Genomic DNA, 57,671 nt, shown 5'->3' with positions numbered 1-57,671 from the left:
CCTGTTCTTCATGATCCCGTCCGAGGGCATGGCCGATCCCCCTGTGCTGTCCGACGGGGCGGCGGACCTGTCGGATGTGCGGGGCATCGCCGAGCTGCGTGAGCTGACGGATGCGCTGGGCCGCCCCGAGGTCCCGCTGACGGTGCCTCAGGTGGAGCGTGCGGTCGCGGAGGCGCGGGACGGTCTGCGGGAGGCCGGGGTGGACCCGGCCGTGCTGCACGGCGTGGTGCGCGCGCTGCGCGGTGCGGCCCTGGAGCGTCTGGAGGACCGGGCCCTGCAGGCTCTTCAGGCGTATGTGTCCGGGCGTGCCGATGACGGGCAGAGCCGTTTTTCGGTGGTGCCCGCGTCGGGCGGCGGTCACCGGGTCGTGGACGACCTGACCGGGCTTGCGCATGAGCTCGATGCCGCCGGTGAGCTGGTGGCGCGTGAACTGCCGCTGTTCGACGCCCCGGCGGAGCCGGCCGGGCTGCGGGTGGTGGAGCGGCCTGAGGAGGGTACGTTCCACCTGGTCGGTGGTCCGACGTTGGTGCGGCGTTTCGGGGTCGCACCCGCGGATGTGGATCTCGCCGAGGGCGCTGGTGCGCTGTTCCAGGTGATCGACCGGGAGCTGGGGCACCGCTACCACTTCACGCCGGACGGCACCCTCAGCCACACCGATCTGCGGCTGGAGGCGAGCCTGGGGTATCTGCGCACGGATGCCGGTGACGTCGACGGGACGCCGCGGCTGCTGGATGCGATGGGTGAGCCGGCCACGGAGGGCATGTGGCGACTGAAGCCGCTGGGTGCTCAGCGGCTCGCCCTGATTCCGGAGGAGCCGACGCCCGGACGGCCGCTGGAACGCCTAGAGGTCGACACCCGCACGGGACGCGTTGTCGGAGAGATCATGGGCGTGCCGGGTGAGCGCGCCGTCTACTGGCAGATCGACCACGTTGCGCGCACCGCCGTGCGGCTGGACGAGACAGGTGCCGTGCTGACGGGCCCGGACGACACAGCGGTCGTGCGCGTGACCGATGGCGGCGGTGTCGAGCTGTTCAGCCGGGCCGACAGGTGGCGACGTCTCTTCCCGCCCGACGAGTTCGGCGGCCCGCTGCGCGACGTTTTCCCGCTCGATCCGATCCTCGAGGACAGCGATCCCGGCGAGCTGCCGCTGTCCGTGCCCGGCCTTGACGGGCTCCGGGTACGGATCAACGAGGCCGAGGCCCGGCCCCCCCAGGACGCACAGGCCCCCGAGACACCGCAGACGGTCACCCACCTGGAACTGGTGGACCCCACTACCGGGGCGCCGGTCGCCGACCGTCAGGTGGTGCTCCGGCCCGACGGCGGCTACACGGTCCTCGACACCGCCGGCAACTTCCGCTGGGAACTGACACCCGACTGGCACGGCCAGGCACGCGACATCCGGCTGCCCGGAACCGACGTCTTCCTCCGTCACGACCTCGCGGGCGGGCGGATGCCCGGCATCGTCGACCGCGCCGGAGCGCCCGCCGGCGGCGGCCGGTTCGCCATCCAGCGGATCCAGGACTCCTCCGGTACCCCGCGCGGCGTCACCGTCCGCCCGCTGGAGGACGGAGCTTCCCCCGGCCGGCCCGCCGCCTCCTGGCGGTACGACGGCGACGGCAGCCTGCTGGAGGCCGTCCTCCCCCTCACCGGGGACGACCTGGGCCCGGCACTGCGGGGCGCCAGTGTCCGGATCGCCCGGGAGCCCGGCACGGGCAGGTTCACCCTGGTCCTCGCCGATGCGTCCCACGGCCAGGGCCACAGCCTCGCCCCGCTTGACGGTGAGTTCGCGCGCCGACTGCCGGGCGGGTTCTCGCTGACCGACACGCTGACCGGGGACCGGTACGTCTTCGATGCCGAGGCGCGCCAGGCGCTGCGGCGTGAGGCACCGCTGGATACGCCGCCCCCGGTGGAGGAGCCCGGGGCCCGCAGAACGGAACCGGTCAGCCGGCAGGTCACGTTCGGTGGTGGCGCGAGGAGCCTGGCGGTGGATCAGTTGAGGGCTGTCAACACGTTCGCTGCCGATGTGGCGCTGGAGGGGCTGGCGAACGCGCGGGCGGGCCGCCCGCTGCCGACCGTCGTGATCACGGGTCACAGCAACGGCACAGTGCTGGGACAGCCGCACTTCGGGCGCGCGATGCGCCTCGGTCAGGAGCGTGCCGACGCGGTGAGGAAGGTGTTCACCGAGCGGTTGGCGGTTCATCTGCGGCAGGCGCAGAAGGACATGCCCGCCCCGATCGGGGTCGAGGCGTTCCTGGTGACCGCCGAGTCGCGTGGCCGGGACCTTCCAGAGGGCACGAGTCCGCAGGACGGGCCCGCGGCTCTGCGGCGTGCGGTGATCACGGTGGACTTCCCTCCGGCGGACACCGCCTCGCCCGTCCGGCAGGACGCCGCGCCGGACGGGACACAGCGGACTTCGCCGGGCGACGACGTACAGACCCTACGGACCCCTGAGGAGCACCCACCGACGCACGGCGCGGGCGACGGTGCCGGCACCGGACAGTCGGGTCAGTCCGGTCAGTCGGATACGACGGCGGAGAGTCCGTGGTACGTGGGGCAGGACGCGCTCGGCGAGGCCACGGTGGTCCGGGCGGACGACTGGCACGAGATGACGGCGCGGCAGTGGGCGAACCGGATCTGGTCCGAGGTGGCAAGGCCCGAGGACAGTCCGGAACTGGGCCAGGCGATCCGTGACGGTCTGCGCCGACTGCTCATGGGCGAGGGTGGCGAGACCGACGAGCCCAGCGAGGCGCACCAGGGTGCCGAGCACGCGGAGGGGCCGGCAGAAGAGCAGGCCGCGTCGTTCGGTGGGCCGACCGCCAGAACCTGGGCGGACGCGCTGCGGCAGGGCCGGCTGACCGTGGGCGGCGACCGTGTGGTGTGGCTGCGCCCGGTGCTGCGGGACGTCACGCCGGCACCGGTGGAGCCGACGGGGGCGGTGCGCCAGTACGAGGTCGGGTTCGCCTCCCTGTCCTCGGGAGCGAAGTCCGAGCTCGAGAAGGCGCAGGGCCTCGACACGGCCACGCTTGCCGTCCTGTCCGGTGTGGGCAAGGCGGGAGGGACCCTGCTGCCCGCCTTCCCCATGCTGGAGGCGGAGGCCGTCCGGTCGGAGGGAACGGAGCTGCAGCGCGACGTCGTGGCGGGCCGCAAACTGTTCGTCACCGGCAACACCCGATTCCGTGCCGGGATCCAGGTCCGCGTCTTCGTGGACGGTGTGGAACGGCCGCATGACGTGACGACGCCCGAGCGGGTCACCGTCGACTTCCCGTCCGGACTCACCGCCCCAGGCGGACCGCGGCCCCCCGAGAACCCCCCGCTGACCGGCGACAGGCCCACTGAGCGACAGCGGCCGAGCCAGGCGCGCGAGACGCTCAACGCCATCGACCTGATCCCGGTGGCGGCCGGGCTGCAGCGGCAGCTGCGGGAGGCCGGGCTGCCCGCCGACGCCGTGCGGCAGGTCATGGGGGACGCGCTGCCCCGGCTGAACGAGCGGTCGGCCCGCAACCGGAGCCGGTACCTGCTGACCAACGGCCTGACCACGGAACGGACCCGGTTCAAACTCGGGCCGACGCAGTCCTTCACGGGCCATGTCGCCATCCGCGCCACGATCGAGCGTCTGCAGTACCTCGGGGACACTGCGAACGTGGCGGTCCGCGAGGACTTGGGCGTCGGCCTGAAGCTCGGCCACTCGCTGGGCACCACGTCCAGCATGGCCGTCGGGGTGGTGGCCGCCGGTGGCCGTCGCCGCAGCACGACCTGGCTGCCCACTGGGTCCCTGATCGGTGATTTCAGCCGCAAGACCGGACACGGGCTTTCCCAGCAGGCCATGAACCACACCGTGCTGAACATGACGAGCGATCAGGCGCGGTACCGGGCGCAGTTGAAGGTGACCGCGGAAGTCCGGTCGTCGACGCACCGGATCCCTGATGTGGTGCAGTTGGTGGAAGCGGAGATCGGCGTGCCGGGCCGGGAGGCGACCGACTTCGAACGGCGCCTGCTGGGTGCGGACGCCCCGCCGTTGCGGCAGGCGGCGCCGTTCCTTGCGGGGCCGGTGGAGGCACGCCCGTATGTGCGGGCACTGCTGGCCCAGGCGAACCTGCCGCTGCCCACGTCGGCGTATGTCCGGCCGGCGCGGCTCGACGCGCCGTTGCCGCCGCACGATCGGGAGCCGCTGGCACTGGCGGCGCGGCGTGGCCAGGGATTCGGAATGGGAGTTCTGCTGCCGGGGGCGGAGTTGGTGCACGACCAGGTGCGCGCGGCGCTGGGCCGGTGGCACGAGTGGCTGTCGAACGGGGCCGAGGCCGACTGGTCGTCCGTCGACCGGAGCTTCGAGACGACCTTCGCGCAACCGGTGCTGGAGGGCGACCTGTCGCAACTGATCGCAGGCGTGGATTTCACCGTCAGCCTCGGCGGGCGCGCGTACGACGTGTCCGTCACCGCGCACCTGCGGGAACGCATCGGCGGCATGACCGGTGAGGACGCCTACCCGCTGACGGTCAACGCGCGGGCCCAGCAGAACTCCACGGTCAGCGGCCACCGCGGTACGCGGTGGGGCGCGCACCTCTCCGCGGGCCTGCGCGTCCAGGTGCGCATCAAGCGCTGGCTGCGCCTCGACATCGGCGCGGTGGGCGTCTCGGGCGGCTTCGGGCGCGGTGTCCAGCACACGATGGCCGGAGGAGCGAAGTCGTACCGGCGTACCGAGACGGCGGGTCTGGTCGACGAGCATGTGTACAACGTGGTGTACGAGGTGTCGGTACGGCCTGCGGGCCATCAGGCCGAGCGGTGGTGGATCGACAAGCCGGGCGAGGTGGTGGCCCGCGTCGTCGTACCGCACCAGCACGTACCCGAGACGCCGGTGACCGAGCAGCAGATGCGGGAGGCGGACAGGGTCACCTACCCGGAGCAGGCGCCGGAGACCGAGAAGGCCGACTTCCGCACGCACGGCGTGGAAGCGGTGTACCCGTCGTTCCTCGCCGTACCGGAGCTGACGGCCGAGGCCGCCCGGATGTACCAGCAGGCAAACCGTCTGCCCGAGAGCTGGCTCGAGGACCGGGCGAACTGGCCCACCGAACTCAAGGCCGTCGCTTCACCCACCCAGCTGGCCGCGCATTTCGCGGAGCTGACGAGCGAGACGGGACGGCTGGTGCAGTTGCCGCAGGGCCCGGACGGGTGGAAGCAGGCGCTGCGCATCCGGATGACCGCCGTCGAGCCGCGCCATGAGACGGCCCACGTCGGCGAGGGCCGGGAAGTCGAGATCGAGCAGTACAGCCAGGGGCAGGCCCAGTTCAAGCGTTCCCGGGCGAGCAGTTACGACGTCGGCCTGCAGGGGGCGATCGGACCGCGGTTCACTGTCGGCCCCTCGCGCACTGAGGAGTCCTCGCAGTCCTCTGGCGAACCATCGCGCACCGAAGGGTCCTCGCGCACCGAGGGATCGGGGCGCCGCTTGGAGGGGCAGCTCGCCGCCGCCGTCCGTGGCCGGGTGCGGTGGGACTGGTCCAAGGAGAACTCCCGTCAGGAGGGCCCGGTCGGGATCTCCCGGACCACGTACGGCGGTACGACGCACACCTACCGTGCGGATCCGGTGTTCGAGGTGACGCTGCACCGGTGGAAGAACGGCAGCCTGGTCGGCAGTGTCCAGCACGCCGTGCGGAGCGTCCTCCCAGCCGGTTCGCACCCGGCCGGCCCGCCCAGCGGCATGACGCACGACACCCGGTACGTGCGGGTGAGGGACGGCCTGGAGCTCCTGGTGCCCGAGCGGCGGCTCCTCGATCTCGGGCTGCCGCTGCCGGAGGACGCGGTCCCGGCCGCGCCGCATCCGCCGGAGCGGTACGTGGATCCGTCCCTGCTGCCGGCGGCGAGCCATCCGGAGGTCCTGCACGCCGACGGGGTCCTGGGCCGTATGAAGCAGTGGCTGACCGGGCAGGGGCTGCTGCACACCGAGCCGGGCCGACCGGACGAGCACCAGCCCGGCCTGCTGCTGGCGGAGCTGGAGAGATCCTTCTCCTCCGATGCGTTGCTCAGCCAGTTCGCGCTGTTGTCCGGTGATGGCGTCAGCCGGTGGGTGACGATGCCGTCGGCGTTCGGCGGCACACGGTACCTGTGGGCGAAGGTCACCGCCGAGATCGGCGAGGCGACCTCCCAGCTCAGCCGCCCGGACGTACGTCTGACGCTGCGGGGGCAGACCAGCCGCGTGACCGGGCAGAGCGACGCGACCTCCTTCGGGGTCAGTGGGGGAGCCACCCTGCGTGCCAGAGTCGGCACCGGCAAGCACGGGGGCCTGGAGTTCGGCGCCGGCCACAGCCGCGGCTCCGGGACGGGCACCGAACGGTCCCAGAGCGAAGTGGAGATCTTCCGGGCCCAGACCAGGGAAGGCTCGCAGGAGTTCACGCATCCGCTGACGTTCCGGATCGCGATGGGCATCACGTATGAGACACCCGAGGTGCTGAGCGCGCCCACGCGTGGCGTGCGGGCGGCCACGAAGGGGCTGGCGGGCCTGGCCGGGTACGGGCCTGACATGGCGGAGTGGTGGCACCGCGCCGGCCCGTCCGTCAAGGTGTTCCCGGCACCGGATCGCCCCGAAGACGGCACCGTCCACGGCACGGTACGGCTGATCGTTCCCAGCCATCTGGCCGTACACAGCACGCCGCTGCCCAGCCCCGCCCCCGCGTACGGCACCCGGGCCGTGTGGGAGTCCGGCCCACAGCCCTCCGCCGGAGAGCCGGCCGTGGCGCCGCCGACGGACCGTCAGGTGGACCAGCAGCTACTGGAACGGCTGAGGGAGGAGGGGCATCCGTGGGCCCTACCGGCGGCGGCCGCCGTGAACCGGTGGGCGGCGCTGACCGCGGTCCCGTACCCGCCGCCGCGCGACCTGAGCGCCCCGGACGTCTGGCGGGTGCCCGGGGTGGACTTCACCACCGTCGACGGCCTGCGCTACGGGCACTTCACCGGCGAAAACCTCCTCCGGGCCAACCTGCCCACGCTGTTGCGGCACGAGTACGAGCTGCGCCTGTTCGGGCGCACCATCACCGTCGGGCTGGAGGTCACCGGGATCGACCCGCTCTACTCCGAGGAGGGGCGGACCGAACCGGTGTACTCCGAAGACGGCATCAAGTTCAAGGCCCGGCACTACACGCAGGAGGACGAGGCGTCGGCCCACACAACCCAACGGGTGCACGGCTGGTATGTGGATATCGGCCCGGAGGGCGGCGGGGAAATCGAACACGGTCCGAGGATCATGGAGAGAGTGCCCTTCAGCTACGGACTGGAACGCGCCGAAGAGCGGTCAGGTGAGGCCGCGGAGACCGAGGAGCGAAACAAGGAGAGCACCCGCTCCTACCGGTACTACAAGGCGGACGTGGACCTGGTCCTCGCGGGCCACCACGGGCGGCTGCGCGTCCATGTCCCGGATGGCCTGTACTTCATGCTCCCGGTCCAGCCGAGGAGCTGACGGCCTTCATATGAAACAGCGGCTCTGCTCGCCGCCGGACCGGCGAGTGCCGCCCTGGAGAAGCCGTACGCGTCATCCCGCGCATCGTCGGCAGCCCGACGCTGCGCGTGCCGGACGGCACCCCCTACGACAAGGACACCTTCGACGGTGAGGGACTGGCTGTCCTGCCGAACGGCGACTACCTGGTCGGCCGGGAGCTGTCCTCTCTTGAAGTGCCGCAGCGGTTCCATGTCGCCCCGGCAGCTGGATGCACGGAGCGTGCCGGTTACCTCATATGACACCGCTCCGTATCGCATAGGAAACGGCGTGCGCACGGTTGCGCAGGTTCAGTCGCTTCATGAGTCCGTAGAGGACGTTCTTCACCGTGCGTTCCGAGTACTGCAGTTTCGCGGCGATGTCCTCCAGGTCGCTTCCTTCGGCCACCAGGCGCAGGATGTCGATCTCACGGATCGTCAGACCGCTGGCAGTGAGCCCGCGGGGGGCAAGCACTTCCTTGACGGTCCGCTCGACCTGGTCGAGCAGCCTGCCCTGCAGTTCGGTGGGGAAGGCGCCCTGGCCCTCGCTGATGGCGTAGACGGCTTCGTGGAACCTGCGCCAGTTGAATTCCTTACGGAAGAGGACTCCGCGTACGCCCAGGTCGACGGCGGCGTGCAGGTCCACGGACCAGCCTCCGTCCACTATCACGAGAAAGCGCCGGGTGGGCGGGTCCGCCAGCGCCCGAAGGGTGTCCAGCGCCTGTTCGTTCGCGTCGTCGACGCTGGCCACGATCACGTCGGCCGACTGCTCCTTGACGGGCGGAACCAGTGCCATGCCGGGGCTCTGCCGTATGTGGCTGACCAGACCGAACCTCGTTAGCGGATCCGACGCGCAAACCTTCACCTGGACCGTGTTCACCATTGTCTCCTGCGAGTTGCACGTGCACGCGCCAGCGCTGTCATATGCCGACAGCGATGCGTGACGCGGAGAGACAGCCCGTCGAGTTGCAAGCGCTTTCCCCTTCCGTTCGGCGCGGCATCATCCTGAGATGGGGGAGAGTCCAGGCCCGATGGGCCAACCCTTGGATGCCGGTCCACGGCGGACGCCAGGAGGTTGTGTGTCTCTGATGGTCAGGTCAAGGGACAGGCTGAGGCCCCGGCTTGCTGGCGTTCGCTGGCTGTGAATTATTGCCTTTGCAAGTTCCTTGCACACCAAGGATCTTTCAAGGATGCCTTTAGCTACGACCAAGAAAACGTAAAATAACGGCCACGAGGGCGACCGCGGACAGGGCTCCGGCGGGCGCAGCCGGTTTGCGGGTGAGGATGCACACACCACGGAGACGGGCCGGGACGGCCGCCGATAACGGAAATTTATGGGATACGACGCGGAAGCGGACAGGAGGCAGCGCGCCAGTCCTCCCCCGGTGAGGGGTTCGACTGGCAGCTCCTCGGCGAAGACGCCGTTGACCAGATGTCAACCGAAGGAGCAGCAGGGGGACATGGCTTCGCCGGGAGGTATCACGGCGTCCCGGACGAACACGGCGTCCGCCGGTTCCAGTGCGTCGATCGCGCATGCCACCCTGATCGACTCATCCAGCGCCCCTGCGACGCTCGGCCGCGCCGTCCGCCCTGAGGCCCTCGCATCGGGACCAGCGCCGTGCGGATTCGCGGCGGGTGGACCTGACGGGTGTCGCACCGCAGTTCTGCCATAGGGTGGCGCAGCACGCACTCCCCTGTTCGATTCCTGCTCCGATATCTGCTGCCGGAGGCCACCGATGTCCCAGCAAGAAGGCGAGTCCGCGGACCTCTCCTCCCAGGAGACCCGTGCTCCCATACCCGAGTTCCTGACGGGCCGTCTGGCGTGGATCGGCCTCAGTGCCGTGACCTCGTTGGTCATGGCCTCGGTGGCATTCGCCCAGGGTGCGTGGAACGGTGGCGGGGCGGCGGACACACGGACACCAGCGGTCGAACCGGACCAGGCGAGCGAGGCCCTGCTCTCGCCGTCCCCGGAGGCCTCGCCGCCCTCTTCACTCGCCCTGTCGGATGCTCCGTCCGGCCGGCCGAGCACCGATGCCAGAAGCGGCCCGGAAGGCGACCGCGTGTCGGCCCTTCGCCCCGCGGAGGGTGGACCGGCGGCCTCCGCGAGGAAGCACAGCGGGTCCGACTCGACGGGTGGAGCCTCGCGTGCGGGCGGCGACACGTCCGTGCAGGCAGCCCCGCAGAACGGGGTATCACGTTCAGAGCCAGGCTCGGCCACGGTGGTGAAGCCCGCACTGTCCGCGTGGAGTTCACGCGACGCGGAGGACAACCCGTACTGGGACGTTCACACCGTCACCGTGCGGTCCACGGTACCGATCACCTCGCTCAAGCTGAGTGTCCGTGTCATCCAGACCGGCGGCGTGGCCGACACCGGCGTGTGGAGCTCCCTGGGCGACCAGGTGGAGGTCCGGTCCGCCACGGACAGTGAGCAGTTGGCGTACTACGTGGCACTCAAGCCGGGGGTCACGCTCCAGCCCGGTACATACACCTTCCAGTTCGGCTTCAACCACGACATGGGCACCCGGGACGCGGGCCGCGACCTGTGGAACACCGTCGCGACGGCCGACGAGTTCACCGGCGCGCAGATGCGGAGCGGCCGCTTCTAAGCGGACTTACCGAAGTCCGGTGCGGTACCCCGACTGAAAGGGGCGCGGGGCTGTGACACTGCGCGGCTCCGCCACTCTCCGCACCCGGATCGACAACGGGACGATCAAGACCGGTGCCGCGTCGGCATCCGGCGACAGCGAGGCCATGCGCAGACTGAAGGGCCTCTTCCTGTCCTGATCAGGCACTACCCGAGCGGGACCTCATCAGGGGCTGGACGCGTGTGCCGAAGTTCTCGATGCCCTCCAGGAAGTCGTCGAACACCAGCATGATCCCCTTGGTGCCGTCGACGCCGGCGATCTCGTCGAGCATCCTCGCGACGGTCTCGTACGAGCCGACGAGCGTGCCCATGTTGAAGTTCACGGCGCCCTCGGGCAGCACGATGGTTCGGGCCGTCGAGGAGTCGTCGGCGGTCGTGTCCGAGGCGGATTCGATCGACAGGGCGAAGTCGAGTCCGTGCTCCTCGGCCTTCTGCACCACGGCCTTGTTCAGCTCGAAGGTCGGCAGGTACTGCGGGGAACTCTTCGAGATGAGCCAGCCGTTGTTGCCGATGGGGATGAAGACACCGATGTCCATGCCGCTCCTCATGATCCGGAACCTGCCCGTGCGACGGCACGCTACACCGGTAAAATTTCAACAACTCGCCTCGTTCTACCGGGTGTTGACCATGAGGGTGGCGGGAAGCCGCCGGCGAGAATCGGTGAAACAGGTTTCGCACGAAAACAGGAGCGATAGGTTCCCTGCATGAACGCACGGCTCGCTCTGCTCAGCACGGTGGCCCCCGGAGTCACGGAGAGCGAGGTCTTCCGGCTGGCGCTTCAGCATGCGGTGGGTGAGCTGGGCGCGCTCGGCGGAACCATGCACCTGCGGGGGCCCATGTCCGCGCTGCGCCTGGTGTCCGCCGTCGGCCTTCCGCCCGCCCTGACCCGTTCCTGGGAGATCGTCGACCAGGAGGGGCCGCTGGCCCCGGCCCGTGCCCTCCAGCAGAGCAGTGGCGTGTGGGTGCCGCTGCCCGCTCCCGGGCTGACGTGGCCCGGTACGGGACTGGCCGCCCTCCCTCTGTTCAACGGGAAGCGCGGCATCGGCGCGCTGACCGTCCTGGTGGACGAGCGGGGCGAGCCGGCCCCGGAACACTGGGACTTCCTGCGGGCCGTCGTCGCCTGGACCGAGGACCGCATGGCCCAGGCACCGCCGCCGTCGGGGCCCGCGCAGACGGAGCTGAGCGGTGAGCGGCTGCGGCAGGCCCTGAAGGAGGTCCGGGTCGGGTCGTGGGACTGGGGCATCCGCAGCGGCGACCTGATCTGGGACGAGGCGGCGCTGGAGCTGTACGGCACCCGGCCCGCCGACTTCACCGGCCGGGTCGAGGACTGGATGCGGTGCGTCCACCCCGACGACCTGGCTCCGACGCTGGCGCTGGTGGACCGGGCGATCCGCGACCACACCGTGTTCGAGGCCGAGTACCGGGTACGGCGCCTGGACGGCACGTACGGCTGGACGCAGGCCCGCGCCAGAGCCACGTACGACGAGCAGGGCGAACCCCTCCGGATGGTCGGCGTGGGCTGGGAGAGCAACGAGTCCCGCTCCGCCCGGGACGCGCTCAGCCGGGCCCTGCGGCACATGAGCGACGGCTTCCTCGCCGTGGACGACGGGTGGCGGATCACCTTCACCAACCTGGAGGCGGAACGCACGCTGGGCTTCTCCGAGGAGGAGTTGTTCGGGCGGCTGCTGTGGGAGGTGCCGGCCGCGCGGCAGGTGTCCGGCCTGGAGAGCCGCTGCCGGACGGCCGCCGCCGAGGGAAAGTCCGCGAGCTTCGACATACGGCTGCCGGACACCGGCCGCCTCTGCCACCTGCGGCTGGTCCCCGGCCCCGACGGCCTCACCATCTACTTCACCGACGTCACCGAGAAGCGGCGCCTCGCGGAGGAGCGTCAGGCGGGTGAGCGGGCCGCGGCCGAGCGGGCGGCCCGGATCGCGGAGCTGACCACGGAGCTCGCCAAGGCGACGACCTCGCAGGACGTGGTGGACGCGGTCGCACGCCGGGTACTGCCGCCGTTCGCGGCGACCGGACTGGTGGTGCAGGTACGCGAGGGCGACCGGCTGCACAACGTCGGCTCCGTCGGCTACCCCGACGACTTCCCCCACCTCCTCGAACGCCGCGACCGGCTGTCGCCCAACCCGCTCTGGGACGCGGTCCTCTCCGGCACCCCCCTCTTCTTCTCCTCCCCCCAGGAATTCGCCGCGCGCTATCCCGCCCGGGCCGACCTGCCCGACCACGTCGGCAAACAGTCCTGGGCGTTCCTGCCGCTGACCGCGTCCGGGCACACCTTCGGGATCTGTGCCGTCTCCTTCGACCGCCCGCGCCGCCTCACCGACGAGGAGCGCACCCTGCTGACCACCATCAGCGCCCTCGTCGCCCAGGCGCTGGAACGGGCCCGCCTCTACGACGCCGAGCACACCCGGTCCCGCGAACTCCAGCGCAGTCTGCTCCCCCAGCGGCTGCCCGACCTGCCCGCGTGCACGGCCGCCGCGCGCTATCTCCCGGCCGGTCAGGGCGCGGACGTGGGCGGCGACTGGTACGACATCATCCCGCTCTCCGGCGGGCAGGTCGCGCTCGTCGTCGGCGACGTCATGGGGCACGGTCTGCCGGAGGCGGCCACCATGGGGCGGCTGCGCACGGCCGTGCACACTCTGGCCGACCTGGAGCTGCCGCCAGACGAGATCATGGGCCACCTCAACGACCTCGTCGGCGGCATGGGTGAGGCGTCGTACGTCACCTGTCTGTACGCGCTCTACGACCCCACCACCCGGGTCTGTTCCATCGCCCGGGCCGGGCACCCGCCGCCCGCCCTGGTCCATCCCGACGGCACCGTGCACTTCCCGGAGCCGGACGCGGACCCGCCGTTGGGCGCGGCGGAGCCGCCGTTCGAGACGGCCGAGCTGGAGGTGCCCGAGGGCAGCCTGCTGGTGCTGTACACGGACGGGCTGGTCGAGTCGGCGAAGCAGGAGATCGACGAGGGCATGGCGAAGCTGGCCCAGCTGCTGAGCACGGCGCACAAGGGCGGCGCTGTCGGGACCGCGGCGGAACTGGAGCGGCTCTGCGACACACTGACCGCCGGCCTGCTGCCCACGGAACACCAGGCGGCCGACGACGCGGCGTTCCTCGTCGCGCGCCTGCACTCCCTGCCCGCCGACCGGATGGCCTCCTGGCCGCTGCCCGACGACCCGAAAGCGGCCGGCCAGGCCCGCCGGCACGTCCGCGAGCAGCTCGCCGCCTGGGACCTCGACGACCTGACCCCCACCACGGAGCTCCTGGTCAGCGAGCTCGTGGGCAACGTCGTCCGCCACGCCAGAGGCCCGATCCGGCTGCGTCTGCTGTACAGCGCCGAGTTGATCTGCGAGGTCTTCGACGGCAGCCAGACGATGCCCCGCATCCGCCGCGCGACGGAGACCGACGAGGGCGGCCGGGGCCTGCAGCTGATCACGGCGCTCTCCGCACGGTGGGGCGCACGCTACACACTGACGGGGAAGTGCATCTGGACCGAACAGTCACCCCCCGGCCCGGACGACCGGCCGGAGCAGCCGGCCGGCATGCCGGACCTGATGTTCCTGGACACGGCCGAACTCGACGGGGACCGGGACGCGTTGCTCTGACGAGAGTGCTCGCAGAGCTGTCGCAGCCTCCCTTGTCCGGAGTGCTGACATGGTGACAGCAGGTGTGTAGATTGCGGCCGTCAGGAGAATGCACAACATCGTCCGGGTACTTTCCGTCAGGAGGAGCCCATGCCGCGGCGCGTTCTCGGGCTTGCCACCGTGCTGATCACCGTTGTCGGCGCGGCCGCGTGCGGGTCGTCGGACTCGGGGGAGGGTGGTTCGTCACCCTCGGGCGGGGGCGGGACCACCACGGTCAAGGTCGGCATCATCCCGATCGTCGACGTGGCTCCGCTCTATCTGGGGCAGCGGAAGGGGTTCTTCAGCAGCCGCGGCATCAAGCTGGAGATGGTGAGCGCACAGGGCGGCGCGGCGATCATTCCCGGTGTGGTGAGCGGACAGTTCCAGTTCGGGTTCAGCAACACCACGTCGCTGATGCTCGCGCAGGTCAAGGGAGTTCCCGTCAAGTCCGTGGCCAACGGGGCGGCCTCGAACGGGAAGGTCGGGGGCGATGTCACCGGTCTGATGGTCGGGAAGGACAGCGCCGTCAAGTCGGCCAAGGACCTCGCCGGACGCACGGTCGCGGTGAACACCCTGCAGAACATCGGGGACACCACGGTGCGCGAGTCGGTCCGTCAGGCCGGCGGTGACCCGGCCGAGGTCAAGTTCGTCGAAGTCGCGTTCGACCAGATGCCTGCCGCCCTGGACGACGGCCGCGTCGACGCCGCCTGGATGGGCGAGCCCGCGCAGACCATCGCCAAGACACAGGGCGCCCGCGTCGTGGCCTCGCCGTTCGCCGAGACGGACCCGAACCTCACCGTGGCGACGTACTTCACCTCGACGCAGCTCACCCAGCAGAACCCCGACCTGGTCGAGAAGTTCACCGAGGCCATGACCGAGTCGCTGCGGTACGCCTCCAGCCATCCGGACGAGGCCCGCCAGGTCCTCACCACCTACACCAAGATCAGCGGTGACGTCCTGAAGAACCTCACGCTGCCCAGCTGGCCGGAGCAGGTGGACATGGCCTCCCTGGAGAAGCTGGCCGCCCTCAGCGAGAAGGACGGCCTCTTCGGCGACAAGAAGCCCGACCTGGACGCCCTGTTCTAGGGCCTGTCCCTCCGGTTCGTCGAGCACGGTCTCGGGGATCTGAGGTGCACGGTACGGGACGCGGCCGGCTCCGGACTGGTGGTGGGCCCGCAGGCAGAACCACGGGTCAGGTCCGTCACCGTGGCCCGGACCGGGAAGAACAGCCTGTTCGTCGGCGAGACCGCGGCACCTTCGAGGACTGCGTCTTCGCCGGGGCGGGCGGCGACGGTACGGCGTTCCCGGCGCTGCATGTGTCGGGCCGGGTGCGCGCCCGTGCTGCGTGGCTGTCTGGTCCGCGACACCGAGGAGGACGTGGCCCTGAAGAAGGGTGCCCGGCCGGTGTTCGACGACTGTCTGTCGCGGGACGTGAGGAACCCGTCCCTGCCGGCCGGCGCGGAGCAGGCGCTGGCGTCCGCCGGAGGCACGGACACGGCGGCGCCCCCGAGGACACCCTGGACGACCTGCTCGCCGAACTCCAGGGCCTGGCCGGTCTCGACAGGGTCAAGCACGACGTGTCGTCCCTCGTGAAACTCATGCAGATGGTGCGCCGCCGCGAGGAGATGAGCCTGGCCCCGCCGCCGTTCAGCCGCCACCTGGTCTTCGCCGGGAACACGGGCACCGGCAAGACCACCGTCGCCCGGCTCCACGGCCGCATCCTGGCCGCCGTAGGCCTGCCGGAGCGCGGCCACCTGGTGGAGGCCGACCGCTCCGCGCTGGTCGGCGAGTACGTCGGCCACACCGGCCCGAAGACCTCACCTGTGCTCCAACAGGCCCGGGGCGGCGTGCTGTTCATCGACGAGGCGTACTCCCTCACCCAGTACGCCGGGTCCAACGACTTCGGCCAGGAGGCGATCGTGTTCGTGCGCTCCAACCCCGGTCTGGCCTCACGCTTCAACCGCACGCTGCTCTTCGAGGACTACGACAGCGCCGAGCTGGTCAGCATCGTGCGGACGCGTCGGAGTCCGACGCGATGACGCTGAGGCCTGAGGACATTCCGCAGACCCTGTAGATCCGCACAGCCAGCCCTGCCCCGCCGAGCCCGAGCCCGAGCCCCCCCCCACACGCCCTCGGGAACCCCCGACAGCCCTCACACAAGCGCCCGCGCCCACCTCCGGCAGACCCGGCCCCACTACCGCCTCCAGCCCCCGCCTCCACCCTCCGCACGTCCCCTGGGGCCCGACCCGCCCCCGCCACGCCCCCCGCCACCGCACTCCCTCGACCGCCACCACCCCGCCCCCTGTACCCCCACCCCTGGCAACCACCGCCCCCACCTGGCAGGATCCCGCCCATGTCCAAGCTGTCCCTCCGTATCGGCAGGCGTCGGGCCCTGCAAGCCACGGCCGTCGGTTTCGTCACCCTCGGGCTGCTGTCGTGGTGGCTGTTGCCGCTCGGGGAGGAGCCGCCGAGCGGGACGATCACGTTCAGTACGGGCACGCGTGCGGGGGTGTACCACGCGTACGGGGAGCTGCTGCGGGACGAGCTCGCGAAGGACATGCCCGATCTGAAGGTGCGGCTGGAAACCAGCGCGGGCTCGCAGGAGAACGTCACGCGCGTGGTGACCGGCGCCGCCGACTTCACCATCGCCGCGGCCGACGCGGTGGAGACGTACAAGACGCTGGACCGGCCGAAAGCCGACGACCTGCGCGGCGTGGCCCGGCTGTACGACGACTACGTGCAGCTCGTCGTCCCGCCCGACTCGGACATCGAGTCCGTCGCGGACCTACGGGGCAAACGCGTCGCCATAGGGCTCCCCGACTCCGGCGTACGGCTGATCGCCAACCGGGTTCTGAAGGCGGCCGGCATCGACCCGGAGAAGGACATAACGCCCCGGGCGGACGGTATCGACACCGGCCCCAGGCGGCTGGGAAAGGGCCTCGACGCGTTCTTCTGGTCGGGCGGAGTGCCGACCGGCGGGCTGCGGGAGATCGCCACGACCTCCGCCTTCCGGTTCGTGCCGATCGACGCCGCCCTCGTCGCCAAGGTGCACGAGGAGGGCGACGCCACCCACTACTACCGGGCCACCAACATGCCGGCGACGGCCTACCCGGCCATCCAGCACGGGAACACCGTGCCGACGATGGCGGTGTCCAACCTGCTGGTGACCCGCGAGGACATGGACCCGAGGCTCACCGAGTGGCTGACCCGGACCGTCCTCAAGAGCCGTGACCGCATCGGCCGGCACGTCCACTCCGCGCAGTTCGTCGACCTGCGCACGGCGATCTACACCGACCCGCTGTCCCTGCACGACGGCGCCCGGCGCTACTACCGCTCGGTCAAGCCGTAGGAGGCCCGCTACGAGGCCGACGCCGACCTGGGCACCGCCACCGTCACCGTCAGTCCGTGCGGCTCATGACGGCCGTACGAGATCGAGCCGCCGCCCGCCGCGAGCAGGGCCCGCGAGATGGACAGGCCCAGCCCCGAGCCCTTGATGTTCTGGTGCCGTCCGCTGCGCCAGAAGCGGTCGCCGACGCGTGCGAGTTCCTCGTCGGTCAGGCCGGGGCCGTAGTCGGTGACGACGACGGTCGAGGTGTCGCCGTTGGAGGCGACCGTCACCTCGACCTGCTCGTCCTTCGGCGTGAACTTGATCGCGTTGTCGATCACCGCGTCCAGCGCGCTGGACAGGGTGACCGGGTCGGCCCAGGCGGTGGTCGGCGGGCATGCCCCCACCAGCCGTACGCCCTTGGCCTCGGCGGTCGGCGACCAGGCCGCGACCCGCTCGGCGGCCAGCGCGCCGATGTCGGTGAGCCGCAGGTCGGCCTCGGTGTGCTCGGCCAGGGCCAGGTCGAGCAGGTCGTCGAGGACCTGGGCCAGCCGCTTGCCCTCGGTCTGGACCGAGGCGATCTCCTCGTTGCCCTCGGGCAGTTCGAAGGCGAGCAGTTCGATACGGAGCAGAAGTGCCGCCAGCGGATTGCGGAGTTGGTGCGAGGCGTCGGCGACGAAGGCGCGCTGCTGCTCCAGCACGTCCTCGACATTGTCGGCCATCTCGTTGAACGACCGGGTCAGACGCCTCAGTTCCGGCGGCCCGCCGGCGACCGCGACCCGCGACTTCAGGCGCCCGGTGGCGATGTCGTGGGTGGTGGCGTCGAGCACGCGTACGGGCTTGAGCACCCAGCCGGTCAGCCGCAGCGCCGCGCCGACGGCCAGCAGCATCGCGGCGATCTCACCGGCGCCGATGACGAGCCAGCCGTAGAGGATCCGCGAACGCATCTGCCCGGTGGGTGAGTCGGTGACGACGACCGCGACGACGTCGCCGTCCCGGATGACCGGCGAGGCGACGACGAGGCGGTGGTCCTGCCAGGGCCACACCTGCTTCGGGTCGTGGCTGCGGCGGCTGAGCAGCGCCTCCCCGAAGGCGTCGCGCACCTCGCCCTTCTCGGGCATGTACCAGTTCGCCGGCGCGTGGGCGACGGACGTGGCGTTGGGGTAGAAGACGCCGGCCTGGATGCCGTAGACGTCGTGGTAGCTCTCGAGTTCCCGGCTCAGGGTGCGGCCCTCGTCGCGGGAGCCGCTGGGCGTCGCTACGGCGATCCGCGCCATGGCCGCGAAGTAGGCGGTGTCGTCGATCCGGTCGACGACCAGGTTCTGCTGCTGGGCCGCGGCCAGGCTGACGGCGAGCGGGATGCCGAGGGCGAGCAGCACGGCCGCCATCAGGACGATGAGCAGCGGGAGGAGCCGGGTGCGCACCCTGGCCCGCTACGCGGCCGGGGCGACGAGGCGGTAGCCCACGCCGCGTACGGTCTCGATCAGCGCCGGCATGCGCAGCTTGGCGCGCAGGGACGCGACGTGCACCTCCAACGTGCGTCCGGTCCCCTCCCAGCTGGTGCGCCACACCTCGCTGATGATCTGCTCGCGGCGGAAGACCACCCCGGGCCGCTGCGCGAGCAGGGCGAGCAGATCGAACTCCTTGCGGGTCAGCTGTATGACCGAACCGTCCACGCTGACCTGCCGGGTGGGCAGCTCGATGTGCACCGAGCCCAGGCGCAGCACGGTGTCGCCGCCCGCGGCGGCATCCTCCGGGGCGGTGCGCCGGCTGACGGCGTGGATCCGGGCGAGCAGCTCTCCGGTGTCGTACGGCTTCACCACGTAGTCGTCGGCGCCGAGGTTCAGGCCGTGGATGCGGGAGCGCACGTCGGAGCGGGCGGTCACCATGATCACCGGGATGCTGGTGCGCTTGCGGATCTTGCCGCACACCTCGTAGCCGTCCTGGTCGGGCAGGCCCAGGTCAAGGAGGACGACGCCGAAGCCGGCGCCCTCCGGGACGAGTGCCTGAAGGGCTTCCTCGCCGCTGCGCGCGTGCGTGACGTCGAATCCGTGCCGCGCCAGGACCGCGGACAGCGCGGCGGCGACATGGTTGTCGTCCTCGACGAGGAGCAGTCTCATTCCGGCCTCCTCCGGTTCATCGGCCGTATGGGCGCGTGCACGGTATGCAGTCACGCTGATGGACGAGGACGCCGTCAAGTGGGTTCCGGTTGCGGGGGACTTCCGTTATCCAGCCGGTACGCGCCCAGGTCGCAAGTGCTACGACACGTGTCCGATTGCTATCGGATCGTGATGCTCAGATTCCCCTCAGAACTAATGACGCAGGTCGCGTAGGGTTACTACTGTCCTCCGAAACCGAGGAGGACGGAGCCTGAGAGCGATGACCGAAGTATCGGTGGCCAAGGAAGACGTGGCCGCGACCGGCGAACTGGTCGTCCTGAAGAGCGTCAACAAGCATTTCGGCGCGTTGCATGTTCTCCAGGACATCGATCTGACGATCGCCCGCGGCGAGGTCGTCGTGGTCATCGGACCCTCCGGGTCCGGGAAGTCCACCCTGTGCCGCGCCATCAACCGCCTCGAGACGATCGATACCGGCACGATCACCATCGACGGCAAACCACTGCCCGCGGAGGGCAAGGCCCTGGCCCGGCTGCGTGCCGACGTCGGGATGGTCTTCCAGTCCTTCAACCTGTTCGCGCACAAGACCGTGCTCGAGAACGTCATGCTGGGCCAGATCAAGGTCCGCAAGGCCGACAAGAAGAAGGCCGAGGAGAAGGCCCGCGCCCTGCTGGACCGGGTCGGTGTGGCCAGCCAGGCGGACAAGTACCCCGCGCAGCTCTCCGGTGGCCAGCAGCAGCGTGTGGCCATCGCACGGGCGCTGGCCATGGACCCCAAGGTCATGCTCTTCGACGAGCCGACGTCGGCTCTCGACCCGGAGATGATCAACGAGGTCCTGGAGGTCATGCAACAGCTCGCCCGCGAGGGCATGACCATGATCGTCGTCACCCATGAGATGGGCTTCGCCCGTTCGGCCGCCAACCGAGTTGTATTCATGGCGGACGGCCGCATCGTCGAAGAAGCTGTGCCGGACCAGTTCTTCAGCAACCCGCGAAGCGACCGCGCGAAGGACTTCCTTTCCAAGATCCTGCACCACTGAGGGACTGCACCCCCCGCGCACCCGACGACCTGCGACACCCGCCTGACGGATCGCATCTCTTCATCACGCAAAGGATGTTCACCATGAAGCTCCGCAAGGTCACCGCCGCGGCGGCCACCGCACTCGTCCTCGCCCTGACCGCGACCGCCTGCGGCGGCGACGACGGCGACAGCGACGAGACCGGCTCGGGGTCCGGTGGCGGCGACAAGATCAAGATCGGCATCAAGTTCGACCAGCCCGGTCTGGGCCTGAAGGAGCCCGACGGTTCCTTCTCCGGCTTCGACGTGGACGTGGCGACGTACGTGGCCAAGGAACTGGGCTACGACGCCGACCAGATCGAGTGGGTCGAGACCAAGAGCGCCGACCGTGAGAACGCGCTCGCCCGTGGCGATGTCAAGTTCATCGCGGCCACCTACTCGATCAACGACGAGCGCGCCGCGAAGGTCGACTTCGCCGGCCCGTACCTGCTGGCCCACCAGGACCTGCTGGTCAAGGCCGATTCCGACATCACCGAGGCCACGGACCTCAACGACAAGAACCTGTGCTCGGTGACGGGCTCCACCTCGGCGCAGAACGTCAAGAACGACTTCGCCCCGGAGGCCAACCTCAAGCAGAACAGCGGCTACTCGGAGTGCATGTCCGCTCTGCAGAGCGGCGCCGTGGACGCTCTGACCACGGACGACTCGATCCTCGCCGGCTTCGCCGCGCAGGAGCAGTACAAGGGCCAGTTCAAGCTCGCCGGCCTCAAGCTGAGCAACGAGAACTACGGCATCGGTGTGAAGAAGGGCGACACCGAGACCGTCAACAAGATCAACGACGCCCTGGAGAAGATGGTCGCCGACAAGGCCTGGGACAAGGCGGTCACGGACAACTTCGGTCCGGCCAACTACAAGAACGAGCCCGCGCCGGAGATCGGCAACATCGTCAAGTAGCGCGAGGGGTTCACCGGCGTGCCGTCGCCGACTGCGTTGAAGGCGGCGGCACGCCGTGCTGTCCACGTACGCCACACACCCGGAAGCGCGGGAAATCGTGTTCGACTTTCTTTCAGACTATGACGACCCGAGCATTTTGGGCGCCTTCTGGACGACGGTACAGCTCACCGTCTTCTCCGGCGTCGGCTCCCTGGTCTGGGGCACCCTCCTGGCCGCGATGCGGGTCAGCCCGGTGCCGCTGATGCGCGGGTTCGGCACGGCCTACGTCAACATCGTCCGGAACATCCCCCTGACCGTCATCATCGTCTTCACCTCGCTCGGCCTCGCCGACATCTTCGGTGTGACGATGGGTGCGTCCGACTTCGAGGTCCAGGGCTTCCGCCTGGCGATCCTCGGTCTCGTCGCCTACACCGCGGCCTTCGTCTGCGAGGCGATCCGGTCCGGCATCAACACGGTGCCGCTCGGACAGGCCGAGGCGGCCCGTGCCATCGGGCTGAGCTTCACCCAGACCCTCCGGCTCATCGTGCTGCCGCAGGCCTTCCGTTCGGTGATCGGCCCGCTGGCCAACGTGCTGATCGCCCTGACCAAGAACACGACCGTGGCAGCCGCGATCGGTGTCGCCGAGGCCGCTCTCCTGATGAAGGAAATGATCGAGAACGAGGCCCAGACGCTGCTCATCGGCGCCGTCTTCGCATTCGGGTTCGTGGTACTGACCCTCCCGACCGGCCTCATCCTGGGCTGGCTGAGCAAGCGACTGGCGGTGAAGCGATGAGCTCCGTTCTCTACGACACTCCGGGGCCCCGCGCCAAGCGGCGCAACGTGCTCCTCTCGGTGGTCTTCTTCGTCCTGCTCGCCCTGCTCCTGTGGTGGGTCTGGCAGGTCATGGACGACGAGGGCCAGCTGAGGTGGGCCCTGTGGAAGCCGTTCACCGAGTCCCAGGCCTGGACGACGTATCTGCTGCCGGGCCTCGGCAACACGCTGAAGGCCGCTGCACTGGCCATGGTGATCGCCCTTCCGCTGGGCGCGTTCTTCGGCATCTCGCGTCTCTCCGACCACCGGTGGGTGCGGGTTCCGGCCGGCGCGGTGGTCGAGTTCTTCCGGGCGATCCCGGTCCTGCTGCTGATGCTGTTCGCCAACGCGTTCTACGACCTCTACACCGACGTCAGCAGCGAACAGCGGCCGCTCTACGCCGTCGTCACCGGCCTGGTGCTGTACAACGCGTCCGTCCTCGCCGAGATCGTACGGGCCGGCATCCTGTCCCTGCCCAGGGGCCAGTCGGAGGCCGCGATGGCGGTCGGCCTGCGCAAGGGTCAGACGATGACCAACGTCCTGCTGCCGCAGGCCGTCACGGCCATGCTGCCGGCCATCGTCAGCCAGCTCGTGGTCATCGTGAAGGACACCGCGCTGGGCGGCGTGATGATCGGGTTCACCGAGCTGCTCAGCACGCGCGGCACACTCGCGGCCAACTACGCCAACGTCGTTCAGAGCTTCGTCGTGGTGGCGGTCATCTACATCGTGCTCAACTTCATCCTCACCAGCTTCGCGAGCTGGCTGGAGCAGAGGCTCCGGCGCAGCAAGAAGGGCACGGGCGTGGTCCTCGGCAAGGAGGACGTGGAGGAGCTCAACGCCGCCGAGGTGGGGGGCACCTTCGGAACCGGCGCCGGCGGCACTGTCTGATGATCAGTCAAGTGGCATGAACGACACGGAGGCAGTGGCATGATCGCCACTGCCTCCGTCGCTTGACGCAAGCACCGGCAATAGGTTGCATACGTTCTGTGATCGTGCACCCTGCTCCAACTTCCTGTTCACATACGTCCCTGAGGACACCGCTGCGGGCAGGGGGCGCCGCACCGTGGACCCGGTGATCATCGTCGGAGCGGGGCCCGTCGGGCTCACGCTCGCCCTGGCGCTGGCCCGTCAGGAAGTGCCGTCCGTGGTCCTCGACGAGGGCCCGGGCAGGGACGAACCCCGTCTCGCGCGCACGGTCGTGCTGCGCGAGGACACCGCCGCCCTGATGGAGCGGCTGACCGGCCTCCCCCTCGCGGACGCCGGTTTCCACTGGGCCGGTTGGCGGTCGATGCGGCGCAAGCAGGTGATGCGCGAGATCTCTTTCGATGACACCGATCCCGCCCCGCTGCACATCGCCCAGCACGTACTGACCACCGCGCTGCGCCAGGCCCTCGCCGGCGAGCGGCTCGTCAAGATCGCTGTCGACAGCCGTCTCGACGCCGTCGAGCAGGAGCGTTCCGGCGTCACCGCCCACACCCGCGGCCCCAAGGGAACCTGGTGGCGCGGCAGTTACCTGGTCGGCTGCGACGGCCCGCGCTCCACCGTGCGCAAACTCCAGGACATCCGCTTCCCCGGCCGTACGGCGGTGGAGCGGCACGCCGTGGCCGCGCTGCGCACGGAACTTCCGTGGCCCGACGAGGCGTTGCTCCACCGGATGCCGCCGTGGCGGCAGTCGGGCCCCTCGGCCGGGGAGATCACCGGGCGCCCGCTCCCGGACGGCGTCTGGCGGCTGGACTGGCTGCTGCCGCCGGGCAAGGACCTGGTCACCCCCGAGCTGCTGGTGGCCCGCGTCCGGGAGACGCTGGCGGGCTGGACCGGCGGGCCGACACCGGCGTACGAACTCCTGGACACCGGCGTCCACACAGTGCACCACCGTCTGGCCCGCCGCTGGCGCGCGGGCCGCGTCTTCCTCGCCGGGGACGCGGCTCACCTCCTCGGCGCGCTCGGCACGCACGGTCTCGACGAGGGGCTGCGGGACGCCGACAACCTCGCCTGGAAGCTGGCCACGGCCTGGCACCACGGGCCGCACGAGGCGCTGCTCGACAGCTACCAGACCGAGCGGCGCGCGGTCGTCGCCGCCCGGCTGCGCGCCGCCGACCAGGCGCTGCCGCTGCTGCGCGGCGGCGCAGGGCTGCGCGCGGTCGTCCCCGGCTCCGCCCGGGGCCACGACGCCCTGCTGATGGACGGCCACTTGGGGCGCGGCACGCTGGGCGCGCCGGGGGCGTACGCCGACTCACCGCTCACGCCCCGGCATCTGGAGGGCGAGGTGCCCGTGGACACACCGCCCGGTGCGCCGGTCGTCGACGTGCGGGTCACCGCGGAGGACGGTTCCTTCGTACAGCTGCGCGACCGGCTCGGGCGCGGTGCGCTGCTGGTCGTGCTGATCGCGCCGGGCACGGGCGTGTGGGAGCGCAGGCACTGGGTGTCCGCCGGGATCATGCCCCGGCTGGCGGCGGCGGTGACGGCACTGCCGCATCCCGCCGAGCTGCTGGTCGCCGAGCGCTACCCGGGCGCGGCCGCCCACACCGTCCTCCTCGTACGGCCCGACGGTCACCTGGTCACGGCGCTGAGCGGGGTGCGTCCGGCCGACCTGTACGCGGCCGCGGAGGCGACGCTGGGGGGACCGGCGAAGGCGGAATCCGAGGCCGGTGCCGAGACCGGAGCGGAGGCCACGGCCGGCTCCCGCTGAGGCCGCCGTACGCGCCGTCACCGTGCCCCGTCCGCATGGTGACGGCGAGTTGACCGTTTCGCACCCCCATGGTGTACTCCGGACCGTGAACGACACCTGTGTGCGCCTGTGGCGGAGGGTCCATATGGACCTCGTCCGCTACGCGGGCTGCGTGTGTCACCCGTCCTGCTGAATTCGCAACTCCCCTTTCCCGCGCGTGCCGCTCACGCCGTGCCGCGCGCTCCCGCGAACCCTCTTCAGGACCCTCAGGACGGTGCCCGTGTCTGCCTCCCCCGCCGCCGCTGCCGCTTCCGCTTCTCCGTCCGCCGCTATGCCCACGCAGGCGGACCTCCTCGACTTCGTACGGCGTACGGCCACCGACGCCGAGCTGATCGCCTCGCTTCCCCTCGACCCCGAAGGCCGCACCTGGGTGCGCCTCGATGGGCCCGCCGGCAGTGAGGCCTGGCTGATCAGCTGGCCGCCCGGCACGGGCACCGGCTGGCACGACCACGCGGACTCGGTCGGCGCCTTCATCACCGCGGCCGGCGAGCTCAAGGAGAACTCGCTCGCCGCCCGGCTGCCCACCGACGGCTGGCAGACCCTGGAGCTGACGGAGGGCGTGGACCGGGAACGCCGACTGCCCGCCGGCCGGGGCCGCACCTTCGGCCACCACCATGTGCACGAGGTCCTCAACGAGTCCCCCGACCGGCACGCGATCTCCGTCCACGCGTACTACCCACCGCTGCCGCGGATCCGCCGCTACAGCCGCAGCGGACAGATCCTGCGGCTGGAGCAGGTGGAGCGGCCGGAGGACTGGCAGTGAGCGGCAGGGGTGAACGGCCGGTCGGAATCGACGAGTTGCTGGAGCGGGTACGCACCGGCCTCGGGCGTATCGAGCCGCAGGAGGCCTACGAGGCCGCACGCGCCGGTGAGGCACTGCTGGTGGACATCCGGTACGCCGCCCTGCGCGAGCGGGACGGACTGATCCCCGGCGCCCTCGTCGTCGAACGCAACGAGCTGGAGTGGCGGCTCGACCCGCGGGGCAGCCATCGGGCCCCCGAGGCCACGGGCCACGACCTGCGCGTCGTCGTCATCTGCAACGAGGGGTACGCGTCGAGTCTGGCGGCCGAGTCCCTGCACCGGCTGGGCCTGCACCGGGCCACCGATCTGGTCGGGGGTTTCCAGGCGTGGCGGACGGCCGGACTGCCGGTGACGCCCGTGGCGGACGCGGAGCTTCAGAGGCCGGCCGAGGGACGGTAGAGCGGGGCAGTGTCCGCGTCGCCCTTGGTGACCAGGTCCACCTGTCCCGGCGACCTCGTCGGCCTCGCGCAGCAGGGCGATGGTCCGTGCATCAGGCTCACAGACACACAGGTCCCAGAACACAACGGCGCCGAACCCGATGGGCACCCCCGCGCGTCCACGTGTCCGGAGTCACATCCGTGTCCCTCGGGCCCCTGGCTCACACCAGGCCCTCGGGATCAGAACCCCTCGCCCTCGATGAAGTCCGTGTCCTCGCCCTCTTCCTCCAGTGCCTGTCGGACCACCCGCAGGGCCATGCCCTCGGGGTAGCCCTTGCGGGCGAGCATGCCCGCGAGGCGGCGCAGGCGCTTGTCGCGGTCCAGGCCACGGGTGGACCGCAGCTTGCGTGCGACCAACTCCCGCGCGGTCGTCTCCTCCTGCTCGGAGTCGAGCTGTGAGACGGCAACGTCGATCAGGGTGGAGTCGACGCCCTTGGTCCGCAGTTCCTGGGCCAGCGCGCGCCGGGCCAGTCCCCGGCCGTGGTGCCGGGACTCCACCCAGGCGTCCGCGAACGCACTGTCGTTGATCAGTCCGACCTCCTCGAACCGCGACAGCACCTCCTCGGCGGCGTCGTCGGGGATCTCCCGCTTGCGCAGGGCGTCCGCGAGTTGCTTTCGGGTGCGCGGGGTCCCGGTGAGCAGGCGCAAACAGATCGCCCGCGCCCGCTCCACCGGGTCCCCTGAGGGCTCCCCCGTCTCGGCCCTCGACGAGGAGGGGGCACCCCCGTCCTCACCGGACGGCTCCGCACGACCGCGCCGACGACGTCCCCGCTCGCCGCCCGCACTCCGAGCCCCGCCGCCACTCCGGCGCGAGCCACCGCCGGACGGACCGGCGCCATACGCCGAGCCGCCTTCCGACCGCTCGCCGCCGTACGTGCCGTAGGGCGGCGTGCCGTCGTACCCCCCGTCCGTGCCATGGACCATCTCTCCCCCGTAGACGTCGCCGCCCGCCACCCTGGAGGAGCCCCCGTCACCACCTCTCCCCCGCTCACGCGGAGCGTCCGGATAGGCGTACTCGGTCCAGTCGGTTCGCCGTGTCACGGGTCAGCTCTTGGTTGCCGGGGCCTTGGCCTTGGCTCCCTTGGCCGCCACCGGAGCCGGCACCGCCTTCGCGGCGTCGCCCGTGGCGGAGCCCGCGGCGTCCACGCCCGGCTCGGCAGCCGCGTCCTGCGGCCGCACGCCGACTCCCAGCTTCTCCTTGATCTTCTTCTCGATCTCGTTGGCCAGGTCGGGGTTGTCCTTCAGGAAGTTGCGCGCGTTCTCCTTGCCCTGGCCGAGCTGGTCGCCCTCGTACGTGTACCAGGCGCCGGCCTTGCGGACGAAGCCGTGCTCCACGCCCATGTCGATCAGGCCGCCCTCGCGGCTGATGCCGTGCCCGTAGAGGATGTCGAACTCGGCCTGCTTGAAGGGCGGCGCGACCTTGTTCTTGACGACCTTGACGCGGGTGCGGTTGCCGACCGCGTCGGTGCCGTCCTTCAGCGTCTCGATACGTCGGATGTCGAGTCGCACCGAGGCGTAGAACTTCAGCGCCCGGCCACCGGTCGTGGTCTCCGGGCTGTTGTGCACCATGACGCCGTCCACGAAGTAGTTGTGCGTGCCTTCGACCTCGATGTCGAACTTCTTCATGGAACGCGTCGGCGGCTTGATGTGGATGTCGAGGATCTTCGAGGCCACCAGGCGCTGAGTCTCCTCGATGAACTCCGGCTCGACACCGAATCGGCCTCGGAAGCGCGGAAGGAGCTTGTACTCCATGGAGGGGTGCACGAAGGGAGCCACCATCTCCTGGAAACGCGCCGACGACTCCGTGCTGAACTGCAACACCGCCATCTGCCGCTCACCTGCGAGCCGAAGTCGCACGTCGAGGCCATGCGTGTCTCGCAGGTAGTCGACGATGCGCTCCCGTGAGCCTTCGCTCATGGCCTCGACACAGATCTCGATCCGGCCCGAGCCGCCTTCCGTACGCTCCTGAAGTCCCTGGGAGCGCACCGTGAAGCAGCCGTCGTCCATGTACCAGACGGCCAGGGCCAGTGGAGTCAGCGCCTTGAGGTGCTCCCAGGTGACGTGCTTCTTGTCTCCGCCGAAGTAGACGACTTCCCTCAGCTCGTCCAGCTCTGGAAGCGGAGAGAAGTCCGCGAAGACCGCGCCTTTCTCGTTCTGGGTGCGAGAGCATCCGATGTTCCCGAGCAACGAGACCTTCCAGTCCAGGTACTCGGTCTGCTTGACACCATGACCCATGCGGAAGCGGACGCCGGTGCGGCCCCTCCTATTCGGGGAAAGGCTGCCGTCGCCCATCAGCGCCCCGAGGACGACCTGCTCCTGTTGCCCGCTCAGTGCCTTCTTCTCACTGATCAGCACACGGTCTCCGGCGATCAGCTCACCCGCCTCACGCCAGCCTCCTGGTGTGCGGATCAAGTGGTTCTCCGTCGCGGCGAACTGCGCCTTGCCGTTCTTTCCGGACTTGGCCACGGTGAACTGCAGAAACCGCTCGGCGTTCCCGTTGTCGAACCAGTTGGTGACGCGTCGGGGGACGATCTTGTCGGTGTCAGGATCGTAGGAGAGGACCTCCACGTCCATCCGCTGGTTGACGATCTTGCCGATCTTCTCCTGCGTGCCGTCGGCGAGCGTGACCCGAGTCGAGTAGTTGAAGCACCCGAACATCACGCCGATCTTCTCGCGCAGCTGGTTGATGAAGATCGCCGTGGTCTTGGACTGGTTGAGCGCACTGGTGATCTTCCGCAGGGCCTGGCTCATCAGACGGGCCTGCAGACCGACGTGGCTGTCACCCATCTCGCCCTCGATCTCCGCACGCGGGACGAGCGCGGCGACGGAGTCGATGACGATGAGGTCGAGGGCGCCGGAGCGGACCAGCATGTCCACGATCTCCAGGGCCTGCTCGCCGTTGTCGGGCTGGGAGAGGATGAGGTTGTCGATGTCGACGCCGAGCTTCTTCGCGTACTCGGGGTCGAGAGCGTGCTCCGCGTCCACGAACGCGACCTGGCCGCCGGCCTTCTGTGCGTTCGCCACCGCGTGCAGGGTCAGGGTTGTCTTACCGGAGGACTCCGGGCCGTAGACCTCCACCACGCGGCCGCGCGGCAGGCCGCCTACGCCGAGGGCCACGTCGAGCGCGGTCGACCCGGTCGGGATGACCTCGATGGGCTCGTTCGGCCGCTCGCCCATGCGCATGACCGCGCCTTTGCCGAACTGCCGTTCAATCTGTGCGAGTGCGGCATCCAGGGCCTTCTCGCGGTCGGTTCCTGCCATGGGTTCCACCCGATTTGCTTGAGTCGATCGCTTCACGTCAAAGACGCTAACGCCTGCCACTGACAATGCGCCCCGACGCCCGTCCGGCCTGTGGATAACTCGGGCACTTCTCCGTCAAAACCATGACGAACCGCCCGCCGAGAACCTCACCGGAGCTTCCATAAGAATGGATGTTCGATTTTCGTGTCAAGCGCACCACGCGGCACTCCGACACTACGTCCGCGGCCCGGCGACGCCCCTCAGGAGGAGCCCTCCCCGGCCCCTCCTGCGTCCACCGACACCGGGGATTCCGGCCGCCGGGCCCACAGCGCACGCGCGCGCGTGACCAGTCCGCCCCCTGGTCCCGCGCCCCGGTGCCCGTGCACCCGGGGGTCGTCCGTCACGTCGTACCGCTTCACGTACGCACCCAGGAACGCCTGCAGCGTGGCGACCGCCGGGATGGCGATCAGCGCGCCGACCGCGCCCAGGAGGGCGGTGCCCGCGATGACCGAGCCGAAGGCGACCGCGGGATGGATGTCGACGGTCTTCGCGGTCAGCTTGGGCTGCAGCACGTAGTTCTCGAACTGCTGGTAGACCACGACGAAGGCCAGCACCCACAGCGCGTACCAGGGATCGACCGTGAAGGCGATCAGCATGGGCAGGGCGCCCGCGAGATACGTGCCGATGCTGGGGATGAACTGCGACACCAGACCGACCCACACGGCGAGCACGGGCGCGTACGGCACGTTCAGGAATTCCAGCAGGATGTAGTGGGCTATGCCGGAGATCAGCGCCATCAGGCCGCGCGAGTACAGATACCCGCCGGTCTTGTTCACGGCGATCTCCCACGCGCGCAGCACCTCGGCCTGCCTGGCGGGCGGCAGTACGGAGCACAGCGCGCGGCGCAGCCGGGGGCCGTCGGCGGCGAAGTAGAACGAGAACAGCGTGATCGTCAGCAGCTGGAAGAGGCCGCCGAGGACCTGGGCGGACACGTCGAGGACGCCGGTGGCGCTGTTCTGCACGTAGTTGCGCAGCCAGTCGGAGCGGAGCAGGCCCTCCTGGACGTCCACGCGGCGCAGCTCGGTGTGGAAGTGGGTGTTGATCCAGTGGATGACGGAGTCGAGGTAGGCCGGGAAGTCCTCGACGATCTTGATGATCTGGTTCGCGAGCATCGAGCCCATCAGCGTGACGAACCCCGCGGACACGACGATCACGGCGAGGAACACAAGCCCCGTGGCCAGCCCCCGGCGCATGCCGCGCGCGGCCATCCAGCTCACCGCGGGCTCGATGGCCAGGGCCAGGAAGAACGCGATGAGGATGTTGATCAGCAGCCCGGTGAGCTGGTGAAAGGCCCAGCTGCCGAGCTGGAAAACGCCGACGAGCGCCAGCGCGAACACCATGGCGCGCGGCAGCCAACGCGGCATGCGGGCGCTCGGCCGGGCGGCGCCGTCCGGCGATGGCGGGATGGGCGGCGTCGTGCCGAACGGGGATGCGTCCTGGGCGGGCTGCCCGGTCTCGTCAGTGCGTGCCACGGACCAAGTCTCACCCACGCCGCCGACAATCGGCTGACGTCCCTCGATCTTCGTGACCGATCAGCGCTTTTCCCCGGGAACGTTCATCTCCGTGCAGACCACCCGCCACACGTCCTTGGCCGCCCAGCCGGCGTCCAGCGCCTCGTGCACCGTGCGCCCGCCGAGCTGCGCCATCACGTGATCGCGCGCGAACGTGTCGGCGTACCCCGGACCGAAGTGATCCGTCATCCGCTCCCAGAAGACCGTCAACCGCATGACACCAGTATCCCGCCCCTGAGGGTGGGCCTTGGCCGGGACCGCTTACCGAGACCGCTTTCCGTCCTACGGTCTGACGCATGGCCGAAACAGGAGCTTCCCCACTCCCCCCGACGCCCCCGGCGCACTCCCCGCTGTTCCGCGCCGAGCAGTTCGTCTGGCTCACCGCGCGCGTGCTGGAGCAGCGCCTGTTCGCGCACCACTTCCTGAACGGCGGCGCCGACCCGGTGGAGACCGCGCTGGACGCCTACCGCAACGAAGACGGCGGGTACGGGCACGCACTGGAACCCGATCTGCGCGGCCCGGTCAGCCAACCCCTGCACACCGGTCACGCACTGACCGTCCTGGACTCCATCGGGCGCTGCGGCGGACAGCGTGTGGAGCGCGTATGCCGTTACCTCACCTCGGTCTCCACCCCGGACGGTGCCCTGCCGGCGATCCATCCCAGTCAGCGCGGCTACCCGGCGGCGCCCTTCATGCCGATCGTGGACGACCCGCCCAGCGAACTCCTGGCCACCGGGCCGGTGGTGGGCCTGCTGCACCGCAACGAGGTGTGGCACGCCTGGCTGTTCCGGGCCACGGACTTCTGCTGGCAGGCGGTCGAGTCCCTGGAGAAGTCCCACCCGTACGAGCTGGAGGCCGCCGTGGCCTTCCTGGACTCGGTTCCCGACCGCCCGCGTGCGGAGGCGGCCGCCGACCGCCTCGGCCGCCTGGTACGCGAACACCGCCTGGCGGTCCTGGACCCGGACAATCTCGACGCGTACCCCGTCGCCCCCGGCTACGCCCCCGGTGAGCACCACTTCCCGCACGACTACGCGAGGACACCGCACTCCTTGGCGCGCACCTGGTTCACGGACGAGGAGATGGAGCGCTCCCTGGACTTCCTGACAGCCGAGCAGCAGGAGGACGGCGGCTGGCCGATCCTCCCCCACTGCTTGACGCGTGGGTGGTACCCCCAGCGCCAGTGGGCGCCGACCACGGCCCTGGAGGCACGCCCCATGGTGACGATCGAGGCCCTGCACACCCTCAGGGCGTACGGCCGCCCCATCGGCTGACCCGTCTCACCCGCCCAGGGCCCGCACCCCCGCGGTCACCACCACGGCCGCCGCGACGACGAGCAGGAAGGGCGCGCGCAGCACCAGCGCCACGGCGGCAGCGGCAAGCCCCGCGGCCCTGGCGTCCAGTACCAGCGCGCGCCCGTCGGCAAAGGCCTGCTGAGCCGTGAGCGCGGCAAGAAGGGCGACCGGCAGCAAGGCGGCCAGCCGCCTGACGAGAGGCCGCTCAAGGACGCCCGAGGGCACGAGCAGCCCCGCCAACTTGACGGCATAACAGCCAAGAGCAGGCCGGCGGCATACGGATCATCAAGCACCGGCCGGACAAACGCCGGCGTCCCTCGAATCGAGGTGGTCTCGGCCGCGATCTCGGCAACCACCTCCGGCGCCGGATACAAGGCCCCGTACCGCCACCGCCACCCCTCGGGGCCCCCGGCCCGCCCCGTATGCGCCGTATCAGGATTGACCAGCGCCAGCGCTCCGGCCCCCGCGTACTGATCAGCACCCCGATGATGAAAAACCTCAACCCCGTCAGCGATGGCGGCGATGACGAAGTTCTCATGTGTATGCCGCACAAACGCTTTCCGGACATACCGGGCCCGCAGCAGATCGACACCGGGCAACTCCCCGTACCGCCAGTGCCGCGCCACCTCACCGGACCCTGTCATGCCCCCATTGTCCGGCACAGCGAAGCGACAGCCCGGTGCCCCCCGCACAGGCCGCCGCAGGCATCCCGCAGGACGTCTCCCCAGCTCAGCCTCATTGTCAGTGCCCGGGTGCAGGATGGACCCATGGTCAGCAACCCGCACCGAGCCCTCGACGGCTTCTCCCCCGCGACCCGCGGCTGGTTCGCGGGGGCCTTCGACGCGCCCACCGCGGCCCAGGCGGGCGCGTGGCAGGCCATCCGAGAGGGCTCGGACGTGCTGGTGGTCGCCCCCACCGGCTCGGGCAAGACCCTGGCCGCCTTCCTGGCCGCCCTCGACCAGCTCGCCTCGACGCCTCCCCCCGCCGACCCCAGGAAGCGCTGCCGAGTCCTGTACGTCTCCCCGCTCAAGGCCCTCGCGGTCGACGTGGAACGCAACCTCCGCAGCCCCCTCACCGGCATCCGCCAGGAATCCGTCCGCCGGGGCCTGCCCGAACCCGAGGTGAAGGTCGGCATCCGCTCCGGCGACACCCCCGCCGCCGAGCGCCGCGCCCTGTCCACCCGCCCCCCGGACATCCTGATCACCACCCCGGAGTCCCTGTTCCTGATGCTGACGTCGGCCACCCGCGACGCGCTGACCGGCATCGAGACGGTGATCCTCGACGAGGTCCACGCGGTGGCGGGCACCAAGCGCGGCGCACACCTGGCGCTCTCCCTGGAGCGCCTGGACGAGCTTCTCCCGAGGCCGGCCCGCCGCATCGGCCTGTCCGCGACGGTCCGCCCGGTCGACGAGGTGGCCCGCTATCTCTCCCCCCGCCGCAAGGCGGAGATCGTCCAGCCGAAGTCGGGCAAGGAGTTCGACCTCTCGGTAGTGGTCCCGGTGGAGGACCTGGCAGAACTGGCCGGCTCCCCGGTGACCGACGGCACAGAAGGCGCGGAACGCCCGTCGATCTGGCCTCACGTCGAAGAGAGGATCACCGACCTCGTCCAGGCCCACCGCTCCACGATCGTGTTCGCCAACTCCCGCCGCCTCGCGGAACGCCTCTGCAACCGCCTCAACGAGATCGCGTACGAACGAGCCACCGGCGAACCGCTCGACGAACACCACGCCCCCGCAGAACTCATGGGCGGCTCCGGCGCAGCCCAGGGCGCCCCGCCGGTCATCGCCCGCGCCCACCACGGCTCGGTGTCCAAGGAACAGCGCGCCCTCGTAGAAGAAGACCTCAAAGCCGGCCGCCTCCCCGCCGTCGTGGCGACATCCAGCCTCGAACTGGGCATCGACATGGGTGCGGTGGACCTGGTGGTCCAGGTCGAATCCCCACCCTCCGTAGCGTCGGGCCTCCAGCGAGTGGGCCGCGCGGGCCACCAGGTCGGCGCGGTCTCCACCGGCGTGGTCTTCCCCAAGTACCGCGGCGACCTGGTCCAGGCAGCGGTCGTCACCGAGCGTATGCGCACCGGCGCGATCGAGTCCCTGAAGGTCCCCGCCAACCCGCTGGACGTCCTGGCCCAGCAACTGGTCGCGATGACGGCGATGGACACCTGGCAGCTCGACGACCTCCTCGCGACCGTCCGCCGAGCCGCCCCCTTCGCCTCCCTTCCCGACTCCGCCTTCACAGCGGTCCTCGACATGCTCGCCGGCCGCTACCCCTCCGACGCCTTCGCGGAGCTGCGCCCGCGCGTGGTCTGGGACCGCGTCGCCGGCACGATCACCGGCCGCCCCGGCGCCCAGCGCCTCGCCGTCACGTCCGGGGGCACGATCCCCGACCGAGGCCTCTTCGGGGTGTTCCTGGCCGGTGCCGACCCCAAGAAGGGCGGCGGCAGGGTCGGCGAGCTCGACGAGGAGATGGTCTACGAGTCCCGTGTGGGCGATGTCTTCACGCTCGGCACCAGCTCCTGGCGCATCGAGGACATCACGCGTGACCGCGTCCTGGTCTCCCCCGCGCCCGGCGTCCCCGGCAGGCTGCCCTTCTGGAAGGGCGACCAGCTGGGCCGCCCGCTCGAACTGGGCCGCGCGGTGGGCGCGTTCCTGCGCGAGGTCGGATCGCTGTCCAAGGAGGACGCCCGCCTCCGCCTGCTCGCCGCGGGCCTGGATGCCTGGGCGGCCGACAACGTGCTCTCCTACCTGGACGAACAGCGCGAGGCCTGCGGCCACATCCCGGACGACCGCACGATCGTCGTGGAGCGCTTCCGCGACGAACTCGGCGACTGGCGCGTCGTCGTGCACTCCCCCTTCGGCGCCCAGGTGCACGCCCCGTGGGCCCTCGCGCTCGGCGCCAAGCTCTCCGAGCGGTACGGCATGGACGCCCAGGTCATGCACGCCGACGACGGCATCGTGCTACGCCTGCCGGACGCCGACCTGATGGGCCTGGACCTGCTGGACCAGGAACCGACAAAGGCCGGCACGGAGTACGACGCGGACCAGGCCCCCGTAGGCGCGACGGACGTCGTGTTCGACAAGGGCGACGTCGACCAGCTGGTCACCGACCAGGTCGGCAGCTCGGCCCTCTTCGCCTCCCGCTTCCGCGAGTGCGCCGCCCGCGCCCTCCTCCTGCCGCGCCGCAACCCGGGCAAGCGCACCCCCCTGTGGCAGCAGCGCCAGCGCGCGTCCCAACTGCTCCAGGTGGCCGGCGAGTTCGGCTCGTTCCCGATCGTCCTGGAGGCGGTCCGCGAGTGCCTCCAGGACGTCTTCGACGTCCCCGGCCTGGTCGAGCTGATGGGCGACCTGGAATCCCGCAAGGTGCGCCTGGTCGAGGTCACCACCCCCGAGCCGTCCCCCTTCGCCCGCTCCCTCCTCTTCGGGTACGTCGCCCAGTTCCTCTACGAGGGAGACTCACCGCTCGCTGAGCGCCGCGCCGCCGCCCTCTCCCTGGACTCGCGTCTGCTGGCCGAGTTGCTCGGCCAGGCGGAGCTGCGCGAGCTGCTCGACGCCGAGGTACTGACCGAGCTGGAGCAGGAACTCCAGTGGCTCACGGAGGACCGCCGAGTCAAGGACGCCGAAGGCGTCGCAGACCTGCTCCGCCTCCTCGGCCCGCTCACAGACGCGGAGTTGGCCGAGCGGGGCGCCGAGCCGCAGTGGGCCCAGGAGCTGGCCGGCGCCCGCCGCGCGATCCGGGTCCGGGTCGCCGGCGCCGACCACTGGGCGGCGATCGAGGACGCGGGCCGCCTGCGCGACGCGCTCGGCACGGCACTGCCGGTCGGCGTCCCGGAAGCCTTCATGGACCCCGTGAAGGACCCGCTCGGCGACCTCCTCGCGCGCTACGCCCGCACCCACGGCCCCTTCACATCGGCCACGGCGGCGGCCCGCTTCGGCCTGGGCGTGGCGGTCACGGAGGGCGCCCTCCAGCGGCTGGCGGCCACGGGACGGGTCGTGCAGGGCGAGTTCCACCCGGCGGGGATCGGCCAGGAGTGGTGCGACGCGACGGTCCTGCGTCGCCTCCGCCGCCGTTCCCTGGCCGCCCTGCGGCACGAACTCGAACCGGTGCCCCCGCCCGCCCTCGCCCAGTTCCTCCCGCAGTGGCAGCACATCGGCAGGGGCCACTGGCTGCGCGGCATCGACGGACTGGTGCGTGCCGTGGAGCAGTTGCAGGGCGCGTCCGTACCCGCGTCGGCACTGGAGAAGCTGGTCCTCCCGTCCCGCGTCGCGAACTACACGCCCGCCATGCTCGACGAACTCACCTCGGCCGGCGAGGTCGTCTGGGCCGGAGCGGGCGCCCTCCCCGGCAAGGACGGCTGGGTCTCGCTGTACGTGGCGGACGCGGCCCCCCTTCTCCTCCCCCCGCCGCACCCCCTGGAGGTGACGGCGCTCCACCAGTCCGTCCTGGACGCCCTCTCCGGCGGCTACGGCCTGTTCTTCCGCCAGATCGCCGACCAGATCCGCGCCACCACACACCCCGACGTCACCGATCCCCAACTGGCCGACGCCGTCTGGGACCTGGCCTGGTCGGGCCGCCTCACGAACGACACGCTCGCGCCGATGCGCTCCCTGCTGGGCTCGGGCCGCACCGCGGGCTCCACGGCCCACCGGGCCAAGCGCACGGTCCCGCGCGGACGCTACGGCTCCCTGACGGCCGCCGCCCGCCCCGCCTCCCGCACCGGCCCGCCGACCGTGGCCGGCCGCTGGTCCCTGCTCCAGGAGCGCGACCCCGACCCCACCGTGCGCGCCCACGCCCTGGCCCGCACACTCCTCGACCGGCACGGCGTGGTGACCCGGGGCGCGGTCTCCGCGGAGGGCGTCGAGGGCGGCTTCTCGGCGACGTACCGCATCCTGTCCGCGTTCGAGGACAGCGGCCAGGCCCGGCGTGGCTATGTGGTCGAGGGTCTCGGCGCCGCCCAGTTCGCGATGGACGGCGCGGTGGACCGCCTGCGCGCGGTGGCCAACGCCCGCGACCGGGGCGACGCCCTACCAGGCAACCCCGACGACTTCAGCGCCTCCGCCGACTTCGGCCCCTTCGGCTCCGCATCCCCCGATGACCCCACCTCACTCGGCACCACCCCCCGCTGGGACGGCTTCGAGGACGACTTCCCTGACGTCGACGACACCAAGTTCGACTTCCCACCCCCAGCCACGCCCGCACCCGGCGACTACATCTCGCCCCGCGACCACGCCACACCAACCACCGGCGGCCGTCAGAACAGCCGCGCCTTCGCCCCTCACCGCACCCGCCCCGCCCCCGACACCCGAGCCGTCGTCCTGGCCGCCGCCGACCCCGCGAACGCCTACGGCGCCGCCCTCCCCTGGCCCGAGCCCCCGACCGGCGCCGGTCACAAGCCTGGCCGCAAGGCGGGCTCCCTGGTGGTCCTCGTCGACGGCGAGCTGACCCTCTACATGGAGCGCGGCGGCAAAACCCTGCTGGCCTGGCCGGCCGCCCCGGACGCCACGCCCACCGACGACCCCCGCCTCCCCACGGCCGCGGAGGCCCTCGCCGCAGCCGCCCGCGCAGGCTCCCTCGGCACGGTCACGGTCGAACGCGTCAACGGCGCCTCGGCGCTCACCTCCCCCATCGGCACCCTCCTGGAAGGAGCGGGCTTCATCGCGACGCCCCGAGGCCTGAGACTGCGAGCCTGACAGGCCCCGGGCCGGCACCCGCACGCCTCACCACCGCCGCACCCCAGCCCTCACCCCATGCCACCCTTGACCCATGCCCGAAGGTGACACGGTCCGGCAGACCGCGAAACGGCTGCACACCGCCCTCGCGGGCCGGGCCCTGACCCGCAGCGATCTCCGCGTCCCCAAGTACGCCACGGCCGACCTCACGGGCCGCACCGTCCTGGACGTCACCCCGCGCGGCAAACACCTCCTCACCCGGGTCGAGGGCGGCCTGACCCTTCACTCGCACCTGGGGATGGACGGCACCTGGAAGGTGTACGCCACCGGTCGGCGCTGGACCGGCGGCCCCACCCACCAGATCCGCGCGATCCTGGGCACCGTCGACCACACGGCCGTCGGCTACCGCCTCCCCGTCCTCGAACTCCTCCGCACGACGGACGAGCCCCGCGCCGTGGGCCACCTCGGCCCCGACCTCCTGGGCCCGGACTGGAACCCGGACCAGGCGCTCGCCAATCTCCTCGCGGACCCCGCCCGCCCCCTCGGCGAGGCCCTGCTCGACCAGCGCAACCTCGCCGGCATCGGCAACGTGTACAAGAGCGAGCTCTGCTTCCTGCTCGGCGCCACCCCCTGGCTCCCCGTCGGCGCCCTCCCGGCCGACCACGCCGCCAAGCTCCCGGCCCTGGCGAAGAAGCTGCTGGAGGCCAACCGCGACCGCCCGGTCCGCAGCACGACGGGCCGCCGCGGCCAGGACCTGTTCGTGTACGGCCGAGTACGCCGCCCATGCCTGCGCTGCCACACCCCGGTCCGCGCCGCCGACCAGGGCGACGGCTCCCGCGAGCGCCCCACCTACTGGTGCCCGACCTGCCAGACGGGCCCGGCCCCGACGGCCGCCCCACGTCACGGAACGCCACGGCGCACAACTAATTGACGACCCGTCAGAAACCCTCGTACGGTCCCTTCATGCCCGTCAAGGCGTACGACCTCACCGGACGCATCGCATTCGTCACCGGCGCCGCCGGCGGGATCGGCCGCGCTTCGGCCGTCCTGCTCGCCGAAGCCGGCGCCACCGTGCACTGCGCGGACCGCGACGCCCAGGGCCTGCACGAGACGGCGACCCTGATCAAGGACACCGGCGGCACCGCCCACGCCCACCACCTGGACGTCACCGACCGCGCCCAGCTGAAGCAGGCCGTCACCTCCTGCGGCCGCCTGGACGTCATGGCCGCGATCGCCGGGATCATGCACAGCAGCACGGTCCTGGAGACCCGGGAGGAGGACCTCGACCGGGTACTGGCCGTCAACTTCAAGGGAGTGCTGTACGCCTGCCAGGAGGCGGCCCACGCCATGCTCGCCCGGCGGACCGGGGGCAGCATCGTCACCATGGCCTCCGGCGCCGTCGACACCGGCGGTCCCGGCCTGCTCTGTTATGGCGCGGCCAAGGCGGCCGTCGTCCAGCTGACGAAGACGCTGGCGAACGAGATCGGCCGGCACGGCATCCGCGTCAACGCGGTCGCGCCGGGCTGGATCCGCACCCCCATGACCGACCGCCACGGCGAGGCCCAGGCGCAGACCGAGGCGTTCATGGCCCGGATGTCACCGCTGGGCCGCGTCGGCGAGCCGGCGGACGTCGCTCAGGCCGTCCTGTACCTGGCCTCCGACGCGTCGTCCTTCACAACGGGTCAGATCCTGCGTCCGAACGGGGGTGCGACGATGCCGTGGTAGCCCGCCAGGTCGCCCGCCACCGTCCCGCGGCGACGGCCCCGGCCGCCCGCGCCTTCGGCACACAGTGCACCGGCAGCAGGCTCAGCCCCCACCCTCCTGCGGCGACCGCCCCCTCCAGCACCCCCGCCTCCGGTGCCACCGCGAGCCTCAGCACGGCCCACCACCACAGCGCCCCGAGCCCGAGGGCCGCCCCCCAGCGCCCTGTCGGCCGCGCCATGGAACCACCTCCAGCCCGACGCTAGAACGCCGTCTCCCCCACCGGGAGGGCGCACCGACGGCACACGGACGCAGCACAGGCCAACGCCGCGCAGCCCCTCGACGCCGTCGCACCCTTCCACGATGACCGCGGCACCCCACACCGGCAAACGGACCCGAGGCACCCCCCGGACGGCCCTCAGACAGCACGAAACCCCGACCGCACCTCCCCCGATCTTCCTGGGGAAACCCCGGCCGGGGCCTCACACCTACGTGTCAGTTCACGCGCGTGAGCGTCACGCGGCGACCACGTCGACCGCCTCGGAAGGCGCCTTGATGGTCACCCGTTCCGGTGGCACACCGGTCACCGACACGGAACCCAGCATCGGGCGAACCGGCGTGGGTACAGGTTCGCTGGGGGTGGCCGCTGCAGACTTGGCCAGCTCGGCGAGGGCGAGCTCGTCGCTCACTTCCCGCATGAGCTCGGACATCCGTACGTCCAGCGCGTCGCAGATGGCGGCGAGCAGCTCGGAGGAAGCCTCCTTCTGCCCCCGCTCCACCTCGGAGAGATAGCCGAGCGAGACTCGGGCGGACGAGGAGACTTCGCGCAGAGTACGGCCCTGGCGCTGGCGCTGCCGACGCAGCACGTCACCCAGCAGGCGACGGAGCAGAATCATCGGTGGCTCCCTCCTCGGACCGCGTAGCCGCATCCTTCACGCCCCACCGTACCGCCTCGCGCCGCGGCCGTGCGGGGAGCGATGTCGTGTTCACTCAGGGCTGCAAACATCAAAACCCCCCGTTCCGTTCCGTATCCTGTGCCCGCTCATTCCCAGTGTGTTCGCCCGCAAGCTCCTTCAGGAGCAGTGCAAGTACGCTCCGTACACTCTCCATACGAATTTCCGCCCGGTCGCCGTTCAACCGCAGCGCCTCCACTTTTCCGCCACCGGCGGAACCGGAACCAGGGCCGAAAGGCCCGTCCACGGCCACGAAAACCGTGCCGACCGGCTGCCCGTCCTGCGGCTCGGGGCCCGCGACGCCGGTCGTCGCGAGGCCCCAGTCGGCGCCCAGAGCTTTCCGCACTCCGGCCGCCATCTGTGCCGCGACCTGCGCATCCACCGCTCCGTTCCGCGCCAGCAGAGTGGCGTCGACCCCGAGCAGGCGGTGCTTCAGATCGGTGGCGTAGGCCGTCACCGAACCCCGGAATGCCTTGGAGGCCCCGGGGGCCGCTGTGATTTCCGCCGCAACCAGACCACCCGTCAGCGACTCGGCGACGGCGAGGGTCTCGCCCTTCACCGTCAGTAGTCGCACCACGTCGGCGGCGGGGGAATTCACGCTTCCGTCTCCTCCAACGCGGCCTTGCGCTCGGCGATTCCCTGCCTGCGCAGCACAATGGCCTGTCTCACATAGTCGAGCCCGGTCACGACGGTCAGGACGACCGCTGCGGCCATCACCCAGAACCGCAGTGTGGCCAGCCACCCCGTCAGCGCCAGGATGTACATCCCGACGGCCACGCCCTGTGTGAGCGTCTTGAGCTTGCCGCCCCGGCTCGCGGGGATGACGCCGTACCGGATGACCACGAAACGCAGCACCGTGATCCCGAGTTCCCGACCGAGGATGACACCCGTCACCCACCACGGCAGATCCCCCAGCGCGGACAGACAGATCAGCGCCGCCCCCATGATCGCCTTGTCGGCGATGGGGTCGGCGATCTTCCCGAAGTCGGTGACGAGGTTGTACGTCCGGGCCAGATGACCGTCGAACAGGTCGGTGATCATGGCGATGGCGAAGGCCGCCCAGGCGAGCGAACGCCAGGCTGGGTCGTAGCCGCCGTCGGCCAGCATCAGCGCGACGAAGGCGGGCACGAGGACCAGCCGGAGCATGGTCAGAAGGTTGGCGATGTTCCAGACGCTGGCCTGGTTGACGGCCGCGGCCGCGATCTTCCCACCGCGCACGGACTTGGCACCGGACTCGGCGCCGGACGCCGCGGAGGCGCCGGCCGCCTTGGACGAAGCCGCACCGGCCTTGGCCGCACCCGTCGCACCCGCCTGGGAGGGACCACCCGCGGCGGACGCCGGGGCTCCGGTCATCTGCCCGCCTCCTCACTGCCTGCGAGCGAACCCTGGAGCGGCTCGGCCACCAGGTCGACACCTTCCGTACCGACCACCTTCGCCTCGACCATACGACCGACGCTCAGGCCCTCGCCGCTCGTGAGCAGCACCTGGCCGTCCGTCTCCGGCGCCTGGTGCGCCCCGCGGCCGTACACGCCCTCCTCGGAGTCCACCGACTCCACGAGCACTTGCACGGTCTCCCCGAGGCGCTCCTCGGCCCGCTGCGAGACGAGCTCCTCGGCCAGCCGGGAGACCCGGGCCAGCCGCTCGGCGACGACGTCCTGGTCGAGCTTGTTCTCGTACGTCGCGGCTTCCGTGCCCTCCTCGTCGGAGTACCCGAAGACGCCGATGGCGTCCAGCCGCGCGCCGTTCAGGAACCGCTCCAGCTCGGCCAGGTCGGCCGCGGTCTCGCCGGGGAAGCCCACGATGAAGTTGGAGCGCACGCCCGCCTGCGGGGCCTTGCTCCGAATGGCGTCGAGCAGCTCCAGGAAGCGGTCGGTGTCGCCGAAGCGGCGCATCGCGCGCAGCACGCCGGGGGCGGAGTGCTGGAAGGAGAGGTCGAAGTAGGGCGCGATCTTCGGCGTCGACGTGAGGACGTCGATGAGGCCGGGCCGCATCTCGGCCGGCTGGAGGTAGCTGACGCGCACCCGCTCGACGCCGTCGACCTCGGCGAGCTCGGGCAGCAGGGACTCCAGTAGGCGGATGTCGCCCAGGTCCTTGCCGTAGGAGGTGTTGTTCTCGGAGACCAGCATGATCTCCTTGACGCCCTGCTCGGCCAGCCAGCGCGTCTCGTTCAGCACGTCGCTCGGGCGGCGCGAGATGAAGGAACCGCGGAAGGACGGGATGGCGCAGAAGGAGCAGCGCCGGTCGCAGCCGGAGGCGAGCTTCACCGAGGCGACCGGGGCGCCGTCCAGCCGGCGGCGCAGGGGCGCACGGGGGCCGGAGGCGGGCGCGAGACCGTCGGGAAGATCCGTCGGACCATGGCCCGGCAGCGCGACCTCGGCGGCGGACTCCTGCCGCTCGGCCGGGCTGATCGGCAGCAGCTTGCGCCGGTCGCGCGGGGTGTGGGAGGCGTGGATGCCGCCGTTCAGGATGGTCTGCAGGCGGTCCGAGATGTCGCTGTAGTCGTCGAAGCCGAGCACACCGTCGGCCTCGGGCAGGGCCTCGGCGAGCTCCTTGCCGTACCGCTCGGCCATGCAGCCCACCGCCACGACGGCCTGGGTTCTGCCGTGCCCCTTGAGGTCGTTCGCCTCCAAGAGGGCGTCGACGGAGTCCTTCTTGGCGGCCTCGACGAAGCCACAGGTGTTGACGACAGCGACGTCCGCGTCCTCGGCGTCCTCCACGAGTTGCCAGCCGTCCGCCTCCAAGCGGCCTGCGAGCTCCTCCGAGTCCACCTCGTTACGGGCGCAGCCAAGAGTGACGAGTGCGACGGTACGGCGTTCGGGCATGGGCTCAAGACTACTTCGTCCCACTGACACCCCACGTCGACGGGGTTGGCCGATCTTGGCCAACCCCGTGGTCACTCAGCCCTTCCGACCGGTTATCCGACCTGCGGGTCGCCCTTCGTATACGTCAGGCGCTCCACGGCCCCGGGCCGGAAGTCGTCGATCCGCTTGCCGTTGACGTACAGCTGGATCGCGCCCGCCTGGCCGAGGACGAGGTCGATCTTCTGACTGTCCTGGAAGGTCTTGCTCTCGCCCTGCTTGAGCAACCCGTCGAAGAGGAGCCGGCCGTTGTGGTCCTTGGCGGAGATCCAACTCTCGTCGTGGACGGCGCTGACCTGGACGGTGACCTTGTCCTGGGGCGCGGCGGCGATGGCACTGTCCGACGCGTCCGGCTTGGGGTTCTCGGGCTTGTCGGTCTTGGGCGTGGGCGAGGGGGACTTGTCGGCCGTGGGCTCGGAGCCCTCGGCGACCTGTGTCTTCCCGCCCTCGTCGCCGCCCTTGACGGCGGTGAACCCGACGAAGCCGACCACGGCGACGATCGCGGCCACCATGGCCGCCGTCCAGTTGGGCCCGCGCCGCTCGGGACGGATGCGTTCCGCCTCGAACAGGGGGGCCGCCGGGGTCGGCGCCGGGCGTCCGCCGTGCGAGTCGTCGTACTGGGCGAGCAGTGGGGCCGGGTCGAGGCGGACGGCCTTGGCCAGGGTCCGGATGTGACCACGGGCGTAGACGTCACCGCCGCAGGGGGCGAAGTCGTCGGCCTCGATGGCATGCACGATGACGATACGGACCCGGGTGGCGTTGCTGACGTCGTCGACGGTCAGCCCGGCCGCGATGCGCGCCTGCTGGAGGGCACGGCCGATCGAAGGGCGGGCTTCCTCACGATCGTCTTCGAACGGACGCTCGTCTTCAGGGGAGTTGCCGATGGACACGGGGGCGCCTTTCGAGCGTTTGAGCCACCTGTGCTGAGGGTTCAGTCTAGGGGGGGTGCGAAAGGGTGGGGCAACCCGGCGGTAGGACTTTGTACGCCATCGGAATGGCCGGACAGACCGATGGTGGGGTAAGCACACTTCGCTTCCGTCAACTTGACGTACGACGAAGGGAAACGGTTGCTCAATGATCCCTTACGGATGAGTCACGATCGAACACCGGGCTCCTCTTAGGACTCCCCGCGGATCACCGCGAGCACTCCGTCCAGCTCATCAGGTTTCACAAGAACATCACGAGCCTTGGAACCCTCGCTCGGACCGACGATGCCCCGGGACTCCATGAGGTCCATGAGCCGCCCGGCCTTGGCGAAGCCGACGCGCAGCTTGCGCTGCAGCATGGACGTCGACCCGAACTGCGTGGACACCACCAGCTCGGCCGCCTGACACAGCAGGTCGAGGTCGTCGCCGATGTCCTCGTCGATCTCCTTCTTCTGCTTGGTACCCACGACGACGTCGTCCCGGAAGACGGGCGCCATCTGGTCCTTGCAGTGCTGGACGACGGCCGCGACCTCCTCCTCGGTCACGAAGGCGCCCTGCATACGGGTGGGCTTGTTCTGCCCCATCGGCAGGTACAGCCCGTCGCCCTTGCCGATGAGCTTCTCGGCGCCGGGCTGGTCGAGGATGACCCGCGAGTCCGCCAGCGACGACGTCGCGAAGGCCAGCCGCGACGGCACGTTCGCCTTGATCAGACCGGTGACCACGTCGACCGACGGCCGCTGGGTGGCGAGCACCAGGTGGATGCCGGCCGCGCGCGCGAGCTGCGTGATGCGCACGATGGCGTCTTCGACGTCCCGTGGGGCGACCATCATCAGGTCGGCGAGCTCGTCGACGATCACCAGCAGATACGGGTACGGCTGCAGCTCGCGCTCACTGCCCTCCGGCGCTTTGACCTTGCCGTTCCTTATGGCCTCGTTGAAGTCGTCGATATGCCGGAAGCCGTACGCCGCCAGGTCGTCGTAGCGGAGGTCCATCTCCCGTACGACCCACTGCAGCGCCTCGGCGGCCCGCTTCGGGTTGGTGATGATCGGCGTGATCAGGTGCGGGATGCCCTCGTAGGCGGTCAGCTCGACGCGCTTGGGGTCGACGAGGACCATGCGGACGTCCTCGGGGGTCGCGCGCACCATGATGGAAGTGATCAAGCAGTTAATGCACGACGATTTACCGGAACCGGTGGCTCCGGCGACGAGTACGTGCGGCATCTTCGCCAGGTTGGCCATCACATAGCCGCCCTCGACGTCCTTGCCGAGCGCGACCAGCATCGGATGTTCGTCCTCGGCGGCCGCCGCCAGGCGTAGTACGTCGCCGAGGTTGACCATCTCGCGGTCGGTGTTCGGGATCTCGATGCCGACCGCGGACTTGCCGGGGATCGGGCTGATGATCCGCACGTCCGGGCTGGCGACGGCGTATGCGATGTTCTTGGTCAGCGCGGTGATCCGCTCGACCTTCACGGCGGGGCCGAGCTCGACCTCGTAGCGCGTGACCGTCGGCCCGCGGGTGAACCCGGTGACGGCCGCGTCGACCTTGAACTCGGAGAAGACGTTGGTGAGCGAGGCGACGACCGCGTCGTTGGCGGCACTGCGCGCCTTGCCGGGTCCGCCGCGCGTGAGGAGGTCGAGCGACGGGAGCGCGTACGTGATGTCGCCGGACAGCTGGAGCTGTTCCGCGCGCGCGGGCAGGTCGCGGATCTCCTCGGGCGCGGCCTTGGTGAGGTCGAGGACCTCCCCCTTGAGCTTCTCCTGCTTGGGACGCGCGGCCGGCACGGGCTTCGGGGTCGGAGTCGGCGTGGTCTCCCCTCGGTCGCCGACGCTGACGCCCTGGGTGAGGTCGGCGACGATCGGTGAGGGCGGCATCCCGTGCAGGACGGCACCGTCGAGCGCGGCAGCGGCGGCCGCCGCGACATCCACTGCGTCCATGGGACGGTCCATCTCGGGCTGCGGCACCGCGGAGCGCCTCGGGCGCCCACGACGCCGCGAGAGAGCCTCCTGCTCCGCGTTGTCGGGGTCGTACGCCTCGGGCGCCGGCCCGCGCCTGCGGGTGCGCGCGGGCAGCGCCTCGCGCCACTGGTCGTCGTACCGCTCGTCGTCCTCGCTGTACCCGTCCTCGGCCGGTTCGTGGACGATGCCGAGCCGCACACCGAGCTGCCGCAGCCGCTGCGGGATGGCGTTGACCGGCGTGGCCGTGACGACCAGCAGACCGAAGATGGTCAGCAGCACGAGCAGCGGTACGGCGAGGACCTCGCCCATGGTGTACGTCAGCGGGGTCGCCGCGCCCCAGCCGATGAGCCCGCCGGCGTCCCTTATCGCCTGCATGCCGTCGCTGCGGGCGGGCGAGCCGCAGGCGATGTGGACCTGGCCGAGCACGCCGATGACGAGCGCGGACAGGCCGATCACGATCCGGCCGTTGGCCTCGGGCTTCTCGGGGTGCCGGATGAACCGTACGGCGATGACCGCGAGCAGGATCGGAACCAGCAGGTCGAGGCGGCCGAAGGCACCGGTCACCAGCATCTCGACGAGGTCGCCGACGGGACCGCGCAGGTTCGACCAGGTCCCGGCGGCGACGATCAGCCCGAGCCCGAGGAGCAGCAGGGCGACGCCGTCCTTGCGGTGCGCCGGGTCGAGGTTCTTCGCGCCCTGCCCTATCCCGCGGAACACCGCGCCGACCGCGTGCGCGAGCCCGAGCCACACGGCGCGCACCAGCCGGTAGATGCCCCCGGTGGGACTCGGTGCCGGCTTCGGCGGCGCGGCCTTCTTCGCCGCGGCCTTCTTGGCGGGCGCCTTCTTGGCAGGGGCTTTCTTGGCAGCGGCCTTCTTCGCCGGAGCCTTCGCTGAAGCGGCCGCCTTCTTCGCGGGCGGCTTCTTGGCTGCGGAGGGACGTGAGGCCATAGGTGTGAGGTTACCGTCGGAGACGACAGCGAACACGTGCGCCCACTGCTTCACCCGTTCGTGTCGCGGTCAAAGGGGGCCGGGAACTGACGTCGGCTCATGGATGCCGCCCAGCAACTGGCCCCGCCCCGACGTCAGTTCTGCGAGGGCACCGAAGACGTACTGCCGGCCCCGGGCTCCAACGCGTCCAGCGCCCGACGCAACCCCGTGAGTTTGCGTTCGAGATGAGCCGCCGTAGCCACAGCCGCCGCGTCCGCCGACTCGTCGTCGAGCTGCTTGGACAGCGCCTCGGCCTGTTCCTCGACCGCCGCGAGCCGCGCGGACAGCTCGGCGAGCAACCCCGCCGGCTCCTTCGACTCACCGCCGGCCGCGGCCTTGCCGCCACCGCCCTCCAACTGGAGCCGCAGCAGCGCCGCCTGCTCGCGCAGCTGGCAGTTCTTCATGTACAGCTCGACGAACACCGAGACCTTCGCCCGCAGCACCCACGGGTCGAACGGCTTCGAGATGTAGTCCACCGCCCCCGCCGCGTACCCCCGGAACGTGTGGTGCGGTCCGTGGTTGATCGCGGTGAGGAAGATGATCGGGATGTCCCGGGTCCGTTCTCGCCGCTTGATGTGCGCGGCGGTTTCGAAACCGTCCATGCCCGGCATCTGGACGTCCAGCAGAATGACCGCGAAGTCGTCCGTGAGCAGTGCTTTGAGCGCTTCCTCCCCGGACGATGCCCGCACCAGCGTCTGATCGAGCGCAGAGAGGATCGCCTCCAGCGCCAGCAGATTCTCCGGCCGGTCATCGACCAGGAGGATCTTGGCCTTCTGCACCATGGCCCGCCCTCCTCGCCCCGGATGTGCACCGGGCGCCGCCCCAGGGGACGACTCCCTTGCGCCGCCCGTCCTCGTGCCGGTCATGGTAGCCGCACCCCGCCTGTCGCCACACCCTGTCACCGCGATGTCACTGTGCACGTAGCAGAAACGTAGCGGGAGACCAGAAGGTTCCCCGAATCCCGTACTCCTACACGGCTTCGAGCACACTGAGTCAGCAACTCCGCGTGAACACCGATGATTCCCGTCACTCCTCCCGCATCCACTGCTCCATCACCGACAACAGGTGATCGGGATCGACCGGTTTCGTCACGTAGTCGGACGCGCCCGACTCGATCGCCTTCTCCCGGTCGCCCTTCATCGCCTTCGCGGTCAGCGCGATGATCGGGAGCCCGGCGAACTGCGGCATCCTGCGGATCGCCGTGGTCGTCGCGTAGCCGTCCATCTCCGGCATCATGATGTCCATCAGGACGACCGCCACGTCGTCGTGCTGCTCCAGGACCTCGATGCCCTCACGGCCGTTCTCGGCGTACAGCACGGACAGGCCGTGCTGCTCCAGGACGCTGGTCAACGCGAAGACGTTGCGGATGTCGTCGTCGACGATCAGCACCTTCTCGCCGCCGAACCGGATGCCCCGGTGCACCTCCGGCGCCGCGCTCTGCTCGGCGGCCGACCACTGGTCCTGCTGCACGGGCCGCAGCTCGAGCTCCGTCGCGGCCCTGCGACGGCGCCTGAAGAGCGCCGCGGCGCCGTTCTGGGTCTCCCGGTACGACTTCACCTCGGCCGGCGTCTCGATCTGGACGTCGGGCTGCCCGGACAGATCCGCCAGCTCCGCGGCGGACGCCACCAGGTCGCCGACCGCCAGGGCGGGCAAGGACTGCTGATAACCCTGCGGCGGGAGTTCGCTCGGGTGCAGCGGCAAATACAGCGTGAACGTCGAACCGCGCCCCGGCTCGCTCTGCGCATGGATCTCACCGCCGAGCAGCTGCGCGATCTCCCGCGAGATCGACAGCCCCAGGCCCGTACCGCCGTACTTGCGGCTGGTCGTACCGTCCGCCTGCTTGAACGCCTCGAAGATCACCCGCATCTTGCTGGCCGCGATCCCGATCCCGGTGTCGGTCACGGAGAACGCGATCAGGTCGGCGTCCGCGTCGCGCAGCGAACCGGCCTCGAGCAGCTGCTCTCGGATCGCCACCGGCACCTCCCTGCCGGCGGGCCGGATCACCAGCTCGACGGCCCCGGAGTCGGTGAACTTCACCGCGTTGGACAGCAGGTTGCGCAGCACCTGGAGCAGCCGCTGCTCGTCGGTGTGCAGCGTGGCCGGCAGCTCGGGAGAGACCCGTACGGACAGGTCGAGGCCCTTCTCCGCGGTCAGCGGCCGGAAGGTGGCCTCGACGTAGTCGACGAGCTGAACGAGCGCGATGCGCGTCGGAGAGACGTCCATCTTGCCAGCCTCGACCTTCGACAGGTCCAGGATGTCGTTGATGAGCTGGAGCAGGTCGGAGCCGGCGCCGTGGATGGTCTCGGCGAACTCGACCTGCTTCGGGGAGAGGTTCCCCTCCGCGTTGTCGGCGAGCAGCTTGGCCAGAATCAGCAACGAGTTGAGCGGCGTACGCAGCTCGTGCGACATGTTGGCGAGGAACTCGCTCTTGTAGCGCATCGACACGGCGAGCTGCTCGGCGCGCTCCTCCAGGACCTGCCGCGCCTCCTCGATCTCGGTGTTCTTGACCTCGATGTCGCGGTTCTGCTGGGCCAGCAGCTCGGCCTTCTCCTCCAGTTCGGCGTTGGACGCCTGGAGGGCCTTCTGCCGGTTCTCCAACTCGGCCGACCGCTCCTGGAGTTGCTCGGTCAGCTCCTGCGACTGCTTCAGCAGCAGCTCCGTCTTGGTGTTGACGGAGATGGTGTTGACGCTGGTCGCGATCATCTCCGCGATCTGGTTGAGGAAGTCCTTCTGGATCTGCGTGAACGGCGTGAAGGACGCCAGCTCGATGACGCCGAGCACCTTGCCCTCGAACAGCACCGGCAGCACGATCACCTGCGCGGGCGGCGCCTCGCCGAGCCCGGAGGAGATCTTCAGATAGCCGCTGGGAGCGTTCTCCACCAGGATCGTGCGCTTCTCCTGGGCGGCCGTCCCGATCAGGGCCTCCCCGGGCCGGAACGACGTCGGCATGGAGCCCATCGAGTAGCCGTACGACCCGAGCATGCGCAGTTCGTACGCGTCCTCGCTCTCGGCGTTCCTGTCCTTGCCGTCGACGTGCGGCATGGCGACGAAGAACGCGCCGTGCTGCGCGGACACCACCGGCGTCAGCTCGCTCATGATCAGCGAGGCCACGTCCTCGAGGTCGCGGCGGCCCTGCATCAGCGCGGAGATCCGGGCGAGGTTGCCCTTGAGCCAGTCCTGCTCCTTGTTGGCGATCGTGGTGTCGCGCAGGTTGGCGATCATCTTGTTGATGTAGTCCTGCAGTTCCTGGATCTCGCCGGAAGCGTCGACGTCGATCTTCAGGTTCAGGTCACCACGGGTCACCGCGGTCGCCACGCGCGCGATGGCACGCACCTGCCGGGTGAGGTTCCCGGCCATCTCGTTCACGGACTCGGTGAGGTCGCGCCAGGTGCCGTCGACATCACGCACGCGTGCCTGGCCGCCGAGCTGGCCCTCGGTGCCCACCTCGCGGGCGACTCGGGTGACCTCCTCGGCGAAGGACGACAGCTGGTCGACCATCGTGTTGATCGTCGTCTTGAGCTCGAGAATCTCACCGCGAGCGTCAATGTCGATCTTCTTGGTCAGGTCACCCTTGGCGATGGCTGTGGTGACCATGGCGATGTTCCGCACCTGACCGGTCAGGTTGGACGCCATCTGGTTCACGGACTCGGTGAGGTCCTTCCACGTGCCGGCCACGCCCGGGACGTGCGCCTGCCCGCCGAGGATGCCGTCCGTGCCCACCTCGCGGGCCACCTTGGTGACCTGGTCGGCGAACGAACTCAGCGTCTTCACCATGGTGTTGAAGGTGTCGGCGAGCTGCGCGACCTCACCGCGTGCCTCGATCGTCACCGTCCGTGTCAGGTCGCCGTTGGCGACGGCCGCCGCGACCTGGGAGATGTTCCGCACCTGCATGGTCAGGTTCTTGGCCATCAGGTTGACGTTGCCGCTGAGGTCCTTCCAGATGCCCGTGACGCCGGGCACATGCGCCTGGCCGCCCAGGATGCCCTCGGTGCCCACCTCGCGGGCCACCCGGGTCACCTGCTCGGCGAAGGACGACAGCTGGTCGACCATCGTGTTGACGGTCGTCACCAGTTCGAGGATCTCGCCCTTGGCGTCGACGGTGATCTTCTTCGACAGGTCGCCCTTGGCGACCGCGGTCGTGACCTCGGCGATCTGACGCACCTGGATGGTCAGGTTGTTCGCCATGAAGTTCACGGACTGTGTGAGGTCCTTCCAGGTACCGGAGACGCCCTGCACCTCGGCCTGACCGCCGAGCTGGCCCTCCGTACCCACCTCACGGGCCACACGCGTGACCTCTTCGGCGAACGACGACAGCTGGTCGACCATCGTGTTCAGGGTGTTCTTGAGCTCCAGGATCTCGCCGCGCGCGTCCACGGTGATCTTCTGGGAGAGGTCACCGCGGGCCACCGCGGTGGCGACCTGCGCGATGTTGCGCACCTGGGCGGTGAGGTTGCCGGCCATGCCGTTCACGGAGTCGGTCAGGTCCCGCCACACACCGGCGACACCGGGCACCTGCGCCTGACCGCCGAGGCGGCCCTCCGTGCCCACCTCGCGGGCCACCCGGGTCACCTGCTCGGCGAACCCGGACAGCTGGTCGACCATCGTGTTGATGGTGTTCTTGAGCTCCAGGATCTCGCCGCGCGCGTCGACGTCGATCTTCTGGGAGAGGTCCCCCCGGGCCACCGCGGTCGTCACCTGAGCGATCTGCCGCACCTGCGAGGTGAGGTTGCCGCCCATAAAGTTGACGGAGTCGGTGAGCTCCTTCCACGTACCGGACACACCCGGCACCACGGCCTGACCGCCGAGGCGGCCCTCCGTGCCCACGTCCCGGGCCATCCGCGTCACCTGGTCGGCGAAGGCCGACAGCTGGTCCACCATCGTGTTCACGGTGTTCTTCAGCTGGAGCATCTCGCCGGAGACGTCCACGGTGACCTTCTGAGACAGATCACCGTTGGCCACAGCCGTGGTCACCTGGGCGATGTTCCTCACTTGTCCGGTGAGGTTTCGGAACGCCGTGTTGACGGAGTCCGTCAGGTCCTTCCACGTACCTGCGGCCCCCGGCACCTGCGCCTGACCGCCCAGCTCACCCTCGACACCGACCTCCCGGGCCACCCGGGTGACCTCGGAGCCGAAGGACGACAGCTGGTCGACCATGCCGTTGACTGTGTTCTTGAGCTCGAGCATCTCGCCGGCCACGTCGACGGTGACCTTCTGGGACAGATCACCGTTGGCCACAGCCGTCGTCACGGCGGCGATGTCCCGCACCTGAGTCGTCAGGTTCCGGAAGACGGTGTTCACCGAATCGGTGAGGTCCTTCCACGTTCCCGCCGCACCCGGCACATTCGCCTGACCGCCCAGCTGCCCCTCGGCACCGACCTCGTTGGCCACGCGCGTGACCTCGTCGGCGAAGATCCGCAGCGTCTCGGTCATCCGGTTGATCGTCTCGGCGAGCTGCGCGACCTCACCGCGTGCCGACACGGTCACCTTCTGCGACAGGTCACCGCTGGCCACCGCCGTCGTCACCTGGGCGATGCCCCGCACCTGCGCGGTCAGGTTGCCGGCCATGAGGTTCACCGAGTCGGTGAGGTCCTTCCACACACCGGCCACACCCGGCACCTGCGCCTGCCCGCCGAGCTCGCCCTCGGTGCCCACCTCGCGGGCGACTCGCGTCACCTCGGAGGAGAACGACGACAGCTGGTCCACCATCGTGTTGACGGTGTTCTTGAGCTCCAGCATCTCGCCGGCCACATGAACCGTGACCTTCCGCGACAGGTCACCCTTCGCGACCGCCGTGGTCACCAGCGCGATGTCCCGCACCTGGGCCGTCAGCCGGTACGCCATGGTGTTGACCGAATCCGTGAGGTCCTTCCACGAACCGGACATGCCACGCACGCGTGCCTGTCCGCCCAGCTTGCCCTCGGTGCCCACCTCGCTGGCCACGCGCGTGACCTCGTCGGTGAACGTCGACAACTGGTCGACCAGATTGTTGACCGTGCGCCCGACCTTCAGGAACTCCCCACGCAGGGGCTGGGTGGCCCCGTCCGGCGCCTGCGTCCGCAGCTCCATGCGGGGTGACAGATCACCCTCCGCCACGGCCGACAGCACCCGGCCCACCTCGGAGACGGGCCGTACGAGATCGTCGACCAGCGCGTTCGACGCGTCGATGGCGGCCGCCCAGGAGCCCTGGCAGGCGCCTGTTTCCAGCCTTTCTGTGAGCTTGCCCTCACGCCCCACCATGCGCCGCACGCGCGACAGCTCGCCCGTCAGATGCAGATTGCGGTCAGCCACCTCGTTGAAGACCGCCGCGATCTCCGACATCACGCCGTCGCCGGACACCGTGAGCCGCTTGCGGAAGTTGCCGTCACGCATCGACACCAGGGCCGCCAGCAACCGGTTCAGGGAAGCCGTGTCCACCACCGTGGTCCCGTTGCGCGTCTTGCGCTGGTTACTCGGGGACTGTCCGCCTTTCGCGCGCGTCTTAGTGCCCCGCGTCGCTGCGCCAGACTCCACTGTGTCCCTCCCGCAGGGGTCGACCGTTACTGCTGTGCTCGGGTACTACTGTTCGGCGAATCTTTTACTGCTGCGCATTCCTGCCGGATCTACCGGGCCACACCACGCTCTGCTGCCCGCCATGCGCGGATGACACTCGCCCGGCCCGGACCTTCACAAGAAGCTTGCCCAGTGTTTCACCCTGGCTGAACCCGGCCATAACAGTTCGGCAGCTTCGCACATCGTCCGCACACCCTCCGGACGGAAACACTGCAGACCGGCATCCGCATGGACGGCGAAGGTAAGTAACCTTGCATGCGGCTGTCCAGCCGCGCCGGTCCGTCCGGCCTGGGCGGTGGCACGAGGTACGAGCGGGCATCGGAGGGCGGCCGCACACATGACCACCGGACTGATCCCGGGGGGACAGCCCCCGGACCCCCGGCCGACGGGCGGCCTGCCGCATCAGCGGCACGAGCCGGTCGGCCAGGTAGGCCTGCACGTCGACAACCGGTCGAGGAGTTCTGTGATCACCGCGCGCGCGGCAGCCAGCTTCGATCCCCTCGGGCGATCGGTGGCGAGTGCCCGCTCCTTCGTCCGTGACACCCTCCAGGGCTGGGGCTTCGCCGACATCGTGGACGACGCCGTCGTCCTCACCAGCGAGCTGGTCACCAACGCCGTGGTGCACGCGGGCACCTCCGCGGACGTGTTGTGTCTACGCAGTGACGACGGCGTACGCATCGAGGTGGCCGACCGCTATCCGGAGCGCGAGATCCCCCTCCAGGGCTCCCCCGTCAACATGGGCAGCCCCGACCGCGAGGGCGGCCGCGGCCTCCAGCTGTGCGCGGCGCTGGCTGGCCGCTGGGGCGTGGAATACACGCCCACCCACAAGCAGGTCTGGTTCCAACTCGACGTCCCCGAGCGCCCGGTGGGCACCCGCGCGGCCGGCCCGGCCCTCCCCGCCGACCTCCTCCCGCTCGCCGACGGCCGGGTCCGCGTCGCGGTCGTCCAGATCGACCGTACGGGATCCATCGCGGCCTGGAACGAGGACGCCGAGGAACTCTTCGGCTACGCCGCCGAGCAGGTCACCGGCAAGCCCTTGACCGACCTCGCGGCCTGGCCGCACACCCCGGGCACCAGCACCGGCATCGCGGAAGCCCTCCGGCTCTCCCGCTGGGAGGGCAGCTACGGCATAAGGGGCGCCAACGGCCGCGTCACTCCGGTGTACGCCTCCCACCTCCGCGTCCGCGACACGGGCGGCGAGCCCTCCACGGTCTGCCTCCTCGTCCGGGACCACGAACGCGCCGTCCTGCAGACCCCGTTGCGTGTCCCGGCGTCCGACGCGTCGTCCGGCTCCGATGCCCAGAGCACCGACCCGTTCGAGGTGTTCATCGGCTCCCCGGCCCCCGACGACCTCGACGGCCTCCTGCAGCGCACGGTGGAGCGCGCCCGCGACATGCTCGACGGCGACTCCGCCTTCCTGCTCCTCGCGACCGACGACGAGACGGAGTTGGAGGTCCGCGCCTCGACGGGCCTGCCCTCCGCCCGCCAGCGCTTCGCGCGCGTGCCCGTCGAGGCGGGCCCCGGCCGCTACGGCTCGGCCCGCATGCCGGCCGTCCACGAGGACCTCACCATGGTCCCCGGCGCGGTACCGCTGCTCAGCGGCACCGGCATGCGCTCGGTCGTCACGGTCCCGCTGAAGGTCGAGGGCCGTCTCACCGGCTCCCTCGGCGTCGCCGCGGAAGGCCCGGCCAGATACTCGAACGAGGAAGCGCTGCGCCTCCAATTCGCCGCCGACCGCATCGCGTTGGCCGTGGAATCCGCCCGTCTGGGTGAACTGGAGCGCCTGCGCCGCGGCTCGCTGAGCTTCCTCGTCGAGGCCTCCGACCTCCTCGCCGGCACCCTGGACCGCGACCAGACCCTCGCCCTGATGGCGCAGATGACGGTCCCGACCCTGGCCACCTGGTGCGCGGTCTACACGATCGCCGACCAGGCCTCGGAGCCGTACCTGTCGTACGTCCTGCACGAGGACGAAGAACTCATCGACGGCATCAAGTCGTTGCTGTCGAAGATCGCCCCGCCGGACCCGGTCCCCACCCCCGGCGCCCGCGTCTGGTCGGCCCCCGCGCAGGCGGCCCACGAAGCGGCCCTGCGCACGTCGATGCGCAGCCTGGGCCTGGGCGAGCCCCCGCACCGGCGGGTCAGCACGAGCATCGGCCCGACCCTGGCTACGGCTTCGGCGGTGGGCGGCGAGACGGTCGTCCTGCCGTTGGTGGCCCGCAACCGCGTCATCGGCATGCTGACGCTCGGCAAGCCGACGGACGAACACTTCCGCCAGGAAATCCTGGAACTGGCCGAGGACTTGAGCCGCCGGGCCGCCCTCGCCCTGGACAACGCGCGTCTCTACTCCGAGCGCACGGCCATCAGCCAGTCCCTCCAGCGCAGCCTCCTGCCACCCGAGCTCCCCGAGATCGGCGGCGTCGAGGTCGAGGTCATCTACCGCGCGGCCGGCGAGGGCAACGAGGTCGGCGGCGACTTCTACGACCTCTTCCCGATCAGCGACGGCGCCTACGGCTTCGCCATCGGCGACGTCTGCGGTACGGGCCCGAACGCGGCGGCGGTCACGGGCCTCGCCCGGCATGCCCTCCGCCTCCTGGCCCGCGAGGGCCTGAGCGGCCCCGCGGTCCTTGAGCGCCTGAACTCCGCGATCCTGGACGAGGGCGCCCGCAGCCGCTTCCTGACGCTCCTGTACGGCGAACTGCGCCCTCAGGAGGACGGCAGCGCGGAGCTCAAGGTGGTCTGCGCCGGCCACCCGCTCCCCCTCCGCCTGCGCCAGGACGGCACGGTCGAACCGGCTGCCGAACCCCAGCCGCTGCTCGGCGTCATGGAGGACCTGGAGCTCTACGAGCAGACGGTCACCCTCGACCCCGGCGATGTCCTCCTGTGCGTCACGGACGGCGTCACCGAACGCCGCGAGGGCACCCGCATGCTGGGCGACGACGGCCTCACCGACGTCCTCACAACCTGCACGGGCCTCACGGCGGGCGCGGTGGCGGCCCGCATCATGCGCGCGGTGGAGCGCTTCGCCTCGGACGCCCCGTCCGACGACATGGCGATCCTGGCGATGCGCGTGCCCGGCATCCACAAGGACTGACGGAGGGCATGAGAAAGGCCCCCGCCCGAAAGGGCGAGGGCCTTCTTCTTTACTGGAGCCCCCAAACGGAATCGAACCGTTGACCTTCTCCTTACCATGGAGACGCTCTGCCGACTGAGCTATGGGGGCCCGCTGCCTTGGCGGTCTCCCGCGCTGCAACGAGATAGATCATACCCCGAATCCGCGCATGCTTCGAACCCGCCCGGGCCTCTAGAAGGCCGGCTGCAACAGCCCGCCGAGAGCATTGCAGGCGGACACGATCCGCTGCATGTCCCGCTTGGTGAGAGACGCGTCGACAGGCAGGGACAACGTTTCATCAGCGGCCCGCTCGGTCTCCGGAAGGGACACACACCGCCGGTACTCGGGCAGCCGGTGCACCGGCGTCTTCACCGGCACCCGGCACTCAACACGCCTGGCCCGCACGGCCCGGGCGAAGGCGTCCCGGTCCGGCCGCCCGTTCCCCGGCACCCGAACGATGTACTGCTGATAGGTGTGCCCATCACCACCGTCGGGCGTGCGTACCCCTTTCAGCTTCGCGTCGAGATAGGCGGCCCGCTCCCTGCGCTGAGCTATCTCGTCGTACGGCGCCTCGGACTCCCCCTGCTCGAGCACCAGCAGCCCGTGCCGCTGCCCGACCCCGTGCAGCCGAGTGATGTCGGCCGACCGTCCAAAGCGGTGTACGACGACCACAGCCGCCGTCCGCGACGACACGGCAGCCTCGACGGCGGAAGCGTCCAGGCAGTACGTCACCGGGTCTATGTCGGCGAAGACCGGCAGCGCCCCGGCCAGGACCACGGCCTCGGCGACTTCGACGTTCACGAAGGCCGGTACGACAACCTCGTCACCGACTCCGACGCCGGCGGCCCTGAGCATTGCAGCAGTACCCATGCGTCGGATCGTTGTTGCGCAACGTGAACATCAAGTGACGTACAACAAAAGAGGGTTGGACCTGGAACCGAAGTTCCAGGTCCAACCCTCTAAAAGGA

At 70.3% G+C, this 57,671-nt stretch carries 39 protein-coding genes, 1 tRNA gene and 4 pseudogenes (1 of these 44 running past the window's edge); 21 read left to right on the top strand and 23 right to left on the bottom strand.

The window, feature by feature from the left end:
* A protein-coding gene (locus tag AQJ91_RS40900) for a WXG100-like domain-containing protein (RefSeq protein WP_159054769.1) crosses the window boundary here: on the top strand, window positions 1-7,444 show its 3' portion. 31,976 nt of this gene lie to the left of the window's left edge; only the last 7,444 of its 39,420 coding nucleotides appear in the window; its start codon lies beyond the left edge, outside the window; its stop codon occupies window positions 7,442-7,444.
* Between the two features lie 107 nt (window positions 7,445-7,551).
* Window positions 7,552-7,722, top strand: a complete 171-nt coding sequence (locus AQJ91_RS54090; protein WP_159054768.1) for a hypothetical protein — start codon at window positions 7,552-7,554, stop codon at window positions 7,720-7,722.
* Here the strand turns inward: AQJ91_RS54090 and AQJ91_RS40895 are convergent.
* Window positions 7,715-8,254, bottom strand: a complete 540-nt coding sequence (locus tag AQJ91_RS40895; RefSeq protein ID WP_234383346.1) for a helix-turn-helix transcriptional regulator — start codon at window positions 8,252-8,254, stop codon at window positions 7,715-7,717. The genes AQJ91_RS54090 and AQJ91_RS40895 overlap by 8 nt on opposite strands.
* Before the next feature lie 1,423 nt (window positions 8,255-9,677).
* Between AQJ91_RS40895 and AQJ91_RS54085 the strand changes: the two genes are divergently transcribed.
* Both AQJ91_RS54085 and AQJ91_RS57595 read left to right on the top strand, forming a co-directional pair.
* The gene (locus AQJ91_RS54085; protein WP_159054767.1) at window positions 9,678-10,064 is read left to right on the top strand and encodes a hypothetical protein; all 387 of its coding nucleotides are present in this window, start codon (window positions 9,678-9,680) and stop codon (window positions 10,062-10,064) included.
* A 52-nt stretch (window positions 10,065-10,116) separates the two neighbouring features.
* Window positions 10,117-10,242 (top strand): hypothetical protein, encoded by a 126-nt coding sequence (locus AQJ91_RS57595; protein WP_267891296.1) that lies wholly within the window; start codon window positions 10,117-10,119, stop codon window positions 10,240-10,242.
* Here the strand turns inward: AQJ91_RS57595 and AQJ91_RS40885 are convergent, their stop codons facing one another.
* The gene (locus AQJ91_RS40885) at window positions 10,243-10,638 is read right to left on the bottom strand and encodes an LLM class flavin-dependent oxidoreductase (RefSeq protein WP_067032864.1); all 396 of its coding nucleotides are present in this window, start codon (window positions 10,636-10,638) and stop codon (window positions 10,243-10,245) included. It abuts the gene before it with no gap.
* A 168-nt stretch (window positions 10,639-10,806) separates the two neighbouring features.
* Between AQJ91_RS40885 and AQJ91_RS40880 the strand changes: the two genes are divergently transcribed.
* The 4 genes and pseudogenes from AQJ91_RS40880 to AQJ91_RS40860 all read left to right on the top strand — a co-directional run bounded on the left by AQJ91_RS40880 (window position 10,807) and on the right by AQJ91_RS40860 (window position 17,080).
* A complete protein-coding gene (locus AQJ91_RS40880) occupies window positions 10,807-13,713 on the top strand; it encodes a SpoIIE family protein phosphatase (protein WP_067032861.1) in 2,907 nt (968 codons plus the stop codon).
* A 129-nt stretch (window positions 13,714-13,842) separates the two neighbouring features.
* Window positions 13,843-14,817 carry an ABC transporter substrate-binding protein gene (locus AQJ91_RS40875; protein WP_067032846.1) on the top strand — a complete coding sequence of 325 codons (975 nt, stop codon included), beginning with the start codon at window positions 13,843-13,845 and terminating at the stop codon, window positions 14,815-14,817.
* Window positions 14,818-14,862: 45 nt separating this feature from the next.
* Window positions 14,863-15,743, top strand: a pseudogene (locus AQJ91_RS58795) (AAA family ATPase); the annotation flags it as partial.
* Between the two features lie 341 nt (window positions 15,744-16,084).
* Window positions 16,085-17,080 (top strand): TAXI family TRAP transporter solute-binding subunit, encoded by a 996-nt coding sequence (locus AQJ91_RS40860; RefSeq protein WP_067032819.1) that lies wholly within the window; start codon window positions 16,085-16,087, stop codon window positions 17,078-17,080.
* 8 nt (window positions 17,081-17,088) lie between these two features.
* Here the strand turns inward: AQJ91_RS40860 and AQJ91_RS40855 are convergent, their stop codons facing one another.
* The gene (locus AQJ91_RS40855; protein WP_067032816.1) at window positions 17,089-18,480 is read right to left on the bottom strand and encodes a sensor histidine kinase; all 1,392 of its coding nucleotides are present in this window, start codon (window positions 18,478-18,480) and stop codon (window positions 17,089-17,091) included.
* 9 nt (window positions 18,481-18,489) lie between these two features.
* The gene (locus AQJ91_RS40850) at window positions 18,490-19,176 is read right to left on the bottom strand and encodes a response regulator transcription factor (protein ID WP_067032811.1); all 687 of its coding nucleotides are present in this window, start codon (window positions 19,174-19,176) and stop codon (window positions 18,490-18,492) included.
* A 259-nt stretch (window positions 19,177-19,435) separates the two neighbouring features.
* Between AQJ91_RS40850 and AQJ91_RS40845 the strand changes: the two genes are divergently transcribed.
* From AQJ91_RS40845 to AQJ91_RS40815, 8 genes are all read left to right on the top strand, one after another.
* The gene (locus AQJ91_RS40845; protein WP_067032808.1) at window positions 19,436-20,212 is read left to right on the top strand and encodes an amino acid ABC transporter ATP-binding protein; all 777 of its coding nucleotides are present in this window, start codon (window positions 19,436-19,438) and stop codon (window positions 20,210-20,212) included.
* Between the two features lie 83 nt (window positions 20,213-20,295).
* Window positions 20,296-21,144 carry a glutamate ABC transporter substrate-binding protein gene (locus AQJ91_RS40840; protein ID WP_067032806.1) on the top strand — a complete coding sequence of 283 codons (849 nt, stop codon included), beginning with the start codon at window positions 20,296-20,298 and terminating at the stop codon, window positions 21,142-21,144.
* A gap of 97 nt (window positions 21,145-21,241) precedes the next feature.
* Complete coding sequence (locus AQJ91_RS40835; protein WP_067032928.1) at window positions 21,242-21,916, top strand: amino acid ABC transporter permease; 675 nt, start codon at window positions 21,242-21,244, stop codon at window positions 21,914-21,916.
* Entirely contained in the window at window positions 21,913-22,821 is a 909-nt protein-coding gene (locus AQJ91_RS40830) for an amino acid ABC transporter permease (RefSeq protein WP_067032803.1), read from the top strand. The genes AQJ91_RS40835 and AQJ91_RS40830 overlap by 4 nt, the downstream gene beginning before the upstream one ends.
* A 175-nt stretch (window positions 22,822-22,996) precedes the next feature.
* On the top strand, window positions 22,997-24,622 hold the full coding sequence (locus tag AQJ91_RS40825) for an FAD-dependent monooxygenase (protein ID WP_067032799.1): 1,626 nt from the start codon (window positions 22,997-22,999) through the stop codon (window positions 24,620-24,622).
* Window positions 24,582-24,794, top strand: a complete 213-nt coding sequence (locus tag AQJ91_RS58590) for a putative leader peptide (protein WP_407697007.1) — start codon at window positions 24,582-24,584, stop codon at window positions 24,792-24,794. The genes AQJ91_RS40825 and AQJ91_RS58590 overlap by 41 nt, the downstream gene beginning before the upstream one ends.
* 87 nt (window positions 24,795-24,881) lie before the next feature.
* On the top strand, window positions 24,882-25,424 hold the full coding sequence (locus tag AQJ91_RS40820) for a cupin domain-containing protein (RefSeq protein ID WP_067032797.1): 543 nt from the start codon (window positions 24,882-24,884) through the stop codon (window positions 25,422-25,424).
* Complete coding sequence (locus AQJ91_RS40815) at window positions 25,421-25,861, top strand: rhodanese-like domain-containing protein (RefSeq protein WP_234383343.1); 441 nt, start codon at window positions 25,421-25,423, stop codon at window positions 25,859-25,861. Before AQJ91_RS40820 ends, AQJ91_RS40815 begins: the two co-directional genes overlap by 4 nt.
* 218 nt (window positions 25,862-26,079) lie before the next feature.
* Here the strand turns inward: AQJ91_RS40815 and recX are convergent, their stop codons facing one another.
* From recX to AQJ91_RS40795, 6 genes and pseudogenes are all read right to left on the bottom strand, one after another.
* Window positions 26,080-26,940, bottom strand: a complete 861-nt coding sequence (recX, locus tag AQJ91_RS51040) for a recombination regulator RecX (RefSeq protein WP_079085582.1) — start codon at window positions 26,938-26,940, stop codon at window positions 26,080-26,082.
* 3 nt (window positions 26,941-26,943) lie between these two features.
* Window positions 26,944-27,525 carry a hypothetical protein gene (locus AQJ91_RS57965; RefSeq protein WP_324618049.1) on the bottom strand — a complete coding sequence of 194 codons (582 nt, stop codon included), beginning with the start codon at window positions 27,523-27,525 and terminating at the stop codon, window positions 26,944-26,946.
* A 171-nt stretch (window positions 27,526-27,696) separates the two neighbouring features.
* Window positions 27,697-28,311, bottom strand: a pseudogene (locus tag AQJ91_RS57960) (intein-containing recombinase RecA); the annotation flags it as partial.
* Window positions 28,312-29,160 (bottom strand): annotated as a pseudogene (gene recA / locus AQJ91_RS57955) (recombinase RecA); the annotation flags it as partial.
* A 239-nt stretch (window positions 29,161-29,399) separates the two neighbouring features.
* On the bottom strand, window positions 29,400-30,671 hold the full coding sequence (locus AQJ91_RS40800; RefSeq protein ID WP_199848151.1) for an AI-2E family transporter: 1,272 nt from the start codon (window positions 30,669-30,671) through the stop codon (window positions 29,400-29,402).
* A 60-nt stretch (window positions 30,672-30,731) separates the two neighbouring features.
* Complete coding sequence (locus AQJ91_RS40795; protein ID WP_067032786.1) at window positions 30,732-30,926, bottom strand: DUF3046 domain-containing protein; 195 nt, start codon at window positions 30,924-30,926, stop codon at window positions 30,732-30,734.
* 80 nt (window positions 30,927-31,006) lie between these two features.
* On the opposite strand from AQJ91_RS40795, the gene AQJ91_RS40790 reads away from it, so the two are divergent.
* A complete protein-coding gene (locus AQJ91_RS40790; protein ID WP_067032783.1) occupies window positions 31,007-31,981 on the top strand; it encodes a hypothetical protein in 975 nt (324 codons plus the stop codon).
* Window positions 31,982-31,987: 6 nt separating this feature from the next.
* On the opposite strand, the gene AQJ91_RS40785 is transcribed toward AQJ91_RS40790, so the two are convergent.
* Together AQJ91_RS40785 and AQJ91_RS51035 are read right to left on the bottom strand one after the other, a co-directional pair.
* The gene (locus AQJ91_RS40785) at window positions 31,988-32,242 is read right to left on the bottom strand and encodes an AzlD domain-containing protein (protein WP_067032780.1); all 255 of its coding nucleotides are present in this window, start codon (window positions 32,240-32,242) and stop codon (window positions 31,988-31,990) included.
* A pseudogene (locus AQJ91_RS51035) lies at window positions 32,233-32,646 on the bottom strand (AraC family ligand binding domain-containing protein); the annotation flags it as partial. The pseudogene AQJ91_RS51035 and the gene AQJ91_RS40785, both read right to left, overlap by 10 nt.
* Window positions 32,647-32,769: 123 nt before the next feature.
* On the opposite strand from AQJ91_RS51035, the gene AQJ91_RS40780 reads away from it, so the two are divergent.
* The 3 genes from AQJ91_RS40780 (at window position 32,770) to AQJ91_RS40770 (ending at window position 39,390) form a co-directional block, all read left to right on the top strand.
* Complete coding sequence (locus AQJ91_RS40780) at window positions 32,770-37,686, top strand: ATP-dependent helicase (protein WP_067032755.1); 4,917 nt, start codon at window positions 32,770-32,772, stop codon at window positions 37,684-37,686.
* A gap of 73 nt (window positions 37,687-37,759) precedes the next feature.
* A complete protein-coding gene (locus tag AQJ91_RS40775) occupies window positions 37,760-38,596 on the top strand; it encodes an Fpg/Nei family DNA glycosylase (protein WP_067032754.1) in 837 nt (278 codons plus the stop codon).
* 32 nt (window positions 38,597-38,628) lie between these two features.
* On the top strand, window positions 38,629-39,390 hold the full coding sequence (locus AQJ91_RS40770; RefSeq protein WP_067032894.1) for an SDR family NAD(P)-dependent oxidoreductase: 762 nt from the start codon (window positions 38,629-38,631) through the stop codon (window positions 39,388-39,390).
* Here the strand turns inward: AQJ91_RS40770 and AQJ91_RS56730 are convergent.
* The 9 genes from AQJ91_RS56730 to AQJ91_RS40730 all read right to left on the bottom strand — a co-directional run bounded on the left by AQJ91_RS56730 (window position 39,338) and on the right by AQJ91_RS40730 (window position 53,555).
* Window positions 39,338-39,607 carry a hypothetical protein gene (locus AQJ91_RS56730; RefSeq protein ID WP_079085581.1) on the bottom strand — a complete coding sequence of 90 codons (270 nt, stop codon included), beginning with the start codon at window positions 39,605-39,607 and terminating at the stop codon, window positions 39,338-39,340. The genes AQJ91_RS40770 and AQJ91_RS56730 overlap by 53 nt on opposite strands.
* Before the next feature lie 274 nt (window positions 39,608-39,881).
* On the bottom strand, window positions 39,882-40,262 hold the full coding sequence (locus tag AQJ91_RS40765) for a helix-turn-helix domain-containing protein (RefSeq protein WP_067032739.1): 381 nt from the start codon (window positions 40,260-40,262) through the stop codon (window positions 39,882-39,884).
* Window positions 40,263-40,371: 109 nt separating this feature from the next.
* Window positions 40,372-40,917, bottom strand: a complete 546-nt coding sequence (locus tag AQJ91_RS40760; RefSeq protein WP_067032736.1) for a CinA family protein — start codon at window positions 40,915-40,917, stop codon at window positions 40,372-40,374.
* A complete protein-coding gene (gene pgsA / locus AQJ91_RS40755) occupies window positions 40,914-41,672 on the bottom strand; it encodes a CDP-diacylglycerol--glycerol-3-phosphate 3-phosphatidyltransferase (RefSeq protein ID WP_067032733.1) in 759 nt (252 codons plus the stop codon). The genes AQJ91_RS40760 and pgsA overlap by 4 nt, the downstream gene beginning before the upstream one ends.
* Window positions 41,669-43,141: a 30S ribosomal protein S12 methylthiotransferase RimO gene (gene rimO / locus AQJ91_RS40750; RefSeq protein ID WP_067032724.1), complete on the bottom strand. Its 1,473-nt coding sequence runs from the start codon at window positions 43,139-43,141 to the stop codon at window positions 41,669-41,671. Before rimO ends, pgsA begins: the two co-directional genes overlap by 4 nt.
* Before the next feature lie 92 nt (window positions 43,142-43,233).
* Window positions 43,234-44,067 carry a helix-turn-helix domain-containing protein gene (locus AQJ91_RS40745; protein ID WP_067032721.1) on the bottom strand — a complete coding sequence of 278 codons (834 nt, stop codon included), beginning with the start codon at window positions 44,065-44,067 and terminating at the stop codon, window positions 43,234-43,236.
* Between the two features lie 227 nt (window positions 44,068-44,294).
* Window positions 44,295-47,006 carry a DNA translocase FtsK gene (locus AQJ91_RS40740; RefSeq protein WP_067032891.1) on the bottom strand — a complete coding sequence of 904 codons (2,712 nt, stop codon included), beginning with the start codon at window positions 47,004-47,006 and terminating at the stop codon, window positions 44,295-44,297.
* A gap of 134 nt (window positions 47,007-47,140) precedes the next feature.
* Window positions 47,141-47,827: a response regulator gene (locus tag AQJ91_RS40735; protein ID WP_067032718.1), complete on the bottom strand. Its 687-nt coding sequence runs from the start codon at window positions 47,825-47,827 to the stop codon at window positions 47,141-47,143.
* A 244-nt stretch (window positions 47,828-48,071) separates the two neighbouring features.
* Window positions 48,072-53,555 (bottom strand): HAMP domain-containing protein, encoded by a 5,484-nt coding sequence (locus tag AQJ91_RS40730; RefSeq protein WP_107122668.1) that lies wholly within the window; start codon window positions 53,553-53,555, stop codon window positions 48,072-48,074.
* A 376-nt stretch (window positions 53,556-53,931) separates the two neighbouring features.
* On the opposite strand from AQJ91_RS40730, the gene AQJ91_RS40725 reads away from it, so the two are divergent.
* Window positions 53,932-56,685 carry a SpoIIE family protein phosphatase gene (locus AQJ91_RS40725; RefSeq protein ID WP_067032710.1) on the top strand — a complete coding sequence of 918 codons (2,754 nt, stop codon included), beginning with the start codon at window positions 53,932-53,934 and terminating at the stop codon, window positions 56,683-56,685.
* A 53-nt stretch (window positions 56,686-56,738) separates the two neighbouring features.
* Here the strand turns inward: AQJ91_RS40725 and AQJ91_RS40720 are convergent.
* A tRNA-Thr gene (locus tag AQJ91_RS40720) sits at window positions 56,739-56,814 on the bottom strand.
* Window positions 56,815-56,895: 81 nt separating this feature from the next.
* Window positions 56,896-57,558, bottom strand: coding sequence for a DegT/DnrJ/EryC1/StrS family aminotransferase (locus tag AQJ91_RS40715; RefSeq protein WP_067032707.1), 663 nt, complete (start codon window positions 57,556-57,558; stop codon window positions 56,896-56,898).
* Window positions 57,559-57,671: the final 113 nt, after the last annotated feature.

It is taken from the genome of Streptomyces dysideae (genome assembly GCF_001514305.1).
Classification (GTDB): domain Bacteria; phylum Actinomycetota; class Actinomycetes; order Streptomycetales; family Streptomycetaceae; genus Streptomyces; species Streptomyces dysideae.
Note: the sequence above shows the minus strand (reverse complement) of the source record. Positions and strands in the feature narration are given on the sequence as shown.

Bases quoted from the DNA above. Each gene is read 5' to 3' on its own strand.
- AQJ91_RS40895 (WP_234383346.1), bottom strand. From the start codon at position 8,254: ATGGCACTGGTTCCGCCCGTCAAGGAGCAGTCGGCCGACGTGATCGTG.
- AQJ91_RS40885 (WP_067032864.1), bottom strand. From the start codon at position 10,638: ATGGACATCGGTGTCTTCATCCCCATCGGCAACAACGGCTGGCTCATC.
- AQJ91_RS40880 (WP_067032861.1), top strand. From the start codon at position 10,807: ATGAACGCACGGCTCGCTCTGCTCAGCACGGTGGCCCCCGGAGTCACG.
- AQJ91_RS40875 (WP_067032846.1), top strand. From the start codon at position 13,843: ATGCCGCGGCGCGTTCTCGGGCTTGCCACCGTGCTGATCACCGTTGTC.
- AQJ91_RS40860 (WP_067032819.1), top strand. From the start codon at position 16,085: ATGTCCAAGCTGTCCCTCCGTATCGGCAGGCGTCGGGCCCTGCAAGCC.
- AQJ91_RS40850 (WP_067032811.1), bottom strand. From the start codon at position 19,176: ATGAGACTGCTCCTCGTCGAGGACGACAACCATGTCGCCGCCGCGCTG.
- AQJ91_RS40845 (WP_067032808.1), top strand. From the start codon at position 19,436: ATGACCGAAGTATCGGTGGCCAAGGAAGACGTGGCCGCGACCGGCGAA.
- AQJ91_RS40840 (WP_067032806.1), top strand. From the start codon at position 20,296: ATGAAGCTCCGCAAGGTCACCGCCGCGGCGGCCACCGCACTCGTCCTC.
- AQJ91_RS40830 (WP_067032803.1), top strand. From the start codon at position 21,913: ATGAGCTCCGTTCTCTACGACACTCCGGGGCCCCGCGCCAAGCGGCGC.
- AQJ91_RS57965 (WP_324618049.1), bottom strand. From the start codon at position 27,525: ATGAAGAAGTTCGACATCGAGGTCGAAGGCACGCACAACTACTTCGTG.
- AQJ91_RS40795 (WP_067032786.1), bottom strand. From the start codon at position 30,926: ATGCGGTTGACGGTCTTCTGGGAGCGGATGACGGATCACTTCGGTCCG.
- AQJ91_RS40790 (WP_067032783.1), top strand. From the start codon at position 31,007: ATGGCCGAAACAGGAGCTTCCCCACTCCCCCCGACGCCCCCGGCGCAC.
- AQJ91_RS40780 (WP_067032755.1), top strand. From the start codon at position 32,770: ATGGTCAGCAACCCGCACCGAGCCCTCGACGGCTTCTCCCCCGCGACC.
- AQJ91_RS40775 (WP_067032754.1), top strand. From the start codon at position 37,760: ATGCCCGAAGGTGACACGGTCCGGCAGACCGCGAAACGGCTGCACACC.
- AQJ91_RS40770 (WP_067032894.1), top strand. From the start codon at position 38,629: ATGCCCGTCAAGGCGTACGACCTCACCGGACGCATCGCATTCGTCACC.
- AQJ91_RS56730 (WP_079085581.1), bottom strand. From the start codon at position 39,607: ATGGCGCGGCCGACAGGGCGCTGGGGGGCGGCCCTCGGGCTCGGGGCG.
- AQJ91_RS40765 (WP_067032739.1), bottom strand. From the start codon at position 40,262: ATGATTCTGCTCCGTCGCCTGCTGGGTGACGTGCTGCGTCGGCAGCGC.
- pgsA (WP_067032733.1), bottom strand. From the start codon at position 41,672: ATGACCGGAGCCCCGGCGTCCGCCGCGGGTGGTCCCTCCCAGGCGGGT.
- rimO (WP_067032724.1), bottom strand. From the start codon at position 43,141: ATGCCCGAACGCCGTACCGTCGCACTCGTCACTCTTGGCTGCGCCCGT.
- AQJ91_RS40740 (WP_067032891.1), bottom strand. From the start codon at position 47,006: ATGGCCTCACGTCCCTCCGCAGCCAAGAAGCCGCCCGCGAAGAAGGCG.
- AQJ91_RS40735 (WP_067032718.1), bottom strand. From the start codon at position 47,827: ATGGTGCAGAAGGCCAAGATCCTCCTGGTCGATGACCGGCCGGAGAAT.
- AQJ91_RS40725 (WP_067032710.1), top strand. From the start codon at position 53,932: ATGACCACCGGACTGATCCCGGGGGGACAGCCCCCGGACCCCCGGCCG.
- AQJ91_RS40715 (WP_067032707.1), bottom strand. From the start codon at position 57,558: ATGCTCAGGGCCGCCGGCGTCGGAGTCGGTGACGAGGTTGTCGTACCG.